At 71.6% G+C, this 57671-nt stretch carries 40 protein-coding genes and 1 pseudogene (1 of these 41 running past the window's edge); 23 read left to right on the forward strand and 18 right to left on the reverse strand.

The window, feature by feature from the left end; genetic code table 11:
• From D3A59_RS16905 to D3A59_RS16945, 8 genes and pseudogenes are all read left to right on the forward strand, one after another.
• Nucleotides 1–275, forward strand: a pseudogene (locus tag D3A59_RS16905) (right-handed parallel beta-helix repeat-containing protein); the annotation flags it as partial.
• Nucleotides 276–819: 544 nt separating this feature from the next.
• Entirely contained in the window at nucleotides 820–2694 is a 1875-nt protein-coding gene (locus D3A59_RS16915) for a right-handed parallel beta-helix repeat-containing protein (RefSeq protein ID WP_205665218.1), read from the forward strand.
• A 453-nt stretch (nucleotides 2695–3147) separates the two neighbouring features.
• Complete coding sequence (locus D3A59_RS16920; RefSeq protein ID WP_205665219.1) at nucleotides 3148–4887, forward strand: right-handed parallel beta-helix repeat-containing protein; 1740 nt, start codon at nucleotides 3148–3150, stop codon at nucleotides 4885–4887.
• Between the two features lie 117 nt (nucleotides 4888–5004).
• Nucleotides 5005–6786 carry a right-handed parallel beta-helix repeat-containing protein gene (locus D3A59_RS16925; RefSeq protein ID WP_119156374.1) on the forward strand — a complete coding sequence of 594 codons (1782 nt, stop codon included), beginning with the start codon at nucleotides 5005–5007 and terminating at the stop codon, nucleotides 6784–6786.
• 226 nt (nucleotides 6787–7012) lie between these two features.
• Nucleotides 7013–8794, forward strand: coding sequence for a glycoside hydrolase family 2 protein (locus tag D3A59_RS16930; protein ID WP_119156376.1), 1782 nt, complete (start codon nucleotides 7013–7015; stop codon nucleotides 8792–8794).
• A gap of 1 nt (nucleotide 8795) precedes the next feature.
• Nucleotides 8796–9881, forward strand: coding sequence for a galactose-1-phosphate uridylyltransferase (gene galT / locus D3A59_RS16935; RefSeq protein WP_119156378.1), 1086 nt, complete (start codon nucleotides 8796–8798; stop codon nucleotides 9879–9881).
• A gap of 4 nt (nucleotides 9882–9885) precedes the next feature.
• Nucleotides 9886–10968 carry a galactokinase gene (gene galK, locus D3A59_RS16940; RefSeq protein WP_119156380.1) on the forward strand — a complete coding sequence of 361 codons (1083 nt, stop codon included), beginning with the start codon at nucleotides 9886–9888 and terminating at the stop codon, nucleotides 10966–10968.
• Nucleotides 10965–12041: an aldose epimerase family protein gene (locus D3A59_RS16945; protein WP_119156381.1), complete on the forward strand. Its 1077-nt coding sequence runs from the start codon at nucleotides 10965–10967 to the stop codon at nucleotides 12039–12041. Before galK ends, D3A59_RS16945 begins: the two co-directional genes overlap by 4 nt.
• A 34-nt stretch (nucleotides 12042–12075) precedes the next feature.
• Here D3A59_RS16945 and D3A59_RS16950 read toward each other — a convergent pair whose 3' ends face one another.
• Nucleotides 12076–12711, reverse strand: coding sequence for a 3'-5' exonuclease (locus tag D3A59_RS16950; protein WP_119156383.1), 636 nt, complete (start codon nucleotides 12709–12711; stop codon nucleotides 12076–12078).
• A 137-nt stretch (nucleotides 12712–12848) separates the two neighbouring features.
• Between D3A59_RS16950 and D3A59_RS16955 the strand changes: the two genes are divergently transcribed.
• Complete coding sequence (locus D3A59_RS16955; RefSeq protein ID WP_119156385.1) at nucleotides 12849–15527, forward strand: bifunctional acetate--CoA ligase family protein/GNAT family N-acetyltransferase; 2679 nt, start codon at nucleotides 12849–12851, stop codon at nucleotides 15525–15527.
• Between the two features lie 47 nt (nucleotides 15528–15574).
• Here D3A59_RS16955 and D3A59_RS16960 read toward each other — a convergent pair whose 3' ends face one another.
• The gene (locus D3A59_RS16960; RefSeq protein WP_119156386.1) at nucleotides 15575–15940 is read right to left on the reverse strand and encodes a cupin domain-containing protein; all 366 of its coding nucleotides are present in this window, start codon (nucleotides 15938–15940) and stop codon (nucleotides 15575–15577) included.
• Between the two features lie 279 nt (nucleotides 15941–16219).
• Between D3A59_RS16960 and queE the strand changes: the two genes are divergently transcribed.
• Nucleotides 16220–16855, forward strand: coding sequence for a 7-carboxy-7-deazaguanine synthase (gene queE, locus D3A59_RS16965; RefSeq protein ID WP_119156388.1), 636 nt, complete (start codon nucleotides 16220–16222; stop codon nucleotides 16853–16855).
• A gap of 17 nt (nucleotides 16856–16872) precedes the next feature.
• On the forward strand, nucleotides 16873–17328 hold the full coding sequence (queD, locus tag D3A59_RS16970) for a 6-carboxytetrahydropterin synthase QueD (RefSeq protein WP_119156390.1): 456 nt from the start codon (nucleotides 16873–16875) through the stop codon (nucleotides 17326–17328).
• Nucleotides 17329–17344: 16 nt separating this feature from the next.
• Here the strand turns inward: queD and pbpC are convergent, their stop codons facing one another.
• The 3 genes from pbpC to D3A59_RS16985 all read right to left on the reverse strand — a co-directional run bounded on the left by pbpC (nucleotide 17345) and on the right by D3A59_RS16985 (nucleotide 27134).
• The gene (pbpC, locus tag D3A59_RS16975) at nucleotides 17345–19711 is read right to left on the reverse strand and encodes a penicillin-binding protein 1C (protein WP_240636096.1); all 2367 of its coding nucleotides are present in this window, start codon (nucleotides 19709–19711) and stop codon (nucleotides 17345–17347) included.
• Nucleotides 19708–25746 (reverse strand): alpha-2-macroglobulin, encoded by a 6039-nt coding sequence (locus tag D3A59_RS16980; RefSeq protein ID WP_119156392.1) that lies wholly within the window; start codon nucleotides 25744–25746, stop codon nucleotides 19708–19710. Before D3A59_RS16980 ends, pbpC begins: the two co-directional genes overlap by 4 nt.
• Nucleotides 25747–25865: 119 nt before the next feature.
• Nucleotides 25866–27134 (reverse strand): class I SAM-dependent methyltransferase, encoded by a 1269-nt coding sequence (locus D3A59_RS16985; RefSeq protein ID WP_119156393.1) that lies wholly within the window; start codon nucleotides 27132–27134, stop codon nucleotides 25866–25868.
• 273 nt (nucleotides 27135–27407) lie between these two features.
• Here D3A59_RS16985 and D3A59_RS16990 point away from each other — a divergent pair, with 273 nt between their 5' ends.
• Genes D3A59_RS16990 through D3A59_RS17000 form a run of 3 tightly spaced genes read left to right on the forward strand, consistent with a single transcriptional unit; the run spans nucleotide 27408 to nucleotide 32263 of the window.
• A complete protein-coding gene (locus D3A59_RS16990) occupies nucleotides 27408–29195 on the forward strand; it encodes an N-acetylglutaminylglutamine amidotransferase (protein ID WP_119156395.1) in 1788 nt (595 codons plus the stop codon).
• A gap of 40 nt (nucleotides 29196–29235) precedes the next feature.
• Nucleotides 29236–30993 carry an N-acetylglutaminylglutamine synthetase gene (ngg, locus tag D3A59_RS16995; RefSeq protein WP_119156396.1) on the forward strand — a complete coding sequence of 586 codons (1758 nt, stop codon included), beginning with the start codon at nucleotides 29236–29238 and terminating at the stop codon, nucleotides 30991–30993.
• Between the two features lie 7 nt (nucleotides 30994–31000).
• Complete coding sequence (locus D3A59_RS17000) at nucleotides 31001–32263, forward strand: osmoprotectant NAGGN system M42 family peptidase (RefSeq protein ID WP_119156398.1); 1263 nt, start codon at nucleotides 31001–31003, stop codon at nucleotides 32261–32263.
• Here D3A59_RS17000 and D3A59_RS17005 read toward each other — a convergent pair.
• From D3A59_RS17005 to D3A59_RS17015, 3 genes are all read right to left on the reverse strand, one after another.
• Nucleotides 32249–33460, reverse strand: a complete 1212-nt coding sequence (locus D3A59_RS17005) for an extracellular catalytic domain type 2 short-chain-length polyhydroxyalkanoate depolymerase (protein ID WP_119156400.1) — start codon at nucleotides 33458–33460, stop codon at nucleotides 32249–32251. The two genes, D3A59_RS17000 and D3A59_RS17005, sit on opposite strands and share 15 nt — an antisense overlap.
• 310 nt (nucleotides 33461–33770) lie before the next feature.
• Nucleotides 33771–34286, reverse strand: a complete 516-nt coding sequence (locus D3A59_RS17010; RefSeq protein WP_119156402.1) for a hypothetical protein — start codon at nucleotides 34284–34286, stop codon at nucleotides 33771–33773.
• Nucleotides 34287–34331: 45 nt separating this feature from the next.
• A complete protein-coding gene (locus tag D3A59_RS17015) occupies nucleotides 34332–34901 on the reverse strand; it encodes an alpha/beta hydrolase (RefSeq protein WP_240636097.1) in 570 nt (189 codons plus the stop codon).
• Between the two features lie 391 nt (nucleotides 34902–35292).
• On the opposite strand from D3A59_RS17015, the gene cspE reads away from it, so the two are divergent.
• The 3 genes from cspE (at nucleotide 35293) to D3A59_RS17030 (ending at nucleotide 36759) form a co-directional block, all read left to right on the forward strand.
• The gene (cspE, locus tag D3A59_RS17020) at nucleotides 35293–35502 is read left to right on the forward strand and encodes a transcription antiterminator/RNA stability regulator CspE (RefSeq protein ID WP_119156405.1); all 210 of its coding nucleotides are present in this window, start codon (nucleotides 35293–35295) and stop codon (nucleotides 35500–35502) included.
• 538 nt (nucleotides 35503–36040) lie between these two features.
• Entirely contained in the window at nucleotides 36041–36289 is a 249-nt protein-coding gene (locus D3A59_RS17025; protein ID WP_119156407.1) for a hypothetical protein, read from the forward strand.
• Between the two features lie 227 nt (nucleotides 36290–36516).
• Nucleotides 36517–36759, forward strand: a complete 243-nt coding sequence (locus D3A59_RS17030; protein ID WP_240636098.1) for a DUF1289 domain-containing protein — start codon at nucleotides 36517–36519, stop codon at nucleotides 36757–36759.
• A gap of 27 nt (nucleotides 36760–36786) precedes the next feature.
• Here D3A59_RS17030 and D3A59_RS17035 read toward each other — a convergent pair whose 3' ends face one another.
• The 4 genes from D3A59_RS17035 to D3A59_RS17050 form a co-directional block, all read right to left on the reverse strand.
• Nucleotides 36787–38148 (reverse strand): N,N-dimethylformamidase beta subunit family domain-containing protein, encoded by a 1362-nt coding sequence (locus tag D3A59_RS17035; protein WP_119156409.1) that lies wholly within the window; start codon nucleotides 38146–38148, stop codon nucleotides 36787–36789.
• Between the two features lie 28 nt (nucleotides 38149–38176).
• The gene (locus D3A59_RS17040; protein WP_119156411.1) at nucleotides 38177–39865 is read right to left on the reverse strand and encodes a carbamoyltransferase family protein; all 1689 of its coding nucleotides are present in this window, start codon (nucleotides 39863–39865) and stop codon (nucleotides 38177–38179) included.
• 180 nt (nucleotides 39866–40045) lie between these two features.
• On the reverse strand, nucleotides 40046–40477 hold the full coding sequence (locus D3A59_RS17045; RefSeq protein WP_119156413.1) for an organic hydroperoxide resistance protein: 432 nt from the start codon (nucleotides 40475–40477) through the stop codon (nucleotides 40046–40048).
• 54 nt (nucleotides 40478–40531) lie between these two features.
• A complete protein-coding gene (locus D3A59_RS17050) occupies nucleotides 40532–41014 on the reverse strand; it encodes a MarR family winged helix-turn-helix transcriptional regulator (protein WP_119156415.1) in 483 nt (160 codons plus the stop codon).
• A gap of 152 nt (nucleotides 41015–41166) precedes the next feature.
• Between D3A59_RS17050 and D3A59_RS17055 the strand changes: the two genes are divergently transcribed.
• A complete protein-coding gene (locus tag D3A59_RS17055) occupies nucleotides 41167–41940 on the forward strand; it encodes a potassium channel family protein (protein ID WP_119156417.1) in 774 nt (257 codons plus the stop codon).
• A gap of 109 nt (nucleotides 41941–42049) precedes the next feature.
• On the opposite strand, the gene D3A59_RS17060 is transcribed toward D3A59_RS17055, so the two are convergent.
• From D3A59_RS17060 to dnaA, 5 genes are all read right to left on the reverse strand, one after another.
• The gene (locus tag D3A59_RS17060; protein ID WP_119156419.1) at nucleotides 42050–45205 is read right to left on the reverse strand and encodes a DEAD/DEAH box helicase; all 3156 of its coding nucleotides are present in this window, start codon (nucleotides 45203–45205) and stop codon (nucleotides 42050–42052) included.
• 192 nt (nucleotides 45206–45397) lie between these two features.
• Complete coding sequence (locus D3A59_RS17065) at nucleotides 45398–46498, reverse strand: cyanophycinase (protein ID WP_157991568.1); 1101 nt, start codon at nucleotides 46496–46498, stop codon at nucleotides 45398–45400.
• 461 nt (nucleotides 46499–46959) lie between these two features.
• Complete coding sequence (gyrB, locus tag D3A59_RS17075) at nucleotides 46960–49494, reverse strand: DNA topoisomerase (ATP-hydrolyzing) subunit B (RefSeq protein ID WP_119156424.1); 2535 nt, start codon at nucleotides 49492–49494, stop codon at nucleotides 46960–46962.
• Nucleotides 49495–49596: 102 nt separating this feature from the next.
• Nucleotides 49597–50727 (reverse strand): DNA polymerase III subunit beta, encoded by a 1131-nt coding sequence (gene dnaN / locus D3A59_RS17080; protein ID WP_119156426.1) that lies wholly within the window; start codon nucleotides 50725–50727, stop codon nucleotides 49597–49599.
• 257 nt (nucleotides 50728–50984) lie between these two features.
• Nucleotides 50985–52394 carry a chromosomal replication initiator protein DnaA gene (gene dnaA, locus D3A59_RS17085; RefSeq protein WP_119156427.1) on the reverse strand — a complete coding sequence of 470 codons (1410 nt, stop codon included), beginning with the start codon at nucleotides 52392–52394 and terminating at the stop codon, nucleotides 50985–50987.
• A gap of 461 nt (nucleotides 52395–52855) precedes the next feature.
• Here dnaA and rpmH point away from each other — a divergent pair, with 461 nt between their 5' ends.
• The 5 genes from rpmH (at nucleotide 52856) to mnmE (ending at nucleotide 57112) form a co-directional block, all read left to right on the forward strand.
• Nucleotides 52856–52990 carry a 50S ribosomal protein L34 gene (gene rpmH / locus D3A59_RS17090; RefSeq protein ID WP_029463016.1) on the forward strand — a complete coding sequence of 45 codons (135 nt, stop codon included), beginning with the start codon at nucleotides 52856–52858 and terminating at the stop codon, nucleotides 52988–52990.
• Nucleotides 52991–53015: 25 nt separating this feature from the next.
• A complete protein-coding gene (locus D3A59_RS17095; RefSeq protein ID WP_157991569.1) occupies nucleotides 53016–53567 on the forward strand; it encodes a ribonuclease P protein component in 552 nt (183 codons plus the stop codon).
• A 50-nt stretch (nucleotides 53568–53617) separates the two neighbouring features.
• A complete protein-coding gene (yidD, locus tag D3A59_RS17100; protein ID WP_119156431.1) occupies nucleotides 53618–53941 on the forward strand; it encodes a membrane protein insertion efficiency factor YidD in 324 nt (107 codons plus the stop codon).
• On the forward strand, nucleotides 53938–55599 hold the full coding sequence (gene yidC, locus D3A59_RS17105; RefSeq protein WP_119156433.1) for a membrane protein insertase YidC: 1662 nt from the start codon (nucleotides 53938–53940) through the stop codon (nucleotides 55597–55599). The genes yidD and yidC overlap by 4 nt, the downstream gene beginning before the upstream one ends.
• Before the next feature lie 124 nt (nucleotides 55600–55723).
• Complete coding sequence (gene mnmE / locus D3A59_RS17110; protein ID WP_119156435.1) at nucleotides 55724–57112, forward strand: tRNA uridine-5-carboxymethylaminomethyl(34) synthesis GTPase MnmE; 1389 nt, start codon at nucleotides 55724–55726, stop codon at nucleotides 57110–57112.
• Nucleotides 57113–57157: 45 nt separating this feature from the next.
• Here the strand turns inward: mnmE and D3A59_RS17115 are convergent, their stop codons facing one another.
• On the reverse strand, nucleotides 57158–57671 hold the final stretch of the coding sequence (locus D3A59_RS17115; protein ID WP_119156436.1) for a DUF305 domain-containing protein. 686 nt of this gene lie beyond the right edge of the window; only the last 514 of its 1200 coding nucleotides appear in the window; its start codon lies off the right edge, out of view; the stop codon is at nucleotides 57158–57160.

Genomic DNA, 57671 nt, shown 5'->3' on the forward strand with positions numbered 1-57671 from the left:
GCGGCACCTCGTTCTCGAGCCTGTCCTCGATGCAGAGCACCACGACGGCGAAGAACTCGGTCTCGGCCGGCCTGAATGCCTTCGCGGCGGGCGTCGCCTACCCCTCGTCGCCGATGACGCAGTACGCCACGCAGGACCTGCGCCTGAAGCCGGGCTCGGCGCCCGAGAACAAGGCGGTGCGCATCCCCAACGTCAACGACGGCTACAGCGGCACTGCGCCGGACATCGGCGCCCACGAGGTCGGCGCGGCGCTGCCGGTCTACGGCCCGCGCTGAGCCCGCGCCCTGCCGCCGCGCCCGCGGCGGCTTCCCCGCGCCTTGCAGGCCGGACCCGGGCTCTCCGCCCGGGCCCGGTCCTTTTCTTCTCCGGCCCCCTTTCGGACGTGAATCATTTCACGGCCCTGCGAATATCGTGAATTAGTTCCACCGGTCCTATTTCACATATTGCCGCCACCCCCTCCAAAACTGGTCCGAATCCGGGCCGGGATTATTTCTCGCTTTGCAGACCGCATTCCCGTTGGTTGTAACCCGACGTGATTCCGCCTTATAGGGCGGCGCCCCGATTTCATTTCATCTGCTTACGGTCGGCCCCTTCCCCCCCACAGAATTCGCTCACTCGCCAACCGGCCTGCCAGTCAAGCCGGTTTGTTTTGCGGTCAGCGGGACGAAGAAGTACCCGGGGCCCATCAACCATTAAAAGTCGTTGGACCATCAGATGTCTTTCAAATTCAATTCGTCCCGTCGCCAGTCTGTTTCCTTCACCCTGACCGCCTGCGCCCTGGCTGCGGCGCTCGCCGGTTGCGGCGGCGGCCAGGATTCGATGGCCGGTAATCAGAATGCCACGCTGGCCCAGGCCGGCATTGAATCCGGCAACGAGAACCAGCAAACCGTCTCCTATTCCAGCGAGACGGCCGAATCGGGCAACGTGAATTACGACCCGGAGCTCGCCGGCCTGCAGCCCTCCGCCAACAGCGGCGTCGAGATCTCCGGCGATGCCGCCGTCGATCCGGCCGAACTCGCGGCCGAAGGCGGTGCCGAGCAGGCAGCGGGTGCCGAGCGCGAATCGATCAAGTCGGTGAGCACCGGCGCGAGCGCCACCACCCCGGGCAACGTGAGCGTGCCCTACCCGACGATCAACAACCTGAGCGTGCAGTGGGCGATCAGCGGCGACGCGAACCTCAACGGGGTCGTGAGCGTGCGCTACCGCCCGAGCGGCACCAGCACCTGGTACACCGGCATGGCGCTGCGCCGCGTCGCCGACGGCAGCAGCAACGACGGCAGCTTCTCGTGGACCAACCGCCACTCGGGCAGCATCATGGGCCTGAAGGCCAACACGTCCTACGACATCGAGCTGACGCTGAAGGACCCGGACGGCGGCAGCACCGTGCGCACCGTCACCGCCCGCACCCGCGCCGTGCCCGCGCCGATGGCCAACGCGCCGGTCAAGAACGTCACGCCGTCGAACTTCGCCAGCGTCGCCGCTGCCGCCCAGCCGGGTGACATCCTGCAGCTCGCCGCCGGTACCTACAGCGGCTTCAGCTTTGGCAAGAACGGCGTGGCCGGCAAGCCGATCGTGATCCGCTCCAGCGGCGGCGCGGTGATCAACGGCAACATCGACGTGACCGGCCGCGAGTACGTGCACCTGCACGGCCTGACGATCAACGGCCGCGTGCGCTTCAACAACTCGAAGCACCTGTCGATCACCCGCAACACCGTCAAGATCACCAGCGACATCGACGGCATCACCAGCCGCCTGCGCTCGGAAGGCGCCTACATCGCCGACAACATCGTCACCGGCCCGACGCCGTGGGCGACCGGCTCGCTGGGCGTATACGGCAACAACGGCGGCGAAGGCATCGTCGTCAACGGCCCCGGCCACGTGATCCAGAACAACCGCGTCAAGGGCTTCCGCGACAACATCTCGATGATGGAGGCCAGCGAGGCGGTGGACCAGTACAGCATCGACATCATCAACAACGACCTGGAGGTCGGTGCGGACGATGCGATCGAGGCGGACTACTGCTTCCACAACTGCCGCGTGATCGGCAACCGCATCCGCAACTCCTTCGACGGCATCTCGGCGCAGCCGACGCTGGGCGGGCCGGCCTACTTCATCCGCAACGTCATGTACAACGTCACGTACATGCCGTTCAAGCTGAACAACGGCAGCAACGGCAACGTGATCCTGCACAACACGGTGGTGAAGAACGGCGATGCGTTCGGCGTCTACTCGAGCGTGGCGATCAAGAACATCCTGATGCGCAACAACCTCTTCATCGGCGGCCCAAGCGCGGGCAGCTTCGGCGGCTACAGCACCGGCAGCGGTCGCGTGATGTCGATCCAGGCGCTCGAGTCCAAGAGCTTCAACATGAACCACGACGCGCTCGGCTCGACCAGCGGCAGCTTCAACGCGCGACTCGGCGGCAACTCGTTCTCCAGCCTGTCGTCGCTGCAGGGCGGCACCACGGCCAAGAACACGATCTCGATCGGCCTCAACGCCTTCGCCGCGAGCGTCGCCTACCCGTCGGCGCCGATGACCCAGTACGCGATGCCGGACCTGCGCCTGAAGGCGGGCGCGGCCGCCGAGAACAAGGCGATCCGCATCCCGAACGTCAACGACAGCTTCACGGGCACCGCGCCGGACATGGGCGCCTTCGAGGTCGGCGCCGCGATGCCGGTCTACGGTCCGCGCTAAGCCGCAACGCCGCCGCGCCCGCGGCGGCCCCTCTCCAAGCCGGAGCCCGCGCCCCCCGCGCGGCCTCCGGCTTTTCTGCATCTGGCGTGTGCCCCCGGTGCACCCTGGCCTCTTCAGAACCAGCAGTCATCACCCGGGAAGTGGTGATATCTCCTGCATATATGTAAGCGCGGGTCAGGCAGGCTGCGGGATTTCCCGGGAGGGGCCTTCATTTGCTTACCGCGTCCCCGACTCGCCCGAAAGAATGCGCCGCTCTGCGCCGGCCCCCTGCGGGGCCGTGCGCCGCCGTGCGAGCGCTGCGCGGCTTTCGACGACGAACAGGATCATTTGATGAGCTTTTCGAGGGGAAATCGCGCACCGTCGCGGCCGGCGGCCGCTTCGCTTCCGATCGCCGCGCTGGCGCTGTCGGGCCTTCTCGCGGCCTGCGGCGGCGGGGGGGATACAAACGCTGACATGGAGCAGCTTCATTCCGGGCCGCCTGCGAGCGGGGATGCGGGCGGCGAGGCCGCGTTCGACCCGGAGCTCGCCGGCCTCGCGCCGTCCGCCGAGCGCCCTGCCGCGCGCGAACGCGCGGCCGCTGCCGGCGGCGACGCGAGCCGGGCGGGCGAGGTGACGCTGCCGCACCCGACGCTCGAGCACCTGAGCATCGAATGGGCGGTGGCGGGCGATGCCGACCTCGACGGCGTCGTCGCGGTGCGCTTCCGCCCCGCCGGCAGCGGGAGCTGGCGGCAGGGCATGGCGCTGCGCCGCGTGCCGGCGGGCAGCAACGCCGGCTTCGCCTGGGAGGGGCGCCATTCCGGCAGCCTGTTCGGGCTGGAGCCCGGCACGCGCTACGAGATCGAGCTGACGCTGCACGACCCGGACGGCGGCTCCGCGGTGCGCACCGTCGAGGCCCGCACGCGCGCGCTGCCGGCGCCGATGCGCGGCGCGCCGGTGCGCACGGTCTCGCCGTCGAACCTCGCCGCGGCGCTCGCCGCCGCGCAGCCGGGCGATATCCTCGAGCTCGGCGCCGGCCGCTACCCGGGCTTCGTCATCGCGCGCAGCGGCAGCGCCGGCCGCCCGCTCGTGATCCGCTCGCGCGCCGGCGCAGTGATCGACGGCGACATCGAGATGCACGGCCGGGAGCACGTGCACCTGAGCGGGCTGACGGTGCACGGCCGCCTGCGCCTCAACGCCACGCGCCACGTCGCCGTCACGCACAACACCGTACACGCCCGCGAGGACGGCATCGTGCAGACGCTGCGCTCCGAGGACAGCTACATCGCCGACAACCTCGTGCTCGGCGGCACGCCCTGGGCCGAGTCCTCGTTCGGCGTCAACGGCGACAACGTCGGTCGCTACGGCATCCGCGTCACCGGCCCCGGCCACGTGATCCAGCGCAACCGCGTCAGCGGCTTCCGCGACGACATCGGCTTCATGAGCGGCAGCGAGGCCGTGGACCAGTTCAGCATCGACGTGCTGGACAACGACCTGCGCAACGCCGCCGACGACGCGGTGGAAGCCGACTACTGCCGGCACAACTGCCGCATCGTCGGCAACCGCGTCACCAACGCCTTCGCCGGCATGTCGGCCCAGCCGAGCCTGGGCGGCCCCACCTACTTCGTGCGCAACGCGATGTACAACATCGTCTACACGCCCTTCAAGCTGCACAACGGCAGCACCGGCGACGTGATCCTGCACAACACGGTGGTCAAGAGCGGCGACGCGCTCGGCATCTACTCCGGCACGCCGATCCGCCACGCGGTGTTCCGCAACAACCTCTTTATCGGCGGCCCCGGCGGGCGCCATGCCGGCTACCACAGCGGCCCGGGCGAGGTGCTGTCGATCAGCCGGCTCGAGCTCGACAGCGTGCGCATGGAGCACAACGCCTACGGCTCGGTCAGCGGCGAGTTCCGCGGCCAGATCGGCTGGGAGGCCTTCTCCAGCGTCGCGGCGCTGCACGACACGCTCAAGGACCGCAAGACCGTCAGGGTCGGGCTCGACGGCTTCGCCGCGCCGGTGGCCTACCCCGAGGACCCGGTGCGCGAGCACGCGCCGCCGGACCTGCGCCTCGCGCCGCGCTCGCCGGCGCGCGACGCCGCGGTGCGCATCCCCAACGTCAACGACGGCCACGAGGGCCGCGCGCCGGACATCGGCGCCTTCGAGGCCGGTGCGCCGCTGCCGGCCTGGGGGCCGCGCGGCCGGGGGCGCTGAAAGCGAGCGCCGCGCCCGCGTCCCGGGCTCGGGGGGAAAGCGTCCGCAGCGCGCCCGAAGCGGCGCCGCCCGCGCCTACCATGGACCGTCCCCGACTCCGCCTCGCCGCCGCCCGCCATGCCGCGTCACGCCCGCCCCGCCCCCGCGTCCCCTGCGGCCTCGCGCGCCGCCTTCTCGCCGCGCACGGCCGCGCGCCGCGCCGTGCCGCGGCTGCTCGCGGCGCTGCTCGCGCTCGGCGCGCTGCAGGCCGTGCCGGCCCACGAGAAGGAGGGACGCGGCCGGCGCGGCGCCGCGGCCGATGCGAGCGTGCCCGGCGAGCTCTCGCTGCCCCACCCGACGCTGCACCACCTCAGCGTGGTGTGGGCCGTGGACGGGGACGCCAACGGCGACGGCGTCGTCGGCGTGCGCTACCGCCCGCTCGGCAGCCGCGCCTGGCGCACCGGCATGGACCTGCTGCGCGTGCCCGAAGGGGGCCTGCCCGAGGCGGGCTTCCGCTGGAGCGCGCGCCACGCCGGCAGCATCCTCGACCTGCAGCCCGACACCGCCTACGAGGTCGAGCTCAGCCTGAAGGACCCGGACGGCGGCTCGACGGTGCGCACCGTCACCGCCCGCACCCGCGCGGTGCCCGCGCCGATGCCGGGCGCACCGGTGCGCCGGGTGGACCCCGAGGGCTTCGCGGCCGCGGCGGCGCGCGCGCGGCCCGGCGAGGTGCTGCAACTCGAGCCCGGCACCTATCCCGGCTTCGCGTTCCCGCGCGACGGCGCGCCGGGCCGCCCGATCGTGATCCGCGCCGACGGCCGCGTGCTGATCGACGGCGACATCGACCTGAGCGGGCGCCGCCACCTCATCGTGCAGGGGCTGAAGGTCGAGGGCTCGATCCGCTTCAACCGCTCGGCCGACATCGCGATCGTGCGCAACACCATCCGCACCAAGCGCGACGGCATCCACTCGCGGCTGCGCTCGGAGAACGCCTACATCGCCGACAATACCGTCATCGGCCCCACCGAGTGGGCCGAGTCCGCGCTCGGCGTCGACGGCAGGAACCGCGGCGAGGGCATCCAGCTCACCGGCCCCGGCCACGTCGTGATGCACAACCGCGTCAAGGGCTTCCGCGACGGCATCTCGCTGATGGAGGGCGGCGAGGCGGTGGACCAGTACAGCATCGACATCCTCAACAACGACGTGAGCGTCGGGGCCGACGACGGCATCGAGGCCGACTTCTGCTTCCACAACTGCCGCGTGATGAGGAACCGCATCGCCAACTCCTTCATCGGCATCTCCTCGCAGCCGAGCCTGGGCGGGCCGACCTACTTCGTGCGCAACGTCATGTACAACGTGCTGCTCACGCCCTTCAAGCTGCACAACGGCAGCGTCGGCAACGTGATCCTGCACAACACGGTGGTGAAGAACGGCGACGCCTTCGGCGTCTACAGCAGCGTGCCCTTCGGGCAGACGCTAATGCGCAACAACCTCTTCATCGGCGGCCCCGGCGCGGGCAGCTTCGGCGGCTACAGCACCGGCAGCGGCCGCGCCATCTCGATGCAGGCGCTCGACGCCAGGACCGTCAGCATGGACTACGACGCCTTCGGCTCGATCGGCGGCGAGTTCAGCGCGCGGCTCAACGGCACCTCCTTCTCCAGCCTCGACGCGCTGCGCAGCGGCACGACGCAGAAGCGCGCGATCCGCATCGGCCTCGACAGCTTCGCCGCCGAGGTGGCCTACCCGGCCGAGCCGATGACGGAGTACGCCGTCCCCGACCTGCGCCTCGGGCGCGGCTCGCCGGCGGTGGACAGCGCCGTGCCGATCGCCAACATCAACGACGACTTCTCCGGCAAGGCGCCGGACCGCGGCGCCTACGAACTCGGCGCGCCGCTGCCGGTCTACGGTCCGCGGCCCTGAACCGGCGCGGCCCCCGCCCCGGCGCCGCGCCCGCGCGGGCCTCCCATTTGCTTCCCTCCCCGGGACAACAGCCGCCGCACGCTCCCTCCCCTCTTCCGCCGTGACGCGGCGCCGGGGGCGACGGCATCCGGCCGGACCCGCAAGCCGGGGCGCGATCCCCGGGCGCCGGGGCCGCGGCCGGGCGCGACCGCCGGCGGGCGGCGGCGTGCCAACAAGGAGGATTGCCTTGGATTTCGCCTATCCCCGCCCGCAACTCGTGCGCCCGCACTGGGTCTCGCTCAACGGCCCGTGGAAGTTTTGCTACGACGACACGCAGTCTTACCGGCGCCCGTCCGACGTCGCCGACTGGCCGCGGCAGATCGTCGTTCCCTACCCGCCCGAGTCCGAGGCCAGCGGCATCGGCGACCGGGGCTTCCACAAGAACTGCTGGTACCAGCGCGAGTTCGACATCCAGCCCGAGGGCGGGCGCATCCTGCTGCGCTTCGGCGCAGTCGACTACCGCGCCCGCGTCTGGGTCAACGACAAGCTCGTCGCCACGCACGAGGGCGGCCACACGCCCTTCTTCGCCGACATCACCGACGCGCTCGACCCCTCGGGCCGCCAGGTCGTCACCGTCCACGCCGAGGACGACCCGCACGAGCTGACCAAGCCGCGCGGCAAGCAGGACTGGCAGCTCGAGCCGCACTCGCTGTGGTATCCGCGCACCACCGGCATCTGGCAGACGGTGTGGCTCGAGCGCGTCGCCTGCACCTACGTCGAGAAGATCCGCTGGACGCCGCACGTGCACGGCTTCGCGATCACCTTCGAGGCGCGCGTGGTGGGCGACCCGGCCGAGGACCTGTCGATCGAGGTCTCGCTGCGCCACGGCGACCGCCTGCTCGCGCGCGACACCTATGCTGTGATCGACGGCGAGGTGGACCGCTCGATCGCGCTGTCCGACCCCGGCATCGACGACTTCCGCAACGAGCTGCTGTGGAGCCCGGAGCGCCCGACGCTGCTCGACGCCGAGATCGTGCTGCGCTCGGGCGACAAGGTGCTCGACCGCTTCACGTCCTACACCGCGCTGCGCTCGGTCAGCATCCTGCGCGACCGCTTCATGCTCAACGGCCGCCCCTACGTGCTGCGCATGGTGCTCGACCAGGGCTACTGGCCCGACACGCTGCTGACCGCGCCGAACGACGAGGCGCTCAAGCGCGACGTCGAGCTCGCCAAGGCGATGGGCTTCAACGGCGTGCGCAAGCACCAGAAGGTCGAGGACCCGCGCTACCTGTACTGGGCCGACCGCCTGGGGCTGCTGGTGTGGGGCGAGATGCCCTCGGCCTACCGCTTCACGCGCTCGACGATCCGGCGCACGATCCGCGAGTGGACCGAGGTGCTCGAGCGCGACTACAGCCATCCCTGCGTGATCGTCTGGGTGCCGTTCAACGAGAGCTGGGGCGTGCCCGAGCTCACCTCGGTGCGCGAGCAGCGCCACGCGGTGGAGGCGCTCTACCACCTGACCAAGACGATCGACGCGACGCGCCCGGTGATCGGCAACGACGGCTGGGAGAGCAGCGCCACCGACATCATCGGCATCCACGACTACGACGCCAACGTCGAGCACCTGCGCCAGCGCTACGGCACCGAGGTGGCCCCGCAGCAGCTCTTCGACCGGCGCCGCCCGGGCGGGCGCGTGCTCACGCTGGACGGCTACCCGCACCGCGGCCAGCCGATCATGCTCACCGAGTTCGGCGGCATCGCCTACGTGAAGCTGCCGCCGCCGGGCGTCAAGCAGACCTGGGGCTACACGGTGGCCAGGAGCGACGAGGAGTTCTCCGCGCTGTTCCACCAGCTGCTCGAGACGGTGAACCACGTCGCGATGTTCAGCGGCTTCTGCTACACGCAGTTCGCCGACACCTTCCAGGAGGCCAACGGGCTGCTGTGCGCCGACCGCACGCCGAAGCTGCCGCTCGAGGACATCCGCCGCGCGACGACGATCTCGCGCACCTACATCCCCGGGGGCGTCTGAGATGCACAAGCTCCAGCTCACCAAGCCCGACGGGCGCCGCCTCACCCTCTACAGCCAGCGCCCGCTCGACGCCGGCCTCGTCGCGCCCAGCCCCTTCAGCGACCCGCTTTCCGGCAGCTCGCACCTGCGCTGGCACCCGCTGCGCGGCGAGTGGGTCGCCTACGCGGCGCACCGCCAGAACCGCACCTTCCTGCCGCCGCCCGAGTACAACCCGCTCGCGCCCACCACCGACCCGGCCAACCCGACCGAGGTGCCCGCGGGCGACTGGGACGTGGCGGTGTTCGACAACCGCTTCCCGACGCTGAGCCAGGCGGCGCAGGACGCGCCGCACCTGCTGGTGCCGACCGCGCCGGGGCGCGGGCACTGCGAGGTGGTGGTCTTCACGCAGGACCCGAAGTCCTCGCTCGCGGCGCTGCCGCTGTCGCACGTCGAGCTGCTGCTGCGCGTGTGGGGCGACCGCACCCGGGAGCTCGGCTCGATCGAGGGCATCGACTACGTGCTGCCCTTCGAGAACCGCGGCCAGGAGGTGGGCGTGACGCTGCACCACCCGCACGGCCAGATCTACGCCTACCCCGAGGTGCCGCCGGTGCCGGCGCGCATGCAGATGCAGGCCGAGGTGCATTACGAGGAGCATGGCTGCACGCCGCTCGAGACGATGATCAAGGGCGAGCTCGCGGAAGGCACGCGCATGCTCTACGAGGGCGAGCATGCGGTGGCGTTCGTGCCGGCCTGCGCGCGCTACCCCTACGAGGTCTGGGTGGCGCCGCGCACGGCGGTGCCGACCTTCTGCGAGCTCACGCCCGAGCTGCGCACCGACCTCGCGCGCGCGCTCAAGACCGTGCTGCTGAAGTACGAGGGCCTGTGGCAGCGCCCCTTCCCCTACCTGATGGCCTGGTACCAGGCGCCGACCGACGGGCAGGATCACCCCGAGAGCCACCTGCACGCCGAGTTCTACCCGCCCTACCGCACGCGCGAGCGGCTGAAGTACCTCGCCGGCACCGAGCTCGCCGCCGGCTGGTTCGCGATGGATGCGCTGCCCGAGGACAAGGCGGCCGAGCTGCAGCAGGTCCACGTGACGCTGGAGTGACGCGATGAAGAGCTTCGAAGACGTTTTCGGCCGCGCCCCGGACCTCACCGCCGAGGCGCCCGGCCGCGTGAACCTGCTCGGCGAGCACACCGACTACAACGACGGCTTCGTGCTGCCGACCGCGATCCCGCAGCGGACGCGCGTGAGCCTCGCGCGCAGCGCGCAGCCGCACAGCACCGTCTACGCGCAGGAGCTCGACGAGGTGTCGCGCTTCACGCTCGACGCGCCGCCGCCCGAGCAGTTCGCGCGCTACGTGTGGGGCTGCCTGAAAGTGCTGCAGGCGCGCGGCGTCGAGCCTCCGCCGCTCGAGCTGCACGTCGCCTCCGACGTGCCGATGGGCGTCGGGCTGTCGTCGAGCGCGTCGCTGGAGGTCGCGGTGCTGCGCGCGGTGCGCGCGCTGCTCGGCGCGGCGGTGGACGACGTGGAGATCGCGCAGCTCGCGCAGCGCGCCGAGATCGAGCACGCGGGCGTGCACTGCGGCATCATGGACCAGATGGCCTCGAGCCTCGCCGACACGAGCCGCGCGCTGTTCCTCGACACGCGCAGCCTCGAGCGCCGCCTCGTCGAGCTGCCCACCGGATGCGCGGTGCTGGTGCTCGACTCGGGCATCACGAGGTCGCTCGCCGGCAGCAAGTACAACGAGCGGCGCTCGGAGTGCGAGCAGGCCGCCCGCGCGCTCGGCGTCGCGTCGCTGCGCGACGTCGGCGACGCCGCCGCGGTCGAGGGCCTGCCCGAGCCGCTGCGCCGCCGCGCGCGCCATGTCGTCACCGAGAACGCGCGCGTGCTGCGCGCGATCGAGGGCGTGTCGGCCGAGGAGTTCGGGCGGCTGATGAACGACTCGCACGCCAGCCTGCGCGACGACTACGAGGTGTCGATCCCGCCGCTCGACGAGCTGGTGCGGCTGCTGCAGCAGCAGCCGGGCGTGCACGGCGCGCGGCTGACCGGCGCGGGCTTCGGCGGCGCTTGCGTCGCGTTGTGCGACGCGGCCCGCATCGACACGGTCGCGCCCCCGGTGCTCGAGGCCTACGCGCGCGCCGGCCAGCGCGGGCGCGTGCTGGTGGGCGGCGTAGGAGGCGGGCAGCGATGAGCGCGACGACGATCACCGCCCTCCCCTTCGGCTGTGCCGGCGACGGCCATCCGGTCCAGCTCTACACCCTCGACGACGGCGCCGGGCTGCGCGCGCAGGTGAGCGACTACGGCGCCACCGTCGTGTCGCTGCATGCGCCGGACCGGGAGGGCCGCGCCGGCGAGGTCTTGCTCGGCTTCGACGCGCTCGACGGCTACCTGGCGCCGGAGCAGCCCTACCTCGGCGCCGTGATCGGCCGCTACGCCAACCGCATCGCCGCGGGCCGCTTCACGCTCGAGGGCCGGCTGCACCAGCTCGCGCGCAACCACCACGGCCAGCACCTGCACGGCGGGCTGCGCGGTTTCGACAAGGTGGTGTGGGAGTCGGCGGTGCGCCAGGGCGCGGCGGGGCCGGAGCTGGTGCTGAGCCTCGCGAGCCCCGACGGCGACGAGGGCTACCCGGGCCGGCTCGAGGTGGAGGTCGTCTACGCGCTCGCGCACGGCCGCGAGCTGCGGCTCGACTACCGCGCGCGCTGCGACGCGCCGACGGTGCTGAACCTCACCAACCACATGTACTTCAACCTCGCCGGCACCGGCAGCGTGCTCGACCACGAGCTGCAGATCCACGCCCAGCACTTCACGCCGGTGGACGCCGCGCTGATCCCGACCGGCGAGCTGCGCAGCGTGGACTGCACGCCGATGGACTTCCGCCAGCCGCAGCGCATCGGCGCGCGGCTGCAGCCGCCCGACGAGCAGCTGCGCCATGCCGGCGGCTACGACCACAACTGGGTGCTCGACGGCGCCGCCGGCACGCTGCGCAGCGTCGCGCACCTGCGCGATCCGGCCAGCGGCCGCACGATGGAGGTGCTGACGACGCAGCCCGGCATGCAGTTCTACAGCGGCAACTTCCTCGACGGCACGCTGCCCGGGCGCGACGGGGTGCGCTACGAGCGCCATGCCGGCCTGTGCCTGGAGACACAGCACTTCCCCGACAGCCCGAACCAGCCGCAGTTCCCGTCGACGCGGCTCGACCCCGGCGACGAGTACCGGCACACCACGGTCTACCGCTTCGGCAGCGACGCGGGCGGCGGCTGAGCGGCCCGCAGACAGGGGCGGAGCCGGGGCGGGGTCAGGCGGCGCGCAGCCGGTACGCCGCGACGCAGCGCTCGAGCGCGTCTCGGTGGGCGCGCTGCAGCTGCATCAGCAGCGCGTGGCTGACGGCGTCCTCGCGCAGCTGGCCCGTGAAGCGTTCCCTCACGTCGCGCTGCATGCGCAGCAGCAGCTGAGCGGTGGTCTCGGCGTCGGCCAGCGCCCGGTGCGCGCGCCCGGCGTCGGGCAGCGCGTGCACTCGCGCGAGCGTGCCGAGCTTGTGGTCGGGCGCCTGCGGGTAGAGCCGGCGCGCCAGCAGCAGCGTGCAGGCGAAGTCGTGCGCCGGGTCCGGCTCGCAGCCGGCACGCGCGAGCTCGGCGCGCCAGAAGCCGCGGTCGAAGGCCGCGTTGTGCGCCACCAGCGGGCAGCCGCGCGTGAAGCGGGCCACCTCGCGCATCACCGCCTCGGCCGGCGGCGCGCCCTCGAGCATGCGGTTGCTGATGCCGGTGAGCTGCTCGATGAAGCGCGGGATCCGCACCCCGCTGTGCATCAGGCTCTGGAAGCGGTCGACGATGCGGCCGTCCCGCACCAGCACGGCGGCGATCTCGGTGGCGCGCGCGCCCTGCGCCGGCGTCATGCCGGTGGTCTCGAAGTCGATGACGGCGATGGTTTCCATGGCGCGGATTCTCTCTCCGGCCCGCCGTCCGCCCGCGGCGGCAGCGCATCGCGGCCGCGAAAAACTTTGCGTGCCGCGCAGGACGCCGCCGTGGCGGCTGACCTATGCTTGCCGCATCCCCCAAACGAGTGTTTCCCGTGGACCGGCATTTCCTCACCCCCCTGTTCTCCCCCCAGTCGATCGTCGTCTTCGCCGGGCCGAGCGGCGCCGCGGAGTCGCTGCCCGAGCCGACCCGGCTGCTGCTGCAGGAGCTGCAGGACCACGGCTTCGCCGGCCAGCTGAACTTTCTCGACATCGAGATGACCGGCACGCTCGCCGAGCTCGCGCACTCGCGCGCCGACCTCGCGATCATCGCGCTGCCGCCGGGCCAGATCGCCGCGGCGCTGGAGATCGCCGGGCGCATCCGCTGCCGCGCGGCGCTGGTGCTGTCCACCGGCGTGCCGGGCAACGACTGCGCCGAGCTGCTGGCGATCGCGCGCCGCTACGGCGTGCACCTGCTCGGCCCCAACAGCCTCGGCTTCCAGCGCCCACACCTGAAGCTCAACGCGAGCGTCGCCGGGCCGCTGGCGGCGCCCGGGCCGCTCGCGCTGGTGTCGCAGTCCGGCGCGCTCACCGCGTCCATCCTCGACTGGGCCGCGCGCAACGGCGTGGGCTTCTCGACCGTCGTCTCGCTCGGCTTCAACTCGGCGGTCGACCTGCCGCAGGTGCTCGACTTCCTCGCCAACGACCAGGGCACGCAGAGCATCCTCGTCTACATGGAGGGCATCCACCACGCGCGGCGCTTCATGAGCGCGCTGCGCGCCGCGGCCTACACCAAGCCGGTGGTGGTGATGAAGGGCGGCAGGAAGCCCGCGGGCTCCAAGGCGGCGCTGACGCACTCGGCGGCGATCGTCGGCTCCGACGAGGTCTTCGAGGCCGCCTTCCGCCGCGCCGGCGCGGTGCGCGTGCACTCCTTCTCGCAGCTGTTCTCGGCCGCCAAGTGCCTCACCTCGCGCTACCGCCCGGTGGGCAAGCGCCTGGCGCTGATCACCAACGGGGGCGGCCCCGGCGTGCTCGCGGCCGACTGGGCCAACGACCTGGGGCTGGAGGTGGCGCGCCTGTCCGACGCGGGACGCGCGGCGCTCGCGCCGCGGCTGCCGGCGCACGCGACGCTCGACGCGGTGATCGACATGGGCGAGGAGGCCGGCGCCGAGCACTACAGCGCGGCGCTGCTGGCCTGCGCGCAGGAGTCCCAGGTCGACGGCATGCTCGTGATCTACTCGCCCAAGCGCGGCAGCCAGCCCGAGGCGGTGGCCGGCGCGGTCGGCGAGGCCTCGCAGCGCGCCGGCAAGCTGGTGCTGACCTGCTGGATGGGCGACCGCAGCATGGGTGTCGCGCGCGAGACGCTCAACAAGGCGACGATCCCGAGCTTCCGCACGCCCGAGGCCGCGGTGGACGCCTTCAACAACATCGCCAGCTTCTACCAGAACCAGCAGCTGCTGCAGCAGACGCCGACGCCGCTGACCGAGATGAACCGGCCCGACACCGAGGGCGCGCGGCTGCTGATCGAGGGCGTGCTGACCGAGCGGCGCAAGGTGCTCACCGAGATGGAGTCCAAGGCGCTGCTCGCCGCCTTCCACATCCCGGTGACGCGCACCATGCTCGCGCGCAGCGCCAGCGAGGCGATGCTGATCGCGAGCCAGCTCGGCTATCCCGTCGCGCTCAAGATCGACTCGCCCGACATCAGCCACAAGTCCGACGTGCACGGCGTGGTGCTGAACCTCGTGAGCGCGACGCAGGTGCGCGACGCCTTCAACGACATGCGCGCCTCGGTGGCGCGCGCGATGCCGAGCGCGCGCATCAACGGCGTGACGATCCAGCCGATGTCGGGCAAGCGCCACGGCCGCGAGGTCTATGTCGGCCTCACCACCGACGACCCCTTCGGGCCGGTCATCACCTTCGGCGCCGGCGGCACGATGATCGAGCTGATCAACGACCGCGCGATGGAGCTGCCGCCGCTGAACCAGTTCCTCGCGCGGCGGCTGATCGAGCGCGCGCGCGTGGCCGAGTCGCTCGGCGAGTGGCGCGGGCTGCCCGAGGTGAACTGGGAGGCGCTCGAGCAGGTGCTGCTGCGCGTGTCGGAGATGGTGTGCGAGCTGCCGCACCTGCGGGAGATGGACCTCAACCCGATCATCGTCGACGAGCACGGCGCGGTGGCGGTGGACGCGCGCATCGTCGTCGACCACGCGCCGCCGTCGGCGCGCGACTACAACCACCTCGCGATCCTGCCCTACCCGACCAGCTACGAGCGCGAGTGGCCGATGCGCGGCGGCGACCTCTACACGATCCGCCCGATCCGCCCCGACGACGCCGACATGCTGCAGGCCTTCGTGCGCAGCATGTCGCAGGAGAGCCGCTACTTCCGCTTCGCCAGCGCGATGCAGGAGCTGCCGGCGCGCACGCTCGCGCGCTTCACGCTGATCGACTACGACCGCGAGATGGCGCTCGTCGCGGTGCACCGCGAGCGCCGCGCCGGCGCCGACGGCCAGATGGTCGGGCGCGAGCGCATCATCGGCGTGTCGCGCTACGTCACCAACCCCGACCAGACCACCTGCGAGTTCTCGCTCGCGGTCTCCGACGAGTTCAAGGGCCAGGGGCTCGGCTCGCGGCTGATGCTGTCGATCATGGAGTTCGCGCGCAGCAAGGGGCTGGTCGACATCGAGGGCCTGGTGCTCGCCAACAACGACAACATGCTGCGGCTGATGCGCAGCCTGGGCTTCTCGGTGCGCAGCTTCCCCGAGGACCCGGACTTCAAGCTGGTGGTCAAGGCGCTGTAGGCCGCGCGCGACCGGCCCGCCGCGTCCCCCTGCCCCGCGGGCGCGGCTCAGCCCTTGAGGGTGGACGAGCCGCTGCCGGGCAGCCCCGGCGGCGTCTGCACCGTCATCAGCAGCGACGCGTCCTCGAGCGCGCGCACCGCATGGATGTCCTGCGCCGGCAGCAGCACCAGCTCGCCCGCCGCCAGCTCCTGCTCGCCGGCTTCGGCCTTCACGCGCACGCGGCCCTCGATGCACAGCAGCGTCACCTCGCCGTAGACGCTGTGCGGCGGGAAGTCCTGCCCGGCGGGCAGCACGACGCGGATCAGCTCGAGCGCGTGTGTCTTGATCAGCGCATGCGAGCGGCTCTGCGCCAGCCGCTCGCCGAGCGGCCGCAGGTCGATCACTTCGCCCGGGCGGGCGTGGGGAATGGCCATGCCGTGTTCTCCTTCTCGATGCGACCCTGCCTGCAAACGGCACGCCCGCGCGGCGCGCCTCCCGCACGTCCCGGAGGGCCATCGGGGCGGGCGATAAAATCCCGGTTTTCCTGCGGCGCGCGCGCCCGGCCCCGCCTGCCGGTGCGCGGCACGGCGGCCGGGTTCCCATCCTGCCCCGGTGCGCGGTGCGCCGCAGCCCCCGATCCATCCCCCCGACCCCTTGCCGGCGTCGCGCTGCCGCCCGCACCGCGCCTTCCCGCGGCTTTCGAGATCCCGTCTATGACCTACAGCGTCAAGGAAATCTTCTACACCCTGCAGGGCGAGGGCACGCACGCGGGCCGCCCGGCGGTGTTCTGCCGCTTCGCCGGCTGCAACCTGTGGAGCGGCCGCGAGGAGGACCGCGCGAAGGCGGTCTGCCAGTTCTGCGACACCGACTTCGTCGGCACCGACGGCACGGGCGGCGGCAAGTTCGAGTCGGCCGAGGCGCTCGCCGACGCGGTCGAGCGCCAGTGGGCGCCGCAGGGCCGCGCGCGCCGCTTCGTCGTGCTCACCGGCGGCGAGCCGCTGCTGCAGGTCGACGCGGCGCTGACCGGCGCGCTGCACGCGCGCGGCTTCGAGATCGCGGTGGAGACCAACGGCACCGTCGCGCGCCCGCCCGGCATCGACTGGCTGTGCGTGAGCCCCAAGGCCGACAGCCCGCTGCTGCTGACCTCGGGCGACGAGTTGAAGCTCGTCTACCCGCAGCCGCTGGCGCCGCCCGAGCGCTTCGCGCGGCTGGACTTCGCCCACTTCCTGCTGCAGCCGAAGGACGACCTGCGCCAGGCCGAGAACACCGAGCGCGCCATCGAGTACTGCATGGCGCATCCGCAATGGAAACTGTCCGTGCAGACCCACAAGGTGCTGCGCATCCGCTGAAAGACCGCCCCTTCGCCATGCTGACGATCACCAAGCGCCTCGAGTTCGACTCCGGCCACCGCATCCCCGACCACAAGAGCCAGTGCCGCAACCTGCACGGCCACCGCTACGTGCTCGAGATCACGCTGCAGGGCGAGCCGGTGAACCGCCCCGGCGAGAGCGACCACGGCATGCTGATGGACTTCAGCGACGTCAAGCGCCTCGCCAAGGAGCACCTCGTCGACCCGTGGGACCACGCCTTCCTCGTCTACGAGGGCGACCTGGCGGTGCGCGAGCTGCTGGACAAGCTGCCCGGCCACAAGACGGTGGTGCTGCCGCGCATCCCGACCGCCGAGAACCTCGCCGCGATCGCCTTCGAGACGCTGCGACCGCTCTACGTCGAGCGCTTCGGCAACCACCTGAGGCTGCAGCGCGTGCGCCTCTACGAGACGCCGACCTGCTGGGCGGACTTCGAGGCGGACGCGGCCGCCTGAGGCCCGTCGCCCTTCCTCACTCGGCCGCCTCGACCACCAGCGCGCGCGCATCGGCGCGGCCCTGCTCGTCGACGACGCGCAGCAGGTAGCGGCCGGGCTGCGGCGGCGTCCAGCTCACCGCCTCCCCCGGCGCGGCGCGCGCGACGAGCGCATCGTCGGCGAACCAGTAGAGCCGGCGCACGCCGGCCGGCGCCTCGGCGCGCAGCGTCAGCACGAGCGGGCGGCCCGCGCGCATCAGGTGGCTCACGCCGCGCAGCGGCGAGGCGATCGCCGGCCCGCCGGCCTCGGCCGCCGCGGCCGCCTCGCCGCCGCAGGCGCCGGCATCCCACTGCCGCCGTGGCAGGCCGGACTGGCGGAACAGCCGCTGCATGTCGCTGCCCCACTGCTCGATCACGATGCGCCGCGCGTGCGGCTCGCGCTCCGGGTGCGCCCCGCACAGCGGCGCGCCGGTGCGCGCGTCGATCCACACCGCGCGGTGCAGCGCGCTCTGCCCGATCGGCGACCTGCCGGCGATGAACCAGGTGCGCGTGCGCACCGGGCACAGCGCGTCGGGCAGCGCGCCGGTGGCGGCGCAGACCTCGACCTGGCGCAGGTTCGGGCTGATCGTCGTCGCCATCTCGCCCGGGTCCAGCCCCTCGGCGCGCAGCGCGTCGACGATGCGCAGGAACAGCGGCGCCGCGGCCTGGATGCCGACGAAGGCCGGGTTGCCCGCACCGTCGAACTCGCCGATCCACACCACCAGCACGTGGCGGCCGAACACGCCGGCGGTCCAGGCGTCGCGGAAGCCCCAGGAGGTGCCGGTCTTCCACGCGATGGCCGGCGCCGCCGGCGCGCCGGTGTCCGGCCGCGGCGTGTGGCGCAGCATGTCGAGCGTGACGAAGGCGGCCTCGGGGCTGAGCAGGCGTTGGCGGGCGGCGCGCTCGTTCTCGCGCGCCTGCGCGCGGGTGTAGGCGAGCGGCCGCAGCTCGCCCTCGTTGGGCAGCAGTGCGTAGAGGCGCGCGAGCTCCTCCATCGTCAGCTCGCCGCCGCCGAGCACGAGCGCGAGGCCGTAGTGCGACTCGGGCTGCAGGCGGCTGACGTGGTTGAGCTGCAGGAAGCCGTGGAGGTTGGGTTTCGCCAGCTTCGCGGCCACCGCGATCGCCGGCACGTTGCGGCTGCGGATCAGCGCGTCCTGCGCCGCGAGCGGCCCGGCGAACTGGCCGTCGAAGTTCTCCGGCGTGAAGGGGCCGAAGGAGGTCGGGGCGTCCTTGAGCACCGTCTTCGGGTGCAGCAGGCCCTGGTCGAGCGCGAGCGCGTAGATGAAGGGCTTGAGCGTCGAGCCCGGCGAGCGCTTGGCGAGCGTGCCGTTGACCTGGCCCTCGATCGCGGCGTCGCGCCAGTCGGCCGAGCCGACCACCGCACGCACCTCCATGCGCGCCGCGTCCACCAGCAGCGCGCTGGCGTTGCGGATGCCGAGGCCGGCGTGCACCTTCACGTGGTTCGCGATCACGCGCTCGAGCGTGCGCTGCATGCGCACGTCGAGCGTGGCATGGATCTCGCGCTCGCCCGGGGCCGCCTCGCGCAGCAGCATGTCGGTGAGGTGCGGTGCGACGAAGGGCAGGCTCGCGCGCCCCTGTGCCGGCAGCGGCAGCAGCGCCTCGGGCGCGTGCTCGCGGGCCTGGTCCGGGTGCGCGGCCTGCCACAGCGCCCACAGCCGCTCGCGCGCGGCCTGCAGCTCGGCGTTGCGGCCGCGGCCGGCGATGCGCTTGACCGGGTTCTGCGGGATCACCGCAAGCGTGAGCGCCTCCGGGAGCGCGAGCCGCGCGGCGGGCTTGCGGAAGTGGATCAGGCTCGCCGCGCCGACGCCCTCGATGTTGCCGCCGTAGGGGGCGCTGTTGAGGTAGGCCTCCAGGATCTCGCGCTTGCCGTGGCGCGCCTCCAGCCACAACGCCGCGGCGATCTGCGCGAGCTTGCCCGGCACGCGGCGCGTGTCGAGCCGGTAGAGCCGGCGCGCGAGCTGCATCGTGATCGTCGAGCCGCCGATGCGGCGCCCGCCGCGCGCGCTGTGCCACGCCGCGCGCACCAGCGCGGCCGGGTCGACCCCGGGGTGCAGGTGAAAGCGCCGGTCCTCGTAGAGCAGCACGCTGTCGGCCAGCAGCGGCGAGATTTGCGCGAGCGGCGTCCACAGCCGGTACTGCCCATCGGGCGCGAGCGTCAGCCGCAGCAGCGTGCCGTCGCGCGCGAACACCGCGGTCGAGGCGCCCAGCCGCGCGGCCAGCGGCTCGTGCGGCGCGAGCCGCAGCCCGGCGAGCACCAGCGCGAGCCCCAGCGCGAGGCCGGCGGCGCGCCCCGCCGCCGGGCGCAGCCGCCGGGGTGCCGCGGCGCCGAAGCGAAGCGCCCTCACTTCTCCAGAGGGGTGACCGTGAAGCGCCCCCCCGCCGAGCGCGCGAAGACGCGGCGCTCGTACATCGCCTCGCCGTAGGCGGCCGGGTGCGTGAACTCGCCGACGTTGGTGGCGCGCACCTTGTAGCTGATCTCCCGCATCTGGCGGTCCACGCGGCCGAAGAACAGCACCCGGTCCTCGCGCACGTCGGCGTACTCGGCCTCCCAGGTGCCGGCGCCGCCGAGCCGCCGGCGCCACCGCGGCGCCTCGCCGGCCTCGCCGCCGTCGAGCGGCTGCAGCACCGGCTCCAGGCCGCCGGGCAGCACGTCGACGATCGCGACCTGCTCGATGCCGGCGCGCTCCACGCTGCGCACCCGCACGCGCATCGTGAGCTCCTCGCCGAGGCGGGCCTGCGTGACCGGCCGGCCCTGCGCGTCGAGCACCTCGTGCGCAATCTCCAGTCCCTGGGCCAGCGCCGCATCGGGCACGCCGCGCTCGTAGCCGGACTCGGCCCAGGCATAGAACAGCGGCAGCCCCGCCCCGCCCGACAGCCGCAGCGCGGTGCTGCCCGCCGGTACGGCGGTGCGCGCCATCGGCTTGATCTCGCCGAGCGGCAGCGCCTGCGAGCGGCCCTGCGCGCCGAGCGCGAGCACCTGCACCGCGCCGCGCGCGGCCTGCGCCGCCGCCTGAGAGTAGGCGTCGACCGCGAGGATGGTGCTGGCCGAGGACACGCTGCTGTACCAGCCGTCGCGGATCATGCCGGCCAGGCGCTCCCAGGTCTGCGGCGGCAGGCCGGACAGCAGCTCGGGGAAGTGGCGCGCGGCGAGGAACACCAGCATCGCGTCGTGCACCAGCGGGTCGTGGTAGGGGCCCCAGATCTCGCGTCGCCCGCCCTTCCTCATGCGCTCCTGCAACTCGGCCCACACCGGCCCCATCAGCTCCGCGGCCACGCCGTCCTGCCTGAGCAGCCGGTAGCTCGCGGCCAGGTAGGCTGCGCCGAGGTCGGTGGCGAGCGCGCGCCCGGCGCCGACGCGGCCGCGCAGCTGCGCCAGCGCCGCCGGCACCTGCACCCCCTGGCGCGTGAGCACGTAGGCCGCCTGCGCGCGGCTGCGCCAGTCGTGCGCCTGGCCGTGGTCGGCGTCGAGCCCGCCCTGCAGGTAGGTGTTGGCGCGGGCGAGCAGGTCCTGCGGCACCGGCAGGCCGCGCTCGCGCGCCTCCACCACCCACTGCATCGCGTAGACGGTGGGGAAGTAGTCCGCACCGCCGCCCGGCCACGGCGCGATGCCGCCGTCGGCCTGCTGGCGCGCGCGCAGCTGCGTCAGGTAGCGCTCCCAGGTCCGGCGCGGGTCGGGCACCTTCTCGCCCGTCGCGGTGGCGCCGCGCGCGATCTCGCGCGCCAGCTCGGGGCGGTTGGACAGCACCACCGAGGGCGCGGTCTGGCTCGTGATCTGCTCGGTGCAGCCGTAGGGATAGGCCACGAGGTACTGCATCAGCGCCGAGGCGAAGGACCAGGGCGTGGCCGAGACCGCGAACTCGCTGCGGCTGAACTGCGGGTAGACGTCGGCCGCGGCCTTGAGCTCGCCGCCGCCGACCATCACGCCGCTCTGCACGCGCGTGACGTAGGCCGAGGCCGGCCGCACGCTGACGTCGGTCGACAGCCGCGCGCTGCTTGCGCCGCGCTGCGCGACGAGGATCACGCTGGCCGAGCCGAGCTGCGCCGGGGCCTGTCCGGGCGCGTCGGCGCGGGCGCGGATGCGGAACTTGGTCTTGCCCTCGCCGTGCTCGCTGATCTTCAGCACCTGCCTCGGCTCGCCCACCACCTCGAGTCCGCCGGTGACCGACAGCGCGAGCTGGATCGGCGCGTCCCGGCCCGAGCCGGCGATGTTGTTGGCCACGCCCACGCCCACCTCCACCGTGTCGCCGGGGCTGATCGCCAGCGGCACGTTGGGCAGCAGCACCAGCTCGCCGCGCACCGTGCTGCGCGTGGCCGCCGCCGCCGCCCCCTCGTCGTTGACCGCCACGGCCAGCACGCGCAGCTCGCCGTTGAAGCTCTCGGGCACCGTGTAGCTGAACTCGCGGCTGCCGCTGACGTCGACGAAGCCCGACCAGAAGGCCACCGGCTTGTCGCGCTTGCGCTTGAAGGGGTTGAGGTGCTTGCCGAGCGCCCCTTCGGCGTCGCCGCCAGGGGCCGCGGACTGCATCAGCTTGCGGAACTCCGGCAGGATCAGGTCCAGCGTCTGCATCGTGCCGACCTCCAGCGCGCGCTTCTGGAAGAAGTGCCTGAGCGGGTCGGGGTTCTGGTAGCGCGCGACCTGCAGGATGCCCTCGTCCACCGCGAACACGACGGCGCGCACCGGCCTGTCGGCGCGCAGCGTCATCTTCACCGCCTGGCCCGGCTTCACGAGCGGCGTGCTCTCCAGCGCGATGTTCGCGGTGCGCCGCGCCAGGCTGATCGCGAAGGGCGCCACGCCGTGGCTGAGCGGGCTCGTGTAGATCTCGTCGGAGGCCGGGTCGCGCACGAACTGCACGCTGACGTAGCCGTTGCCCTCGAAGTCCTTCGGCAGCGTGATGCGCTGCACCGACGCGGTCTGCTCGGCCTTGAACCAGGCGTGCGCGTAGACCTTGTCGCGCTCGATCGTGATCAGGCCGGCGCCGCTGTAGGGCGCCTGGATGCTGAGCTGGATCTCGTCGCCGGGCAGGTAGTCGCGCTTGTCGAGCTTGACCTGCAGCTCGGCATTGCGGTCGAGCGAGCGGCCGAGGTTGGCCGCGCCCGCCACGCTGTACTCGATGCGGTTGAGCGCGAGGCCCCTGGCGTCGCGCACCACGTAGGCGAAGTGCCCGGGCGTGCCGGTCTCCAGCGCGAGCGCGGTGCCCGCGGCGGCGATCGAGAAGGGCTGCTCCCGCAGCAGCACCTCCTTCGGGCGCGACTCGTAACGGTAGAGCCCGTTGGGCTGCTTGACCAGCACCGAGAGCATGCGACGCTCGACGCGCTCGAGCTTGAGCTTGCCGGCGGAGATGCGCTGCGCGCGCGCATCGATCGCGATCAGGTGCACCTGCCGCGCCGCGCCGCGGGCGACGTAGTCGAGCGGGCCGCCGGCCTTGGCGCCGACGAGGAAGGGCAGGTCGCTCACCAGCGTCCGCGCCTCGGCCGCCACGCTGCGCCCGCCCTCGGGCTCGAAGGCCTTCACGACCAGGTGCAGCTGGTAGGTGGCGGCCTGGAAGCGGCCGAGCTGCAGGTCGAGCTCGGCGCGGCCCTGCGCGTCGGTCTCCACCGCGCCGAGCTCGTCCTCCTGCGGCTGGCGCACGGCCTGCGGGTCGTAGAAGGCGTAGTCCGGATGGCTGCGGAAGGCCGGGTAGGCGGGGCGCAGCGTCAGCCGGGACTCGACGCGCCGCCCCTGCGCCGGCGTGCCGAACAGGTTCTGCACGTCCACGCTCGCCTTCAGATCCTTCGGGCTCACCCAGCCCTCGGCCACCTCGGCAGAGAGGCGCGCCGCCACGCGCGTGCGGTCGGGCAGGAACTCCTGCATCTTCACCGAGAGGGTGCCGAGCTGCAGCCGGGGCAGCTCGGGCGCGCCCGGCGCGCCCTGGCGCGGCAGGCTCAGCGTGACGGTGTAGTTGCCGGTGGGCGACTCCTCCTGCGTGGTGTGCTCGAACTCGAGCGCGCCGCCGGGCCCCAGGCGCAGGATCTCGCGCCGCACCGACAGCCCGCGCGCGTCGCTCACCTCGGCCTCCACCGGCATGTCGGCCAGCGTCGTCGCCCAGTTGCCGGCCTTCACGATCGCGCCGATGCGCATCGTGTCGCCCGGGCGGTAGATGCCGCGGTCGCTGAACAGGTAGGCGCTCATCTGGTTGGGCACGCCCGCGCTGCGCAGGCCGCCGACGTCGAAGCGCGAGAGGTCGAGCTGCCGGTCGTGGCGCTCCAGCGGCAGGAAGCTCAGGTCGCCGTCCTTGCGCGCCACCAGCAGCACCGGCTGCCGCTCGCGCCGCATGCCCTCGAGGCTGGGCAGCCGCGCGCGCCCGCCCGCGTCGGTGGCGACGCTGGCGAGCACCAGGCCGTTGCGGCCCCAGACCTCGACCACCGCCGCGCCCACCGGCGCGCCGCTGGCCACGGACTGCACGAACACGTCGCGCGTGCCGTCGGCCGCGCGCTTGGCGATGAGGCCGAGGTCGGTGACGAGCACCAGGCGCCGGTCGCTGAAGCGCGCGGGATCGACCGTGGCCTCGGCTTCGCCCTCCCCTTCGCCTTCGTGAGCCTCGTGATGATCCTCCTCGCCGTGGTAGCCGCGGTGGGCGTCGCCCGCGTACGGGTCCGCGCCCTCGCCGCCGCGCTTGGGGTCGTCGCCCGTCACGCTGAGCAGGAACACGCCGCGGCGCTCGCCCGCCTCGCTCTTCAGGTAGGCGCCGAAGTCCACCGTCTCGTAGTGCGTGCGCCCGGGGGGCAGCTTCAGCGCGATGCGCCGTTCGAAGCGCTCGCTCAGGGCGTCGGCCGTCAGGCTGCCGTGGAAGCGCGGCCGGGAGAAGTCGCCCCCGGTCTGGCTCGCCAGCAGGTGCAGCTGCTGCGGCAGCAGCCGCGCGATCTCCACCCGCACGCCGGGCAGGTCGCGCACCAGCAGCGGCAGCTTCCTCTCGCCCGACAGCGCCAGCAGCGAGCCGCGGCTCATGATCGCGAGCTCCGGCGCCGAGGTCTTCAGTTGCAGCACCTGCACGTGCGGCGCGCCGAGCTGGTAGCCGCCGGGCGTCTTCAGGCCCCGGGCCACGCGGACGTAGACGAAGCGCCCGCCCTCGGCCTGGGGCATGCGGAAGGCGCCGCGCTCGCCGACCTCGCGCTCGCCGGGCAGCGGCTCGAGCTTCAGCGCGGTGGCGCGCTCGAGCACCGCCTCGTCCACCTCCTGCGGATCGCTCCAGACGTGGGCGGCGCCCTCCTTGCCCTCGGGCCCGGCCACCGGCAGCATCCAGGCCGACACCGCGCGCGCCATCTCGCGCTCGTGCACCGGCATGCTGGCCGCGACCTGCAGCACCTGCTCGGGCTCGCCCTTGTCGTTGCTCACCATCGCGCTCCCGACCTCGGCGATCGCGAGGCTGTAGAGGCCCGGCACGTCGACCAGTCGCACCTGCTCGTCCTTCGACGGCTCGCCGCCGCGCGCGGCGGAAACGCCCGCGGCGAGCGTCAGCCGCATCGGCCGCGTCAGGTCCGGGATCGGCAGCGGCTCGGACATCACGCTGGCCTGCAGCTTCAGCTTGTCGTAGCTGATGCTGAACTTCTGTGCGCCGGCGCTGCCCAGCCCGAACAGCCCGAGGCCACCGCTGCCGTCCTCGAGCCGCAGACGCGACTCCAGCGAGGATGGGCTGACCGGGTGGCTGAAGCGCAGCTGGAACACCACGCGGCGCACGTCGGGCTGCACAGGGTCCTGGTAGAACTCGCCGCCGTCGATGGCGGCGGTGAAGGGCGGCGCGCTGAAACGGAAGGAGTCTTCCTTGAGCCGCACCTGCGGCGCGAGGCTGCCGCGCCCGAGCTCGACGGTGTAGGCCTGACCGACCGGCCAGTCCTGGGCGGGCCGGAACACCAGCTGCTGCGGCGAGGCCCAGCTCCAGCGCCCGGCCACCTCGGGCGTGATGCGCATGTCGCCCGGGTCCTTGCCGACGCGCTCGAGCCGCGCGGCCGGCGCCGGGAAGTCGATCACCAGCGGGTTCGGCCCGGCCTCGTCCTCGATGCGCGTGCGCGGCGGCGGCGTGACCCGGAAGGACAGCTCGACGAGCTGCGGCGCGTCCGGCCTCAGCCCGTGCCACCAGCGGTCGACCCGCGGCCATGCGGCAGTGAGCGCGCCTGCAGCGAGCAGCACGAGCACGAGGCGAGCGGCAAACGGGCGCAGCCCCCCTCCCGCGTGGCGCAGGCCGCGCCCGAGCCAGCGCAGCCAGCCCGGCGGCTGCCACACGCCGAACAGCGCGCGCAGCAGCGCGAGCAGCCCTGCACCCAGCCTGGCCGCGCCGGCCCGCAGCCGTGCGCCGCGCGTCGCGTCTCGGGTCTCGTCCGCAAGCTCCGGTGCGTCCTCGGCCATGGTCCCCTCCCCCGGGGAAATTTCTTGTTACAGGGGAGTCTAGGGGCTGCGGCCTGCCTCGCGAGGCCGGAATCGGCGCGTTGTTGCCGCGCGTCCACAGCGCGCGGGCTCCAGGGGTTTCAGGCGGGCTGCGCCGCCTCGCGCACGGCGTCCGCGGCCAGCAGCGCCTCCAGGCAGTGCTCGCGGATGCCGTAGAACCTCTTCACCTCGGCGATCTGCGCCTCGATGTCCGCGCGCCGCGACGGCGCGCCGGGGCGGCGCTTCACCGCGAGGATCATCTTGTTCTTGCTGGTGTGCTCCAGCGCGATGAACTCGAACACCTGCGTGTCGTAGCCGTGGGCCTCCAGCAGCAGTGCGCGCAGGCTGTCGGTGACCATCTCGGCCTCCTGGCCAAGGTGGATGCCGTGCTGCAGGATCGGCCGCATCGGGTGCGGGCTGAGCAGCTGCGGGCGGATCTGCTTGTGGCAGCAGGGCGAGCACAGGATGATCGACGCGCCCGCGCGGATGCCCATGTGGATCGCGTGATCGGTCGCGGTGTCGCAGGCATGCAGCGCGATCATGACGTCCATCGCGCCGGCCTGGTAGTGGCGCACGTCGCCCTGCTCGAAGGCCAGGCCCTGCAGTCCCAGGCGCGCCACCGCGTCCGAGCACAGCCGCACCAGATCCTCGCGCAGCTCGACGCCGGTGACGCGCGCGCCCTCGCCCACCGCGCGGCGCAGGTAGTCGTGCACCGCGAAGGTCAGGTAGCCCTTGCCGCAGCCGAAGTCCGCGACATGCACCTGCCCGGCCTGCTTCAGCGGCGAGGCCTCGAAGGCGTGGTGCAGCACCTCGACGAACTTGTTGATCTGCTTCCACTTGCGCGACATCGCCGGGATCAGCTGGTGCTCGGGCGTGGTCACGCCGAGCTCGACCAGGAAGGGCTCGTCGAGCTCGACCCAGCGCCGCTTCTCGCGGTCGTGCGCCTTCGCCGCCGGCACCTCCGCCGGCGTGCCGGCCTTGCCCACGCGCAGGCTCGGCTTGCCCTTGCGGCTCACCGCGAACTGGATCTCCTGCGTGTCGGTGTGCAGGTGCGCGTTGCCGAACTCGCTGCCGAGCAGCGCGCGCACGCGCGCGAGCCCCTCCTCGATCGGGAAGTTCTTCGTGACGTCGCGCGTCTTGTGCCGGTAAACGAAGGACAGCCGGTCCTCGCCGCGCACCGCCACCGCGCGCACCTGGATGCGCTGCAGGTCCGGCTCCGCGCCGCAGTAGCTGCTGAACACCAGCTTCGCGAAGCGCCCCGCGGCGAGGCTGTCGGCCAGCAGCGCCATGAAGCGCTCGGCCGGCGCCGCGTCGCCCGGCGCGCGGGCGGCCGGGGTGTCGTGATGGGAGGGGGAAGCGGTGCCTGACATGGGGAAGCGAGCCTCGGGAATGCGGGACGGCGGCCCCGCGCCGCCGCGAGGCCGAAGGGGCGGATTTTCGGACACCTTGGCGCGGCATCCCGCCGCGTAGGGCCAAAGGCACCTTCCTGCCACGGCTGCCGCGCAAAGCCCGCCCGGCACGACGGGAACGTCCCTTGCCGGTCCTGGGCCCCGGGGCCTGTCGCCCCGGTCCGGCGACGCTGGGGGAGTCGGCGCGATCCCCCCTCGCCGGCTCACCGATTTCAGGAATAGGACAGAAATCCCATGTGCGGCATTGCAGGAGAACTCCGATTCGACGACGAGATCGCCGACATCCGGACCGTCGTCGAGATGACCGAGGCGCAGTCGCGCCGTGGTCCCAACGGCGAGGGCCTGTTCAGCCTCGGCTCGCGCTGCTTCGGACACCGCCGGCTCAGCATCATGGACCTGAGCCAGCGCGCCCACCAGCCCTTCGTGGACAACCTGCTGGGCATGGGCATCGTGTTCAACGGCGCGATCTACAACCACCACGAATTGCGGCAGGAACTGACCGCGCGCGGCTACCAGTTCAGCTCCACCGGCGACACCGAGGTCATCATCAAGGCCTGGCATGCCTGGGGCCCGAAGGCGCTCGAGCGCTTCCACGGCATGTTCGCCTTCGCGCTGTGGGAGCGCGACAGCGGCATCACCTACCTCGTGCGCGACCGCCTCGGCATCAAGCCGCTGTACTACACCGCCAACACCAAGCGGCTGCGCTTCGCGTCGGCGCTGCCGGCACTGCTGACCGGCGACGGCATCGACACCTGGCTCGACCCGCAGGCGCTGCACCACTACCTGAGCTTCCACGCGGTGGTGCCGGCGCCGCTGACGATCCTGCGCGGCGTCAGGAAACTCGCGCCGGGCAGCATGATGACGGTGCACCCGGACGGCCGCCTCGAGCATGCGCGCTGGTGGACGCTCGACTTCACGCGCAGCGAGGAGGACGAGCGCTGCGGCTTCGAGGACTGGAGGCAGCGCGTGCTCGACGCGCTGCGCGTGTCGGTCAAGCGCCGGCTCGTCGCCGACGTGCCGGTGGGCGTGCTGCTGTCGGGCGGTCTCGACTCGAGCCTGATCACCGGGCTGCTGGCCGAGGCCGGCACGCCGGACCTTCGCACCTACTCGATCGGCTTCGAGGCGGTCGACGAGGAGGCGGGCGACGAGTTCCACTACTCCGACCTCGTCGCGCGCCACTACGGCACCGTGCACCAGAAGCTGCAGATCCCCGGCGACCTGCTGCTCGAGACGCTGCCCGAGGCGATCCATGCGATGGCCGAGCCGATGGTCAGCCACGACGCGGTCGCCTTCTACCTGCTGTCGCAGGCGGTGTCGCGGCATAGCCGCGTGGTGCAGAGCGGCCAGGGCGCCGACGAGGTGTTCGGCGGCTACCACTGGTACCCGCCGATGGCCGAGGTCTCCGACGCCTCGCCCGCCGCCGCGCTCGACGCCTACCGGCGCGTGTTCTTCGACCGCAGCCACCAGGAGATGGCCTCGCTGCTGCAGCCCAACTGGGTCAGCGAGGACTGGAGCAGCCAGTTCGTCGAGGCGCACTTCGACCAGCCCGGCGCCACGAGCGCGATCGACCGCGCACTGCGCCTGGACACCACCGTGATGCTGGTGGACGACCCGGTCAAGCGGGTGGACAACATGACGATGGCCTTCGGGCTCGAGGCGCGCGTGCCCTTCCTCGACCACGAGCTCGTCGAGCTCGCCGCGCGCATCCCGGCGCGCCACAAGATCGCGCAGGGCGGCAAGCACGTGCTCAAGGAGGCCGCGCGCCAGGTGATCCCGGCCGAGGTGATCGACCGGCCCAAGGGCTACTTCCCGGTGCCGGCGCTGAAGTACCTGCGCGGCGACTTCCTCGACTACGTGCGCGACACGCTCGACTCGCAGGTCGCGCGCAACCGCGGCGTGTTCCGCCGCGACGCGATCGACCGCATGTTCCAGTCGCCCGACGCGCACATCACGCCGCTGCGCGGCTCCAAGCTCTGGCAGGCCGCTCTGCTCGAGGCCTGGCTGCAGGCGCACCACATCTGAGCCACCCGACCGACCGATTCCTACAGGAGACACCCATCCCATGAACGTCGTCCGACTCGACCCCTCCACGCACGGCATCGGTCCGGTGGACTCCGGTGCTCTCGCCAACGCACCGCAGGACAAGGCAGCGGCCTTCCGTCCCGCCGCGCAGGCCGGCGGCCGCAACATCGTGCTCGACTGCGGCTGGGGCCGGCTGCTGTACGGACCGTCCTTCGAATCGCCGGCCGCGCTCGCGCAGGCGCTGCTGCAGGAGCTGCCGGAGCGGCGCGACATCGCGCTCTACGTGGACGCGCCGCAGCTCGTGCTGGCCGAGGCGCCGAGCGAGCTGTTCCTCGACCCCTCGCTGGTGTTCCGCCGCGAGCTCGACCCGGAGGCCGACCTCGGCATCGACCTGCCGGCGCCCGGCATCGTCATCCGCCCGCTCGCCACGCGCGCCGACATCGCCGCGATCAACCGGCTCTACGCGACGCGCCGCATGGTGCCGCTCGACCCGGGCGTGGTCTGGGAGCAGCGCCACTCCGAGTCGATGCTCTACCTGCTCGCCGAGGACGAGCGCACCGGCGACGTGATCGGCTCGGTGCTCGGCATCGACCACGTGAGCGCCTTCGGCGACCCGCACGGCGGCAGCAGCCTGTGGTGCCTCGCGGTCGATCCGCAGACGCGCGTGTCCGGCGCCGGGCAGTCGCTGACGAGGCACCTGATCGCGCACTTCGCGCGGCGCGGCCGCAAGTTCCTCGACCTGTCGGTGCTGCACGACAACGAGCACGCGATCGGCCTGTACGAGAAGCTCGGCTTCCGGCAGGTGCCGGGCTTCGTCGTGAAGCACAAGAACTCGATCAACCAGCGGCTCTTCGTCGACAACGTCGACCTCTCGGGCCTGAACCCCTACGCGCGGCTGATCGTCGACGAGGCGCGCCGCCGCGGCATCAGCGTCGAGGTGATCGACGCGGCTGCCGGCATCTTCAAGCTGCGCCACTTCGGCCACGAGATGCTGTGCCGCGAGTCGCTGACCGAGCTGACCGGCGGCGTGGCGATGACCTGGTGCCAGGACAAGGTGCTGACGCTGCGGCGCCTGGCCTCGATCGGGCTGCGCGTGCCGCGCCAGCGCACCGCAGGCGACTTCGCGGCCGACCTCGCCTTCATGCGCGAGTGCGGCTCGGTGGTGGTCAAGCCCGCGCTAGGCGAGCAGGGCCGCGGCATCAGCGTCGACGTGCGCGAGGAGGCGCACCTCGCGCAGGCGATCGAGCGCGCCGCCAAGGAGGGCGGCCATGTCGTGGTCGAGGAGTTCTGCGCGGGGCAGGACCTGCGCATCGTCGTGATCGGCTACAAGGTGGTGGCCGCCGCGATCCGCCGCCCGGCCGAGGTCGTCGGCGACGGCAGCTCGACCATCGCGCAGCTGATCGAGCACCAGAGCGCACGGCGCGCCGCCGCCACTGGCGGCGAGAGCCGCATCCCGGTCGATGCCGAGACCGAACGCTGCCTGGCCGGCCAGGGCCTGGCGCTCGACACGGTGCTCGAGGAGGGCCGCGCGGTGAAGGTGCGCAAGACCGCCAACCTGCACACCGGCGGCACGATCCACGACGTGACGGAGCAGCTGCATCCGGCGCTGCGCGAGGCCGCCGAGACCGCCGCGCGCGCGCTGCGCATCCCGGTGGTGGGGCTGGACTTCCTGGTGCCCTCGCCGGACCAGCCGGAGCACGTGATCATCGAGGCCAACGAGCGCCCGGGCCTCGCCAACCACGAGCCGCAGCCCACCGCGCAGCGCTTCATCGACCTGCTCTTCCCCTTCACCGCCTGAGGTGCCCGTGCGCAAGCTCGAGATCGATGTCGACTACCTGAAGACCACGCTGCTGGAGCTGCTCGCGATCCCGAGCCCGGCGGGACTGACCGACGAGATCGTGCACTACACCGGCGGGCGGCTCGACGCGCTCGGCATCCCCTACGAGCTCACGCGCCGCGGCACGATCCGCGGCGTCCTCAAGCGCACGCTGCCCGAGCGGCGCCGCCAGAGCCCGGCCTGCGCGATCGTCGCGCACCTCGACACGCTCGGCGCGATGGTGCGCGAGATCAAGCCGACCGGGCGGCTGGCGCTGATGCCGATCGGCACCTGGTCGGCGCGCTGGGCCGAGGGCGGTCGCGTGACGGTCTTCACCGACACCGGGCGCTTCCGCGGCACGGTGCTGCCGCCGATGGCCTCGGGCCACGTCTACAACGACGCGATCGACACGCAGCCGGTGGACTGGGGGCACCTCGAGCTGCGCGTCGACGAGCAGATCGAGTCGGCCGCCGACGCGGGCGCGCTCGGCATCCAGGTCGGCGACTTCGTCGCCTTCGACGCCTGCCCCGAGGTGCTCGACAACGGCTACATCGTCTCGCGCTACCTCGACAACAAGGCCGGCGTCGCGTCGGTGCTCGCGGCGCTCAAGGCCATCGTCGACAGCGGCGTGGACGTGCCGATGGAGTGCCATCCCGTCTTCACGCTCACCGAGGAGGTGGGCTCGGGCGCGCGCGCGGTGATCGAGGAGGACGTCAGCGAGGTGATCGGCGTCGACATCGGCCCGGTCGCCGCCGGCCAGGGCGCGCGCGAGTACGGCGTGACGATCCCGCTGATGGACTCGGCCGGGCCGCACGACTACCACCTGACGCGGCGGCTGCTGCGGCTGTGCACCGAGCACGCGATCCCGAGCCATCGCGACGTGTTCCGCTTCTACCACTCGGACGCGGGCGCGGCGGTGAGCGCCGGCGCCGACGTGCGCACCGCGCTGCTGTGCTTCGGCACCGACGCGACGCACGGCTACGAGCGCACGCACATCGCGGCGCTGACGCACCTCGCGGAGCTGCTGGCGATCTACATCCAGAGCGGCCCGACGCTGTCCGAGGATCGCGACCGCCGCCGCGACTCGGTCGAGAACTTCTCGCACCAGCTCGACGCCGAGCAGCTCGCGCCGCTCGGCACCCCGGCGATGCCCGAGGTCGGCGAGCTGATCGACCTGCCCGAGGGGCGCAGCGGCGACGAGGAGCCGCCCGCGGACAGCGGCTCGACGGAAGCGGGCTCAATGCGCGGCTGAGGGGCCGGCCACGAGCGCGTCGATCATGCGCTTGACCGCCTTCACCTGCGGCGCGTCCTTCTTCGCGAAGGACGGCTGCAGCGGGTACAGCGCCGCGCCCCTCGGGTCGGTGTAACCCCAGAAGTCCCAGCAGCCCTTCGGGTTGTAGCGATAGGGGCCCGGCACGCCGCCGCGGCTGCTCGGCATCACCTGCGGGTAGAGCACGACGATGCGGTTGGCCTCGGCCCAGTCGTTGTAGCCCGCGCCCTCGACGAAGGTCCTGCCGTAGCTCCCGCGGCCCTCGACCACGACGTTCTGGCCCTGGCTGCAGCCGTGGAAGGCCACGTGCAGCCGGCAGCCCGAGCCGGCCTGCTCGCAGGCTGCCGGGATGTAGACCCAGCCGGTCTCGTCGAGCCCGTCGAAGCGGCTGCCGCCGTCGCGGTAGGGGCGCTGGCTGAAGGGCCGCAGCGATTGCGGGCGGGCGGTGCCGGGCTGCATCTGCGGCGCGTCGTAGAGCCACTTCAGCAGCTCGCCCGCGCCGTCGAAGCCGCAGCCGTTGAGGTAGGGCGTGCGGCTCGCCGCGCAGTCGCCGCGGGCCTTGGTGGGCAGGCCGTGGCCCGACTCCGGCAGGTGCACGCGCCTGAGCTGCGCGGGCGGCACGCCGTAGGCCGCGTAGTAGCCCTCGAGCGCGTCCATCATCGGCAGCGGCACGGTGCGGTCCTTGCCGCCCGAGAACAGCCAGACGCGGTGGCGCTTCAGGTTCGAGACGTCGTCGATCTCGCGCCGCATGCCCTCGGTGACGCCGCGGCTGAGCTCGAGCGCGGCGCCGGCGGCCAGCGGCGTGCAGGCGGCGCGCTCGAGGCTGCCGAGCCAGCCGCCGGACTCCGAGGGGCAGGAGCAGGTCTGCGCCGCGGTCCGCACCGAGCCGCGCGAGCAGCCGTAGGGGCCGCCCTCGATCACCGCGGCGCCGGCGAGCGACGCGGAGTGCGTGACCTGGAACTGCGCCGCCATGTAGCCGCCGGAGGACAGGCCCGAGACCGTGACGGCGCGCGCGTCGGCGCCGAGCGCGGGCAGCGCCGCCAGCGGCGGCGGGGCCGGCTCGCTGTTGCGCGCGGCAGCGGGGGTGGCGGCGGCGAGGAGGCCGAGCAGCGCGGCGGCGAGGCGCAGGGCGGCGCGCGGGAAGGGCCGGCGCGAGGAGGCGGTCGAAGCAAGGGACATGGTGTCGTTCTCTCCCGGGGAAGGATGGGGCGGCGCCTGCCGCCGTCCTCCCCTGGAAAAACGCCACCAGCCGGGGTCGCGCCGCAGGCGGCAGGGACGATAGAGGCGGGGCGCTGCCTCGTCCAGCGCCGAGGGGCGATGTCCTCCCAGCAGGCTCGGTCACGCTTGCGGTCGCGCGTTTTCCGGGGGGCGGTCGATGGGAGAAGACGGGCGCCGGGAGCGCGCCCGGGCTCCGCGAGCTGCGAACCCTTCGGGCCTCGGGCACCCGGGGTGCGGGCAAGCGCCGAAGGCCTCCCCCGCTGCAGCGGCTTCAGTCCTGCGGGCCGACCTGCTCCCAGGCGGCCCGGGTCGCCTCCCGCGCCTGCTCCCAGTTCAGCCGCGAGGTGCCGCGGCGGCGCTCGTACTCCTCGGCGAGCACCGGCTCGATCTCCTCGTAGCGGCCGGGATAGCGCCGCCGCGCCTCGGCGCCGAGGCGGTAGGCGGGCGCATAGTCCTCGTAGTCCAGCCCGCCGCGGTGGTAGGGCTCGCTGGCATAGCGCTCGCGCCAGAGCCGGTCGACCTCCTCGGGGTCCATGTGCCCGGCGATCGCCTTGCCGCCGAGGCCGCCCACCACCGCGCCGACCGCCACGCCGACCACGGTGCCCACCGGCCCCCCGACCGCCGTGCCGGCGACGGCCGAGGCGGCGGCGAGGCCCCCGGCCGCCGCGCCGAGGCCGGTGCCGACCGGGTGGAAGTCCGGCGCGCCAGTGAGCGGGTCGCGCTTGCCCGCCTCCTCGTCCTTGTCGGTGGGCTGTTGCGCTTGCTGTTGCTGCTGCTGCGTGTCCATCGCTTCGCCTCGCGGATGTGAATGGATAGGTGCCGGGACCGCGCCCTACCGCAGCAACCAGGCCACGGCGTCGCGCGCGATCTGCGGCGGCACGACATGGCCGCCGTCGAACTCGACGTAGTCCACCGAGTGGCCGCCCTGGCGCAGCGCCTTCGCGATGCGCCGGCTGCACGGCTCGATCGGCAGCACGCGGTCGTCGGTGCCGTGGGACATGAACACCTCGGCCTGCCCCCGGGTGGGCGCGCCGGCGATGAAGCCGGGCGAGAGCGCGATCGCGCGGGGGAAGAGCCCGCCGTTGGCCAGCGCGAGCGACAGCGCGTAGGACGCGCCGTCGGAGAAGCCGCCGATGGCCAGGCGCGCCGCATCGATCCGGTAGCGGGCGAAGACCCAGTCCAGCACCGCGTCGATCGCCGCGACGTCGGCGCCCCAGTCCTCGAGCAGGACATCCCAGGTCGGCCCGCGCGACGAAGGCGCCAGCACCATCACGCCCTGCTGCGCCGCAAAGGGGTCGAGCAGCGCGAGGCCGTGCCCGGCCTTGCCGCCGGCGCCGTGCAGCATCACCGCCAGCGGCGCAGGGCGCTCGGGCGTCCAACCGGGCGGGACGTGCAGGACCACGAGGCGCCCGTCGCCAACGTCGATGACCCGCGGCCCCGCGGCGCCTTCGGAAATCCGCTCCGGGGCTTCGCGGGGGCGGGCAGCGAGAAATGCCGGTGAATGCATGAAGGCTGCCGGGCAATCGGTGCGCCCGTCTCTACGCGCTGCCGCGAAATCGGCGCCGATGCTGCTTTGGCAGCAGGGTCAATATCGGCGCGCCGATGACGCGGGCCGTATTGCCGTACATTTCACCCCAGCGATACACAGGACCGTGGTTCTTCGAGGTCTTTCTTCCAACCGCCTTCCCACCGGAGGCGGCGCCGTTTGATCCCCCTGATAGACGTTTCTTGCGTGTTTCTGCATGCGCGGAATCGCCTCGCCTGCTTCATTCATTTTTTTTAGGAACGTCTCCATGTCTACCCAAACCGGCTCCGTCAAGTGGTTCAACGAAAGCAAGGGCTTCGGCTTCATCGCTCCGGATGCGGGCGGTGCGGATCTCTTCGCACACTTCCGCGACATCCAGGGCAGCGGCTTCAAGACCCTCGAGGAAAACCAGCGCGTCGAATTCGAGGTCAAGCAGGGCCAAAAGGGCCTGCAAGCGGCCAACATCCGCCCGCTGTAATAGCAAGGCCTGCCGTCCGCAGCGCCTCGAATGGCGCTGCGACTGCACCCGGACCGCAGCTTCGCTGCGGTTTTTTTATTGCGGGCGCCCTGCCCGCGATTTTCCCTGCTGGCACGGCAAGCGAAATGCGGCACCGCCTGAATCACGTATTCAGCTGATTGCGGCAGGCGGCTGAAACCCGCGAATCCAGTCCTCCAGCCGGGCCACCTGCTTCAAGGCGGCCCACCCCCTTTGCCCCCGGCCTTCCTGCCACGCGCTCCTCACGAGCGCCGGCGCCGCCGTCGCGGGTGCCGAACCCATCCCTGCCGCGGATTCCCCGTGCAGGCGCCTTCGTCCCCAGGAAGCGCGATGCCCCCGTTCTGTCGGGAACATCGATTGCTCCAGGGAAGCCGGCGCCCGGAGTCTTCCCCGGCTTGCGGCGAACACGCTTGCGAGCGAGAGCCCGGACCGAGTCCCTCCGCCGCCAGCGCGCTTCTTGCGCACCGTTTTACCGAATCCGATCCGCCTTCGAGGCGGCTTGAACCATAAGAAATACACCATGAATACCTCCATCCAGATCGGCAAGTACCTCGTTTCCCCCCTGACCCGCCTCGCCGGCTCGGGCCGCTACGCCGCATCCGTTTCCATCCGCTCGGGACGCGGCAGCGGCACGCACGATCGCGTGCTGCGCCTCGTGCCGGAGTTCGACTCCCCCGACGAAGCGCTGCGCTACGCCACCGCGCAGGGGCTCGACTGGCTCGGGATCTCCGAGCCGGCCCGCCCTTCTCCCGCCCGCATCCCGGCCTGAGCGCTGTTCCGGGGGGCAGCGGCATCTGCTTCCCGCCGGCGCGGGAGGCACCGGCAGGGCGGCGCCTTCCTGCCATGGGCCGCAGCGGCGCATGAGCTGAACACACGGCCCGGAGCCTCGGGCACCGGGAATAGCGCCTCGCAATCGAGGCCATGCAGTCAAATGATTTTCCTATCGACTGCACATCGCCGATAGTTCTCTTATCGCCACCCCCCGCCCTTGCCGCCGTGTCTTCGAAACCCCCGATCCTGCTCACCAAGAACCCCTGCATCGGCGTGTGCAAGGACGACAAGCGCGAGATCTGCAAGGGCTGCGGACGCACCCGCGACGAGATCGGGCGCTGGAAGTCGCTGTCGCCCGAGGCGCGGCACGACATCAACCTGCGCGTGCTCGCGACGCAGGGCAAGGAGGTGCGCAAGCGGCTGCTGCGCGAGATCGCCGAGCAGGCGGAGAAGGACGGCCTCGCCTGAGGCGCCCGTCACCCCGCCCGCCGCGGCTCAGCGCAGCCCGCCGAGCGTCTCGATCACGTTGCGCGTGATCACCGGCACCGCCGCGTCGCTGCCGTTGTCGAGCACCTGCGCCCAGTCGGTGGTGCCGGCGGTGAAGACCGTGCCGCCGCGCCGGTACAGCCCCAGCGTCGCCGTGTGCAGCCCCTGCCAGGGGCCGTGGTGCTCGCGGTGCGGCAGCTCCTGCCAGCCGGGCTCGAGCGGCCCGGCCGCCAGCGGCACGAAGCCTTCCGGCGTGCCGCACTCGGCCGCGTAGGGCGCGAGCCGCACCAGGCCCTGCTGCGCGTCCGCCCACTCCAGCGGCGCGCCGTCGCACTCGTAGCCGACCAGCGGCGGCGTCGAGGCCGCGCCGAAGCGCTCCCCGGTGGCCAGCCCCGTGCCCTCGAACACCCAGTGCCCGCCCTGCTGCACGACGTAGCCCTGCGTCTGGCGCGGCCCGTCCCACCAGCCGCCGCCGTGGCGGTAGCTGACGCCGCTCATGCGGTCCTCGGGGCGGTGCACGCCGCTCCCGGGCCACCAGTGGTCGAGCGCGCCCTGTGGCCCGCCCTGGTGGCAGACCATCGCGCCGTCGCCGTCGACCAGGTGGATGCGCCACCAGCAGACGTTGGCGCCGAAGAAGCAGACGTTGCCGCCGCGCTCGATGAACTGTTCCACGTGGTCGCGCATCGGCCCGGTCCAGTACTCGTCATGGCCGACGCTGACGAGCAGGCGGTGCCGCGCGAGCAGTTCCGGCTCGTGGTGCAGGTCGAGGTCGGCGCAGAACTCCACGTCGTAGCCTCGCCGCGCGAGCCAGTGGATGAAGCGCGCGTCCCAGTGCGCGAAGGTCTGCCGCGGCGAGCCCGCGTCGTAGTGGTCGGGCGCGCCGAAGGTCTCACCGCCGATGCCGCCGCCCGGGCGCCGCCACGTCAGCCGTGCACCGGGCGGCTCGGCGCAGCGCGGCGGGCGGTCGTAGAAGCAGCCGCCGCCGGTCCAGTTGTAGGCCTGGTAGGTCGCGAAGGGCAGCCGGTAGAGCAGCGGGCTGCGCCCCGCGCCGCGCACGACGAACAGCACCGCGGCGCGGTCCATCCAGACGCCGAGCGGCACCGGCTCGCGCTCCTCCTGCAGGTGCGCGACGTAGACGCCCGAGGGCCAGTGGCGCGGGATGTCGAAGACGTAGGGCGGCCACTGCCAGTCGGTGCAGGCGCTGCCCTCGGGCGCGGCCTCGCCGGGCAGCCAGTCGCTCGCGTCCATCGCGACGAAGCCGTCTCCCCAGCGGTGGAAGGCGACGCGAAAGCGCGGCGCGTCGGTCGCGACGTGCAGCGTCAGCGGCCGGCCCGGCGCGATGCTGGGCCGCTCGGGATAGCCGCGGATCACGCCCGGCTCCCGGGGCGTGCGGAAGCACTCATGCGACCGCGTCCGGCTCGTCGCGCTTGCGCACGAGGTAGGGCGGCATCGCCAGCGCGTGCATCGGCGTGCGGCGGAAGGTCTCGAGCGCCTGCGCCGGCGTCTCGACGATCGGCTCCTCGCGTCGGTTGAAGGAGGTGTTGAGCAGCACCGGCACGCCGGTGCGCGCGTCGAAGGCCTCCAGCAGGCTGCGCAGGAAGGGGTCGTCGTCGGGGCCCACCGTCTGCAGCCGCGCGGTGCAGTCCACGTGCGTGACGGCGGGGATGATCCTCGCCGCCTCGGGATGCACGGGCGCGGCGAACTGCATGAAGGGCGAGGGCCGGCGGATGTCGAAGAAGCGGTCGGCGTGCTCGAGCAGCACGATCGGCGCGAGCGGGCGGAACAGCTCGCGGTCCTTCACGCGCGCGTTGATCCAGTCGCGCACCCGGTCGTGGCGCGGGTCGGCGAGGATGCTGCGGTGGCCGAGCGCGCGCGGGCCGAACTCGCTGCCGCCCTGGTAGAGCGCCACCACCTTCGTCTGCGCGAGCAGGTCCACCATGCGCCCGAGCAGGTCCTCGGGCTTCTCGACGATCAGGTCGTCGGCGGCCTCGAGCGCGGCCTCGATGTCGGCGAGCAAGGGCTCGGGCCCGAGGTAGTCGCGCGTCCAGCGCCAGTCGCAGGGCTGCTTCAGCAGCTCGGTCAGGCCGTAGACCGCGCAGCCGAGCGAGGTGCCCGCGTCGCTCGGCGCCGGCGGGATGAAGACGCGCTCGAAGGGCGTCTCGCGCAGCAGCCGGTCGTTGGCCGAGCAGTTCAGGCCGGTGCCGCCGGCGAAGCACAGGTTCTTCAGCCCGGTCTGCGCGTGCAGCCAGTGCGCGAGCTTCAGAAGCGCCTCCTCGAAGGCGCGCTGGCCCGCCGCGGCGAGGTTGGCGATGTCCTGGAAGCGCTCGGGATGCGCCGGGTCGAAGCGAAAGCGCGGCCGCACCGCGATGATCTCGCTCCACTCGCGCGGGATCGTCACCCGGCAGCCGTCCACGTCGAGCGGCGGCAGCCCGAAGGCCTCGGGGTCGCCGTGCGGCGCCAGGCCCATCACCTTGCCCTCGTTGCCCTCGCCGGGGAACATCGCCTGAGTCAGCAGGAAATAGAACATGCCCAGGCCCACCGCCGGGCCCGCGTCGCCCTCGTAGAGCTGCTTGTCGAGGCACTCGATGCGGCCGCTGCGGTCGGCGCGGTAGAACGAGGACACCTCGCGCCAGTGCCCCGGCACGCCGGCAGCGCCGTCCCAGGCCTCGGTGAAGTCCGACACCGCGCTGCCCTGGCCGTCGACGATCATCACCGCCGCCTCCTCGAAGGGCGAGGGGTGGAACACGCTGTAGAGGTGCGACAGGTGGTGCGAGATGCGCGCGCGCCTGCAGTCGGGAGACAGGGTCAGCACCTGAGCCAGCTCCTGCTCGTAGTCGGCGAGGTTGCGGATCTCGGTGTCCGACGAGTAGCACTCGACCAGCGCGTCGACCGGGCGGTCGAGCCCCGGCACCACGCCGCGGTAGACCTCGCGCAGGTCGCCGAGCTTGCCCCAGTGGTGCTTTTTACGCGTCAACCGTTCCTTCTGGATGCAGCACAGGAGCTGCGAGCCCTGCATCACGCAGATGCTGCCGTCCTGCGTGCGGTTGATGCCCACCACCAGCGGGCCGCCCTGATTGCCTGTCACCATCGAACACCCCTTCGCGTTGTCCCAGCCGCTCGGTGCACGCGGGGCGGGGAGGAGGTCCGGCCGGGCGTGCGCGAAGTGCCGGCGGCAAGCCGCATGCCCCGGGGACGGGGGATGCCCCCCCGGAACGGGCGCCCGGGCGGGGGGCGGCCGCCGTGTCGGGGCAGGGTGGCGGTCCGGTCCTCAGGCGAGCTTCAGGTCCACCTCGATGTTGCCGCGGGTCGCGTTCGAGTAGGGGCAGACGACGTGCGCCGCCTGCACCAGCTCCTCGGCCTGCGCGCGGTCCATGCCGGGGATGCTGACGGTCATCGCCACCCGGATGCCGAAGCCGTTCGGGATCGGGCCGATGCCTACCGCCGAGTCGATCTTCACGTCCGCCGGCAGCGCGATCTGCTTCTGGCCGGCGACGAACTTCATCGCGCCGATGAAGCAGGCGGCGTAGCCGGCCGCGAACATCTGCTCGGGGTTCACGCCGAAGGCGCCGTTGCCGCCCAGCTCCTTCGGGGTGGTGAGCTTGACGTCGAGCGCGCCGTCGGACGAGCGGGCGGTGCCCTCGCGGCCGCCGGTGGCGGTGGCGTGGCCGGTGTAGAGGACGTTCTCGAGCTTCTGCGTCATGGTGGCTTTCCTTGGGGTCAGGGGTGGAGGGAAGGTGAAGGAGGGAAAAGGGGCCTAGCCGCCGCCGGCGCCGGCGAGCCGCTCGCGCAGCGCGGCGAGGCGCTGGGTGAGCTCGGCGATCTCCGCCAGGTCGCAGGCGCTGGCGCAGACGACCTGCTCGGGGACCTTCTCGGCCTCGGCCCGCAGCGCGCGGCCCGCGTCCGAGAGCCGCACCCGCACGCGGCGCTCGTCGGCGCTGTCGCGCTCGCGCCGCACCAGGCCCGCGGCCTCCAGGCGCTTGAGCAGCGGCGTGAGCGTGCCGGAGTCGAGCCGCAGCCGCTCGCCGAGCGCCGACACCGCGAGCCCGTCGCCCTCCCACAGCACCAGCATCACGAGGTACTGCGGGTAGGTCAGGCCCAGCGGCTCCAGCAGCGGCTTGTAGAGCTTGGTCATCGCCAGCGACGACGAGTACAGCGCGAAGCACAGCTGCCGGTCCAGCGCGAGCCGGTCGGCGGCAGCGTCGCTGCAGCGCGTCGAGGGGGAGGCGGGCGAAGTCATGGCAAGGAATCTAAACGCCAAATGGATTGCGGACAATTGAATCGCGTAATCCATTTCCTCGCAGGGGCGATGCCCTCGGCGCGGGGACGCTGGTGCCGGCCCTATGATGGACCTCCCCCTTCCCGCCACCGCACAGCACAGGATCCGGACCCTTGGGTCGCCGACTTGCCGATGCCCGCGCCCGGCTGTACCGCCAGCTCGAGCCCTCCGCCCGCGCGGAACCGGGCCTCTCGGCGCTCAACCGGCTGATCGTCTCGGTCATCCTGATCTCCGTCGCGGTCGCCGTGCTCGAGACCGAGCCGCTCGTCGCCCGCGGCCGCGAGGCGCTGTTCTGGTGGATCGAGCTCGCGATCGGGCTGTTCTTCGGGATCGAGTACCTGCTGCGGGTCTGGGTCAGCGCGGAGGACCCGGACCAGGGCGGCGGCCTGCGGGGCCGCCTGCGCTACATGGCGTCCCCCGCGGCGCTGCTCGACCTGCTGGCCATCGCGCCCCTGCTGTTCCTGGCGATCGGCCCGCAGGCCTACATGCTGAGGCTGGCGCGGCTGGGCCGCTTCTCCGGCGCGATCGACGCCGTCAGCGAGGCCCTGCACTCGCGCCGCTTCGAGCTGCTGGCCAGCATCGGCTTCGCGCTCGGGCTGCTGCTGCTCACCTCCACGCTGATGTACATCCTCGAGGCCGAGGCGCAACCCGAGGTGTTCGGCAGCATCCCGCGGGCGATGTGGTGGTCGGTGGTCACGCTCACCACCGTGGGCTACGGCGACAGCTACCCGGTGACCGCGGCCGGCCGCATCCTGGCGGGGCTGACCGCGGTGACGGGCATCGGCCTGATCGCGATGCCCACCGGCATCCTGGCTGCGGCCTTCAGCGATGCGCTGCAGGCGCGGCGGGAGAGGGAGCGGCGGCAGGACGGGGGAGAGCAGCGGTAGGCCGGGCCGAGGGGCTTCCCGCCGCGGGGCCGGGCCACGTGTGGGGGCGCACAGGCAGGGCCGCCGCCCAGGCTCGCTCGGCGAGCGAGCCAGCGCGAGAGGCCCGCCCTCACGCTGCCCGCAGCACGCTGTATTCGCTGAACAGTCGCGCCGGCAGCGGCGCGGCCAGCCGCCACACGATGCTCATCGGCCGGTCGCCCTCGATCGTCTCGGGGTAGACCTCGCCGCAGGCGCGGTAGGGCTCGTCCCTGCGGGGACGCACGAAGAGCTGGAAGCGCCAGCCGTTGCCCGGGGCATCGAGATAACGGCGCCCCGCCTTCGTGTCGGGGCCGGCGCTGTTCTGCGTCTGCCAGTGGAAGCGCCCGGTGCTGATCGCGTAGTCGTGGTAGGCGATGCGGTCGTGGTAGCCCTCGCTCTTGTCGAGCGTGACGAAGAGCAGCTCGGTCCTGCGCTCGTGCAGCGCCAGCACGCCGGCTTGGAAGGGCGCGCGCCGCGTCGCGCGGAGCCAGCCGACGGCGGTCAGGATCTCGCGGATGCCGTATGCGGCGTGAAGGCACAGCGGCAGGTCCTCCAGGCCGGGCACCGGGGTGGCGGCGAGCGTGCTGCGCGCCTGCAGCAGCTCGGCCAGCTCGGCGAGTTCTTCACAAACCGGCGGGTGCGCCGCCAGCCGGGCGAGGAACTCGGCGTGGCCCGCCGCCTCGCGCCGGCCGCCGTCGATCTGGTAGGCCAGCATCTGCACCCGCAGCGCGTCTTCCGCCGTCAGTTCGGCGCCGTGCCCTGCACCGTCGCGGCCGAGCCGCGCCCAGAAGTCGAGCCGGCGCCCGTCGTCACCATGCAGCAGGCCGGCGAGGCGCCGGCTGAAATAGTCCTCCTCGGGGCCGGGCTCGGCGGCGACCAGCAGCCCGGCGTCGCGCTTCAGGCTGGTCCAGCCGCTGCGCCCCTTGTCGCGGTACACGTCCTCCAGATCCAGCGCCTGCTGGTGCAGGAAGTCCGCCAGCCGCAGATTCGCGCGGCCGTGCAGCGCGACGTGGCTGCGCAGCTCTGCGGTGAGACGGCGCCAGTTCTGCTGCGTGAGCTCGCGCAGCGAGCGCAGCACCTGCTCGCGCGTCTGCTTCTGCAGGTGCAGATGGCAGCCGGGCGGCAGGCTGCCGAAGCCGTGCTCCACCGCTTCCTGCAGCGCGCGGCGCGGCAGCCCGGTGAGGCCGGAGAGCAGGCGGTCGAAGCGGAACTCGGTGCGGTGCTGCCCGACGAAGTCGAGCACCAGGCAGCTCTCCTTGCCGGGCGACAGGCGCAGGCCGCGGCCGATCTGCTGCTGGAACAGCACCGGGCTCTGCGTCGGGCGCAGCAGCAGCAGCGTGTCCACCATCGGCAGATCCACGCCCTCGTTGTAGAGGTCCACCGTGACGAGCGCGCAGAGCTCCCCGCTCATCAGCCGCTGCGGCGCGCGGCGGCGTTCCTCGTCGGGGGTGCCGCCTACGACGCAGGCGGCCGGCAGGCCCGCGCGGTTGAGCTGCGCGGTCATGAACTCGGCATGCGCCACCGAGACGCAGAACACCAGCGCCTTGGAGCGGCGCGGGTCGCCCGCCAGCCGCTGCCACTCCCGGATCGCGAGGCGGGCGCGGACGTCGTTGCCGGTGACGAGCTTGTCGATCGCCTCGCGCTCGCCGGCACGCTCCCAGGGCACGGCCGAGAAATCGGTGTCGTCGTCGCAGCCGTAGTACTCGAAGGGCGCGAGCAGTTGCAGGTCGAGCGCATGCCACAGCCGCATCTCGACCGCCGGGCTGCCGTCGGGCCGCGCATCGAAGTAGCCGGCGATCGGCTGGCCGTCGCTGCGCTCGGGCGTGGCGGTGAGGCCGAGCAGCACGCGCGGCCGCACCGCGGTGACAAAGGCATGAAAACGCTCGCCCGCGAGGCGGTGGCATTCGTCGATCACGACGGTGTGCCAGTGATCGGCGCCGCAGCGGTGCAGCAGCTCGCGGCTGTGCAGGCTGTCGATGGTGGCGAAGAGGTGCTGGTGCTGCTCGGGGTGGTGGGCGCCGGTGAGGAGGTCTCCGAACTCGGGGTCGCGCAGCACCTCGCGATAGGTGCGCAACGCCTGGCGCAGGATCTCCTCGCGGTGCGCAACGAAGAGCAGGCGCGGCCGGCCGCCCTCGCGCCGGCAGGTGTCGCGGTAGTCGAAGGCGGCCACCATCGTCTTGCCGGTGCCGGTCGCCGCGACGAGGAGGTTGCGCCAGCGGCCGTGCGCGCGCTCGGCGGCGAGCTGTTCCAGCATGTCCTGCTGGTAGGTCTTGGGTTGCAGGTCGAAGAAGCCCGGCGTCACGGCGGGCGCCTCGCCCGCCTCGCGGCGCAGGGCGAGCCGCAGCGCCTGCCGGTGCTCCTCGCGCTCCGGGTCGTAGGGCTGGAATTCGCTGTCCTGCCACAGCGTCTCGAAATGCGCGGCGGCGCGGGCGAAGAGCGGGCCCTGGCTGCGCTCGGCGAGTTTCACGGTCCACTCCAGCCCGCCGGTGAGCGCCGCGCCCGAGAGGTTGGCGCTGCCGACATAAGCCGAGCCGAAGCCCGTGCGGCGGTGGAACAGCCAGGCCTTGGCGTGCAGCCGCGTGCGGCGCCCGTCGAGCGAGACGCGCACCTCGCAGCCGGGCAGGCGCGCGAGCGTGTCGAGCGCGCGGATCTCGGTCGCGCCGGTGTAGGTGGTGGTCAGCACGCGGATGCGCGTGGCGGTCTGCCCGTCGGCCGCAAGCGCGGTGATCTGCCGCAGCACGTCCTCCAGCTTGCGCACGCCGGAGACGGTGATGAAGCTCACGAGGATGTCTACCCGGTCGGTGGAGGCGAGTTCGCGGCGGATCTCCTGCAGCAGCGAGGGCGAGCCCTTGCCGACGGTGAAGAGCCAGGGCAGGGCGAGACCGGTTTCGGGCGGCTCGGGCCGCGGGCTGCGACCGATGGCGGCAAGACGGCGCGGCGGCGCCGCGATCAGGTCGATGAGCTCGGCTGCAGGGTGAGGCGAGGACGATGCGCCCTCCTGGGGGGTCAGGCGCTGGCGCAGCGAGACCAGCAGCGAGTTGACGAGCTCGAGCTGGCGTTGCGCCCGGTCGGCGCCGTCACCGCCCAGGTCCTCCAGGATCGCGCCGAGCTGGCGCGCGAGGGCGTCCACGAGCAGGGCCGAGGCTTCGTGCGGGGTCGCCGGGTGAAGCTCGGCCTGCGCCGGATCGATGCGCGTGGCGAGGCCTTCGGTGAGCAGGAGGTCGTAGAGGCCGGAGGGGAGGGGCATGGGCGGGGCTCAGGAGTGAGACCGCGACATGCTACGGCGCTGCCTTTGCAGGAAACCGACACTTCAGGTTTGTCACTGATCGTGGCGGCAGAGGATCGGCCTCCATGAGCAAAGGCCGCGCGGTTCGCTTTCTCCAAAGGCAAGTCGGGCGCTACCGGTCGTCCCGGTGCACCCAGCAGCACAATTCCGGTGTCAGTAGGGGCTGCCTGTCGGCAAGAGCACGCCAGCTTCAGCGGAAACGTCGTATCGCACAACGGAGCTGTCAAAACTTGCCCAGTCTTTCAAGCTGTAGGTGCCGGCTCCCGAGAGCCGGTCGACTGCGACGTTGCGGAAAGTCAAGGGCTTGCCCGCCTCGCAAGTCACTAGAGCCCCCGTGTTGGGCTGCATGAAGTAGGCAGATCCTTTGCCGACACGCTTGGCGATGCCATCTTCCACCAGCAACGCGGTTTCGCTGTCCACACCGACTGCGCGTACCGCCGCCTGGGACACCCACTTGTCCTTGATGAGCCGTGCGGTGAAGGTGAGCATGCGCCCCATGCGGTCCCGCGTGACGAAGTGACTGTCCGTGATGACACCGCCGAGGCCGGGGACCGTGAGGAAACCCATGTCGAGCGTCATGCGCTTGTCGTAGGGATTGGCCAGTGCCTCGGCAGAGGTGATCGAGCCGTTCGCGCCGGTGTAGTCGAACTGGCCGAGCACCGCCAGCCCTGCACTGGTGCCGCCGATCGGCACCTTCTTTTCCATCAGCGTCTTGAGCGTGGTGTCGAGCGCAGTTCCCTTCCAGAGGCGGATGTAGTCGTTCTGGTCGCCTCCGGCGATGAAGACCACTTCCGCCTTCTGCACACGCTCGTTCACATAGGTGCTGTTCGCCGCCTCGCGCGTCTTGATGACAAGCGTCTCGACCGAGTCCACCCCCTTCATGTTGTAGATGTAGGAGTTGTAGGCGTCGGTGCCGGCAGCGCGAATGACCACGAAGTCACCACCTCCGGACTTCTGGATCATCCAGGCGAAGGCCTCGTCGACATCAATGCCTCCGCCCATCATCACGATGGCTTGCGTGGCCGGGGACGCGCTGCGGGTGAAGTCGGCAGCGTTGCCGACGATGTAGTGTTCGTAGCCCTTGCCCGTAGTGCTGGTGCTGGTGCTGGTGCTGGTGCTGGTGCTGGTATCTCCGCCGGACCCCGTCTTCGGTGCCGCAACCGCGCCCGCGCTCAACGCAAGCACAAGAGCCAAAACACCCATCTTGCCCCAAGCCCCGAGGCCTTCAGTCCCCTCGGCATTTTTCTGATTCATTTGCCCCACTCCTTCAACTACTAATAGCACATGGAGCCCTCCACTCCCAGCCGAAAAGGGCCTGGAGGTTGACGGCCCCTAGGTTGTTCTCAATGCGTCAGAACTATATAGAGATGTAGATGCATGGCAACTTTTGTTACAGACGACGTAAGGGACGGCTGTATTCCTCTCGTGCCGTAGACGCCCATGCATCACCTCAGAGGGAGAGGTCGTATGCATGCCGAAGCTTGCAGGCGCTGCCTTGGGGAGCAGCAAAGAAGTAATGGCCCTGGCAGCAGGTATCGTTGCCCCAGCAAACTTGTGTTTCGGGCTCCCATGTGGACGAAGCACGTAAAGAAAAGGGGCAGGGTGATTCCACCCTGCCCCTTCGGCTCAGCCCTTGTTCGGATTACCTGGGCAAGTCCCGCCGACCGGCAGATCTTTGATGCAAGATCGGCCAATCTTTGGCGTTGCAAAGCCGATCACACGTCGATATTCGCCGCCCTCAGCGCATTGCTCTCGATGAAGTCCCTGCGCGGCTCGACCTCGTCGCCCATCAGCATCGTGAACACGCGATCTGCCTCGATCGCGTCCTCGATCTGCACGCGCAGCAGACGCCGCACGCTCGGGTCCATCGTGGTCTCCCACAGCTGCTCGGGGTTCATCTCGCCCAGGCCCTTGTAGCGCTGGCGGCCCACCGAGCCCTCGGCCTGCTGCATCAGCCAAGCCATCGCGGCGCGGAAGTCGCCGACCTTCGATTCCTTGGCCTTCTCGCCCTCGCCCTTGCGCACTACCGCCTCGGCGCCCAGCAGCCCCTTGAAGGTCTTGCCCGCGGTAGACAGCACCTCGTAGTCGGCGCCGTGCACGAAGTCGGCGTTGATGACGCTGCTCTTGACGTTGCCGTGGTGGCGGCGGCTGATGCGCAGGTACTGCTTGTCCAGGCGCGGGTCGGTCTCGGCCGTCACCTCGGCGTCGTGCAGCGCGGCCTTCAGCGCCGCGGCGCTCGCCTGCGCGGCCTCGGGGCTGTCGAGGTCGAGCTCCAGGCCGCTGGCGAGCACGCGCAGCGCCTCGCCGTCGGTCCACTTGTCGAGCCGGTCGATCACCTGGCTGGCCAGCACGTACTGGCGCGCCAGCGCCTCCAGCACCTCGCCCTTGAGCACGGTGCCTGCCGCGTCGCCGGTGTGCAGCTCGGCGTCCTTGAGCGCCACCTTCAGCAGGTAGGCGTCGAGGTCGTGCGCGTCCTTCAGGTACTGCTCGTCCTTGCCGTGCTTGACCTTGTAGAGCGGCGGCTGCGCGATGTAGATGTGGCCGCGCTCGACCAGCTCCGGCATCTGGCGGTAGAAGAAGGTCAGCAGCAGGGTGCGGATGTGGGCGCCGTCCACGTCCGCGTCGGTCATGATGATGATGCGGTGGTAGCGCAGCTTGTCGGGGTTGAAGTCGTCGCTGCCGTTGCCCGCGCCGGTCTTGCCGATGCCGGTGCCCAAAGCGGTGATGAGCGTCAGGATCTCGTTGCTCGCCAGCAGCTTCTCGTAGCGCGCCTTCTCGACGTTCAGGATCTTGCCGCGCAGCGGCAGGATCGCCTGGAACTTGCGGTCGCGGCCCTGCTTGGCCGAGCCGCCTGCGGAGTCGCCCTCGACGATGTAGATCTCGCACAGCGCCGGGTCCTTCTCCTGGCAGTCGGCGAGCTTCCCCGGCAGGCCCAGGCCGTCGAGCACGCCCTTGCGGCGCGTCATCTCGCGCGCCTTGCGCGCGGCCTCGCGGGCGCGCGCGGCCTCGACGATCTTGCCGCAGATGATCTTGGCGTCGCCGGGGTTCTCGAGCAGGTAGTCGGTCAGCAGCCGCCCGACGATGTCCTCGACGGGGCCGCGCACCTCGCTCGAGACGAGCTTGTCCTTGGTCTGGCTGCTGAACTTGGGCTCGGGCACCTTGACGCTGACCACGCAGGCCAGGCCCTCGCGCATGTCGTCGCCGCTGACCTCGACCTTGGCCTTCTTGGCGAGCTCGTTGTCCTCGATGTACTTGTTGATGACGCGCGTCATCGCGGCGCGCAGGCCGGTGAGGTGGGTGCCGCCGTCGCGCTGCGGGATGTTGTTCGTGAAGCAGAGCACCGACTCGTTGTAGCCGCTGTTCCACTGCATCGCCACTTCCACCGCGATGTTGGTGTTCTGGTCGCTGAGCTTCTCGCCGGTGGCGTGGAAGATGTTGGGGTGCAGCGTCGTCTTGCCCTTGTTGATGAACTCGACGAAGCCCTTGACGCCGCCGGCGTAGGCGAAGTTGTCCTCCTTCGCGTTGCGCTCGTCGACGAGGCGGATGCTCACGCCGTTGTTCAGGAAGGACAGCTCGCGCAGGCGCTTGGCCAGCACCTCGTAGTGGAAGTCGATGTTGGAGAAGATCTCCTCGTCGGGCAGGAAGTGCACCTCGGTGCCGCGCTTGTCGGTCTCGCCGATGATCTTCATCGGGCTGACCTCGAAGCCGCCGCGCTGCTCGAGCACGCGGTCCTGCGGCACGCCCTTGCGGAACTCGAGGAAGTGCACCTTGCCCTCGCGGCGCACGGTCAGGCGCAGCCACTTCGAGAGCGCGTTGACGCAGGACACGCCCACGCCGTGCAGGCCGCCCGAGACCTTGTAGCTGTTCTGGTTGAACTTGCCGCCCGCGTGCAGCTCGGTCAGCGCGATCTCGGCCGCGCTGCGCTTGGGCTCGTGCTTGTCGTCCATCTTCACGCCGGTGGGGATGCCGCGGCCGTTGTCGGTGACGGAGATGGAGTTGTCGGTGTGGATCGTGACGACGATGTCGTCGCAGTGGCCCGCGAGTGCTTCGTCGATCGAGTTGTCGACCACCTCGAACACGAGGTGGTGCAGGCCGGTGCCGTCGGACGTGTCGCCGATGTACATGCCCGGGCGCTTGCGCACTGCCTCCAGGCCTTCCAGGATCTGGATGCTGGATTCGCCGTAGCCGGCGTCGGCGGCTGCGACAGCGGCTTGCGGCTCGGGGGCGTTGCTCAGGTTCTGCTCAGACATGGGGTGCCTCTTTCAAACGGTGATGCCCGCTGGTGGCGGGCATCCGGAAGGTGACAGCGAGCTTCCGGGACTCGCTCGCGCTGCGTCCGGTCGGGACGCGGCTCAGATTCGCATCGGCATCACGACGTACTTGAAGCCGCTCTGCTCGGGGATGGTGATCAGCGCCGAGCTGTTGCTGTCCTGCAGCGCGATCGTGATCATGTCGACGCTCATGTTGGCGAGCGCGTCGACGAGGTAGGTGACGTTGAAGCCGATCTCGATCGAGTCGCCGCCGTAGTCGATCTCGATCTCCTCCTTGGCCTCCTCCTGCTCGGCGTTGCTCGACGCGATGCGCAGCAGGCCCGGCTCGAAGTTCAGGCGCACGCCCTTGAACTTCTCGCTGGTCAGGATCGCGGCGCGCTGCAGGCTCGCCAGCAGCGGCGCGCGGCCGAGCGTGACGCTGTTGCGGTGGGCCTTGGGGATGACGCGGTTGTAGTCGGGGAACTTGCCCTCGACGAGCTTGGTGACGAACTCCATGCCGCTGAAGACGAACTTGGCCTGGTTGCCGGCGAAGCGCATCTCGATCAGGCCGCCGCCCTCCTCGGCCTCGTCCTTCTTCTCGTCCTTCAGCAGGCGCTGGAGTTCCAGCACCGTCTTGCGCGGCAGGATCACTTCCTGGCGCGGGCACTCGACGTCGAGCGTGGCCTGCGCGAGCGCGAGGCGGTGGCCGTCGGTGGCGACGAGCGTGAGCGTCTTGCCCTCGGCGACGAAGAGGATGCCGTTGAGGTAGTAGCGGATGTCGTGCACCGCCATCGCGAAGTGCACCTGCGAGATCAGGCTCTTGAGCGTCTGCTGCGGCACCGAGAAGCTCGGGCCGAAGTCGTGCGCTTCCTGCACCAGCGGGAAGTCCTCGGCGGGCAGGGTCTGCAGCGTGAAGCGGCTCTTGCCGCCGGTGAGCGTGAGCTTGTTCTGCGCGGCCGAGAGCGTGACGTTCTGGTCCGAGGGCATCGAGCGCAGGATGTCGATCATCTTGCGCGCGCCCACCGAGGTGGCGAAGTCGTCGGCGTCGCCGTCGAACTGCGCGGTGGTGCGCACCTGGATCTCGAGGTCGCTGGTGACGAACTCGACCTGGTTGCCGGACTTGAGGATCAGCACGTTGGCCAGGATGGGCAGCGTGTGCCGGCGCTCGACGATGCCGGAGACCGCCTGCAGGGTGCCGAGCACTTTTTCTTGCGCTGCTTTCAAGACAATCATGTCAACCTCTTGGATTGGTAGCCGTAGTAGAGGGGCTGGTTCTTTGTGGACAAGTCTATTTTCTCTTTTTCCCTCAAGGACTTGGCTCGGGGAAAAGCATGGGGCGCCGGTGTCCGGGATCCGCACCCCGGATGCGAACAACTTCCGCGGACGGCCGGGGGCTGTGGACAAGGGGGGAGTTGTTCGGGAACTGTCCCCAGCCTTGTCCCTTGACGGCGTTTTCCACAGGGGGTGTGGATTCCGGCCTCACCGCGCCGTCAGCCCTTGAGCGTCTGTTCCAGCACGTGCAGCTGCTGGTTCAGCTCGGTGTCCTTGGTGCGCTCGCCACCGATCTTGCGCACCGCGTGCAGCACGGTGGTGTGGTCGCGGCCGCCGAAGAGCTCGCCGATCTCGGGCAGGCTCTTCTGCGTGAGCTCCTTGGCCAGGTACATCGCGATCTGGCGCGGCTTGGCGATCGAGGCCGGGCGCTTCTTGCTGTACATGTCGGCGACCTTGATCTTGTAGAAGTCGGCCACCGTCTTCTGGATGTTCTCGACCGAGATCTGCCGGTTTTGGATCGACAGCAGGTCCTTGAGCGCGTCGCGCGCCAGCTGGATGTTGATTTCCTTGTGGCTGAAGCGCGAGTAGGCGAGGATCTTGCGCAGCGCCCCTTCGAGCTCCCGCACGTTGGCGCGCACGTTCTTCGCGACGAAGAAGGCCACGTCCTCGGGCATCTCGGTGCCCTCGGCGTCGGACTTCTTCATCAGGATCGCGACGCGCATCTCGAGCTCGGGCGGCTCGATCGCGACCGTCAGGCCCGAGTCGAAGCGCGAGGTCAGGCGCTCGTCGATGTCCGCGAGACCCTTGGGATAGGTGTCGCTGGTCATGATGATGTGCGCGCGCTTGGCCAGCAGCGCCTCGAAGGCGTTGAAGAACTCCTCCTGCGTGCGCTCCTTGCCGGCGAAGAACTGCACGTCGTCGATCAGCAGCAGGTCGAGCGAGTGGTATTTCGCTTTCAGCTCGTCGAAGGTCTTGCGCTGGTAGTTCTTCACCACGTCCGAGATGAACTGCTCGGCGTGCAGGTAGAGCACGCGCGCGTTCGGGTTGTCGGCGAGCAGCGCGTTGCCGACGGAGTGGATCAGGTGGGTCTTGCCGAGGCCCACGCCGCCGTAGATGAACAGCGGGTTGTACATCTGGCCCGGGGCGCCTGCCACGTGCAGCGCCGCGGTGCGCGCCATCTGGTTGGCGCGGCCGGGCACGAGGTTGTCGAAGGTCAGCGCCGGGTTCAGCCGCGTGCGCGCAGGCGACGCGGTCTCGGGCAGCGGCGGCGGGCCGGGCTGCAGCAGGCCCTGCAGCGGCAGCTGCACGATGCCGTTGGCGCCCGTCGTGGCGCCGGCGGTGGCGGTGGCCTGCGCCCGCGGCGCGGGTTCGCGGGGCGCGAGCGAGAGCTCCAGGCGCACCGGCTCGCCCGCGAGCTCGGTCAGCAGCGCCTCGATGCGGCTGCCGTACTGGTTGCGGATCCAGTCGAGCTTGAAGCGGTTGGGCACGCGCACCGACACCACCGGGTTGCCCTCGGGGGTGGCGGAGACCACGCCCGGCGGGAGCGGGCGGATCCAGGTCGTGAATTGCTGTTCAGGCAGCTCCGCCGCGAGACGTTCGCAGCACTGCTGCCACAGGGTGGAGCTCATCGATTGTGGAAAACCTCTTCTGGAGCGCCCGGATTCTACCGCCCAAAGCGCCTTTGTCCGCAAGTTATCCACAACTTTGCCCGCCGGCGTGACACATGTCCTTCCTGGGGGCTCTCGGGCTAACTCATTGACCGGCAAGGAGGTTTTTGCTGTAATCGCGGGTTTCCCGAATCCGCCTGCGGAGGATCGCGCCCGAGGCTGCCAGCGAAAGCGGCAGGCCGGGGGCGGCAGTCCGCAGCCAGCAGAGTCGCACCGGACGCATCCCGCGCTTCGTGCTCCAAGGCTCCCCGCGACGCGGCCTCGAGAAAGCCAGGAAGCCCGCCACAGCGCCTGTGGCGCCACACGCCCCCCGCAGAGAAGCTCGCCTTTTCGGCGAAGGGCCGTGGCCGCAGGAGAGGCGGGCTTCGCTTTGAACGCGAAGCACTGTCCCCGTTTGCCGGGGCCGACAAGAGGACATCATCATGAAACGCACCTATCAACCTTCCAAGGTCCGCCGCGCCCGCACCCACGGTTTCCTGGTCCGCATGAAGACCCGCGGTGGCCGCGCCGTCATCAACGCGCGCCGCGCCAAGGGCCGCAAGCGCCTGGGCCTGTAAGCCCGACGGCCGCCAGCCGGCCTCCGTGCTGAATCGCGCCTTGCCGCCCCTCGGGCGGCTGAAGGACAAGGCCGACTTCGAGTCCGCGCTGGACCGCGGGCAGGGGCGTGTGCTGGCGAAAAGCCCTCACTTCGTGGTGCACTACTCACCGGTTCTTGCACCGCCGAGAGGCAAGTTGTCAACAGGCGAAGTCCCTCTGGAACAACAGCCTGTGGATGACTTGCAGCCCGGCCCCGCCTCGCCCCCCTCTGCGGTGGTGAGGGTGGGGGCCGTGCTGCCCAAGCGCCTGGCACGCCGCGCGGTCACGCGCAACCTGCTCAAGCGCCAGATCCATGCCGCCGCCGCCCGCGCGCTGCCGCAATTGCGTGGCGGCGCGTGGGTGCTGCGCCTGCGCAGCCCGATCGACAAGGCCGAGTTCCCGAGCGCCGCTTCGGACGCGCTGCGCCACGCGGTGCGCGAGGAGCTCGATGCGCTGCTGGCACAGGCCGCGAAGCGGCTGAGCGCCCGCGGCGCGCCGCCGCCTGCGCACGCGCGCCCGAGCGCGGCCCCCGGTCCCGCGGCAGCCGCCGCGGACTGAAGGCCGTGAGCGTCCACTCGCCCGCCGCCCGGGCCGCCGATCCCCTCCCGATGCGCGCCTTGCTGATCCTGCTCGTCAAGGGCTACCGGCTGCTGCTCAGCCCCTGGCTGGGCTCGGTCTGCCGCTTCGAGCCGACCTGCTCGGCCTATGCGCTCGGCGCACTGGAGCGGCACGGCGCGTGGGCGGGCACTTACCTCACGCTGCGCCGCCTCGCGCGCTGCCATCCCTGGTGCGCCGGGGGCTGCGACCCGGTTCCCGCGCAGCCGCCCCGCCTCTTCACCCGCCTGCCCGGCCTCGCGCGCGAGCGCGCCGCCGCAGGCGAGGAAGCTTCCTCCACTTCCACCCAAGCCCCCACCAAAGAGCCGCCTCCATGACCGATATGCGCCGCACCATCCTGTGGCTGGTGTTCACGATGTCACTCGTCCTGCTGTGGGACGCGTGGAACAAGCACACCGGCCGGCCCACGATGTTCTCGCCCGCGCCGGCGGTCTCGGGTGCGCAGGCGCCCGGCGCCGCGCCGCAGGCGCAGCTGCCGGCACCCGCCACGACGGGCGGCGCGGCCGTGCCGACCCCGCCGCCGGCCACCGTCGCGGCCGAGAAGGTCGCCATCACCACCGACGTGGTGCAGGCGACGATCGACGCGAAGGGCGCGGACCTGATCCGGCTCGAGCTGCTCAAGCACGCCGACGAGCACGATCCCAAGCGCCCCGTGGTGCTGATGCAGCGCGATGGCCAGCGCTTCTACGTCGCGCAGTCCGGCCTGATCAACCGCGTGGACGCCGGCCCCGCGTTCCCGAACCACACCACGCTGATGACGCCGATGCCGGGTCCGCGCACGCTCGAGCCCGGCCAGGACTCGCTGCAGGTGCGCTTCGAGTCGCCGGAGATCGGCGGCCTGAAGTATGCGAAGACTTACGTCTTCAAGCGCGGCAGCTATGCGGTCGAGGTGAAGCACGAGGTGACGAACACCGGCGAGCAGCCGGCGACGCCGCAGCTCTACCTGCAGATCGAGCGCGACGGTTATGCCGAGAGCGGCAACTACATGATGGGCACCTCGACCTTCACCGGGCCCGCCATCTACAGCGAGACGTCGAAGTTCCAGAAGATCGACTTCGGCGACCTGGACAAGGGCGGCGTCGCGGTGCCGCCGGCCGGCACCCAAGGCTGGGTCGCGATGGTGCAGCACTACTTCGTGTCGGCCTGGCTGAAGACGGATTCGGCGCAGCGCGAGTTCCGCGTCACGAAGAACCCGCAGACCGGCCGCTACACGGTGGCGATGGTGCTGCCGATGGAGCAGCTCGCTCCCGGCCAGACCCGCGCCGTCGACACCACGCTCTACTCGGGCCCGCAGGAGGAGAAGCGCCTGGAGGCCCTGGCGCCGGGGCTGGAGCTGGTGAAGGACTACGGGATGTTCACCATCATCTCCAAGCCGCTGTTCTGGCTGCTCGACAAGCTGCACGGTTTCATCGGCAACTGGGGCTGGGCGATCGTCGCGCTGGTGGTGCTGCTGAAGGCGGCCTTCTACGGGCTCAACGCGAGCGCCTACCGCTCCATGGCCAAGATGAAGGCCGTGGGCCCGAAGCTGCAGGAGCTGCGCGAGCGCCACAAGGACAACCCGCAGCAGATGCAGCAGGAGATGATGCGCATCTACCGCGAGGAGAAGGTCAACCCGCTCGGCGGCTGCCTGCCGATCCTGATCCAGATGCCGGTGTTCATCGCCCTGTACTGGGTGCTGCTGTCCTCGGTCGAGATGCGCAACGCGCCCTGGGTGGGCTGGATCACCGACCTGTCGGCCAAGGACCCGTACTTCATCCTGCCGGTCGTGATGACGCTCACCACGCTGTTCCAGACCTGGCTGAACCCGACCCCGCCGGACCCGATGCAGGCCCGCATGATGTGGATCATGCCGCTGGTGTTCTCGGTGATGTTCTTCTTCTTCCCGGCCGGCCTGGTGCTGTACTGGATCACGAACAACATCCTGTCGATCGCGCAGCAGTGGTACATCAACCGCAAGCTGGGCCTGAACAAGTAAGCCGGCCCCCGCGCCGTACCCGACGCCCCGCGGCCCCGCGCCCCGGGGCGTTTTTCATGGGGCGCGGCGCGCCGCGTGCCGCTGCCCGACAATCCCGCTGCCCTTTCCCGGAGTGATCCCCGCCATGCTGCCCCGCCATCACGACCCCATCGTCGCCATCGCCACCGCGCCGGGCCGCGGCGCGGTCGGCATCGTGCGCGCCTCGGGCCGCAAGCTCGAGCCGCTGATCGAGGCGGTGTGCGGCCAGAAGCTGAAGGCGCGCCACGCGACGCTGATCCCTTTCCGCGAGGCCGACGGCTCGACGATCGACCAGGGCCTCGCGATCCACTTCCCCGCGCCGCACTCCTACACGGGCGAGGACGTGCTCGAGCTGCAGGCGCACGGCGGCCCGGTGGTGCTGCAGCTGCTGCTGGCGCGCTGCCTCGCCGCCGGGCGCGAGATCGGCTTGCGGCTGGCCGAGCCGGGCGAGTTCACCGAGCGCGCCTTCCTCAACGACAAGCTCGACCTCGCGCAGGCCGAGGCGGTGAGCGACCTGATCGACGCCAGCACCGAGGCCGCCGCGCGCTCGGCCAGCCGCTCGCTCAGCGGCGCCTTTTCAAAAGAGATCGAGACGCTGCGCGAAGGGATGGTGCGGCTGCGCATGCTGGTCGAGGCGACGCTCGACTTCCCGGAGGAGGAGATCGATTTCCTCGAGAAGGCCGACGCCTGGGGCCAGCTCGGCGCCCTGCAGCGCGCGGTGGACACGGTGCTCGAACGCGCGCGCCAGGGGGCGCTGCTGCGCGAGGGCATCACGGTGGTGCTGGCGGGCCAGCCCAACGTGGGCAAGAGCAGCCTGCTCAACGCGCTGGCCGGCGCCGAGCTCGCGATCGTCACCGCGATCGCCGGCACCACGCGCGACCGCGTCAGCGAGACGATCCAGATCGAGGGCGTGCCGCTGCATGTGATCGACACCGCGGGGCTGCGCGAGCAGGCGACGGACGAGGTCGAGCGCATCGGCATCGCGCGCAGCTGGGAGTCCATCCGCGCGGCCGATGCGGTGCTGTTCCTGCACGACCTCACGCGGCTGGGCCAGCCGGACTACGACGCGGGCGAAGCCGAGATCGCGCGGCGGCTGCCGGCCAACGTGCGCCGCATGCATGTCTTCAACAAGCTCGACGCGGGCGCGGCGCCGCCGGCCTCGGGATGGGCGGGCGAGGGCGAGGCGGTGGTGGCGCTGTCGGCGCGCACCGGCGAGGGGCTGGACCTGCTGCGGCGCACGCTGCTGGAGATCGCCGGCTGGCATGCGCAGCCCGAGGGGCTGTTCATCGCGCGCGAGCGCCATGTGCAGGCGCTGCGCCGCACGCGCGAGCACCTGGAGCTGGCGGCGCTGCACGCCAGGAGCGCCGACCAGGCGCTCGACCTGCTGGCCGAGGAGCTGCGCCTCGCGCACGACGCGCTCGGCGAGGTGACGGGCGCGTTCAGCTCGGACGACCTGCTGGGGGAGATCTTCAGCCGGTTCTGCATTGGCAAGTGAGCCCGGCTCCGGCGCCTTGCTGAACAAGCCCCTGCGCGCCCGCTGCTAGCGGGTGCCGGCGCTGCCGCGCTCGCCGTCGCGGCGCTGCTGCGGCAGCCCCTGCGGCCGGTCGGCCGGGTGCTCGCCGGCCCTCGCCCACATCGCGCGCGTCGCCATCGTCACGGCCGGGACGCCCTCGACGCCGTGCATCAGCGCGATCTCGCCGCGCTGCTCGTGGACGATCGCGTGCGACATCAGCCGCAGGCGCGGGTCGCCGGCGCGGTGCAGCGCCGCGTCGGCCATCGCGATGGCGCCGCGGTGGTGGAAGCTCATCGCGTCGACGAAGGCGGCGTCGAACTCGCCGCCGCGCAGGCGCCGCAGCGCCGCGAGCCGGGCGGGGTCGAGCAGGCCGGGCATCGCCGCGCGCTCCTGCTCGGAGCAGACGAAGGCGGGCGGCGCGTCGAACCAGCTGCGCCACCACTGCGCGAGGATCGCCACCTCGCCCTTCTGTGTCGCGATCATCAGCCGCGCCAGCGCGCGCAGCTGCGGGTCGGCGGCCTGCTTCGCCGCGAGCGACGCG

This window comes from Caldimonas tepidiphila (assembly GCF_003569765.1).
GTDB classification, from domain to species: domain Bacteria; phylum Pseudomonadota; class Gammaproteobacteria; order Burkholderiales; family Burkholderiaceae_C; genus Caldimonas; species Caldimonas tepidiphila.

Coding starts and splice junctions, on each gene's coding strand:
- D3A59_RS17005 (WP_119156400.1), bottom strand. CDS start 33,460: ATGTCCCTTGCTTCGACCGCCTCCTCGCGCCGGCCCTTCCCGCGCGCC.
- ngg (WP_119156396.1), top strand. CDS start 29,236: ATGAACGTCGTCCGACTCGACCCCTCCACGCACGGCATCGGTCCGGTG.
- D3A59_RS16925 (WP_119156374.1), top strand. CDS start 5,005: ATGCCGCGTCACGCCCGCCCCGCCCCCGCGTCCCCTGCGGCCTCGCGC.
- queD (WP_119156390.1), top strand. CDS start 16,873: ATGCTGACGATCACCAAGCGCCTCGAGTTCGACTCCGGCCACCGCATC.
- D3A59_RS16985 (WP_119156393.1), bottom strand. CDS start 27,134: ATGTCAGGCACCGCTTCCCCCTCCCATCACGACACCCCGGCCGCCCGC.
- mnmE (WP_119156435.1), top strand. CDS start 55,724: ATGCTGCCCCGCCATCACGACCCCATCGTCGCCATCGCCACCGCGCCG.
- D3A59_RS17025 (WP_119156407.1), top strand. CDS start 36,041: ATGAATACCTCCATCCAGATCGGCAAGTACCTCGTTTCCCCCCTGACC.
- gyrB (WP_119156424.1), bottom strand. CDS start 49,494: ATGTCTGAGCAGAACCTGAGCAACGCCCCCGAGCCGCAAGCCGCTGTC.
- rpmH (WP_029463016.1), top strand. CDS start 52,856: ATGAAACGCACCTATCAACCTTCCAAGGTCCGCCGCGCCCGCACCCAC.
- D3A59_RS17050 (WP_119156415.1), bottom strand. CDS start 41,014: ATGACTTCGCCCGCCTCCCCCTCGACGCGCTGCAGCGACGCTGCCGCC.
- D3A59_RS16980 (WP_119156392.1), bottom strand. CDS start 25,746: ATGGCCGAGGACGCACCGGAGCTTGCGGACGAGACCCGAGACGCGACG.
- dnaA (WP_119156427.1), bottom strand. CDS start 52,394: ATGAGCTCCACCCTGTGGCAGCAGTGCTGCGAACGTCTCGCGGCGGAG.
- galK (WP_119156380.1), top strand. CDS start 9,886: ATGAAGAGCTTCGAAGACGTTTTCGGCCGCGCCCCGGACCTCACCGCC.
- D3A59_RS17010 (WP_119156402.1), bottom strand. CDS start 34,286: ATGGACACGCAGCAGCAGCAACAGCAAGCGCAACAGCCCACCGACAAG.
- D3A59_RS16920 (WP_205665219.1), top strand. CDS start 3,148: ATGGAGCAGCTTCATTCCGGGCCGCCTGCGAGCGGGGATGCGGGCGGC.
- dnaN (WP_119156426.1), bottom strand. CDS start 50,727: ATGATTGTCTTGAAAGCAGCGCAAGAAAAAGTGCTCGGCACCCTGCAG.
- D3A59_RS17060 (WP_119156419.1), bottom strand. CDS start 45,205: ATGCCCCTCCCCTCCGGCCTCTACGACCTCCTGCTCACCGAAGGCCTC.
- cspE (WP_119156405.1), top strand. CDS start 35,293: ATGTCTACCCAAACCGGCTCCGTCAAGTGGTTCAACGAAAGCAAGGGC.
- yidC (WP_119156433.1), top strand. CDS start 53,938: ATGACCGATATGCGCCGCACCATCCTGTGGCTGGTGTTCACGATGTCA.
- D3A59_RS17040 (WP_119156411.1), bottom strand. CDS start 39,865: ATGGTGACAGGCAATCAGGGCGGCCCGCTGGTGGTGGGCATCAACCGC.
- D3A59_RS16945 (WP_119156381.1), top strand. CDS start 10,965: ATGAGCGCGACGACGATCACCGCCCTCCCCTTCGGCTGTGCCGGCGAC.
- D3A59_RS16950 (WP_119156383.1), bottom strand. CDS start 12,711: ATGGAAACCATCGCCGTCATCGACTTCGAGACCACCGGCATGACGCCG.
- D3A59_RS16990 (WP_119156395.1), top strand. CDS start 27,408: ATGTGCGGCATTGCAGGAGAACTCCGATTCGACGACGAGATCGCCGAC.
- galT (WP_119156378.1), top strand. CDS start 8,796: ATGCACAAGCTCCAGCTCACCAAGCCCGACGGGCGCCGCCTCACCCTC.
- queE (WP_119156388.1), top strand. CDS start 16,220: ATGACCTACAGCGTCAAGGAAATCTTCTACACCCTGCAGGGCGAGGGC.
- D3A59_RS16915 (WP_205665218.1), top strand. CDS start 820: ATGGCCGGTAATCAGAATGCCACGCTGGCCCAGGCCGGCATTGAATCC.
- D3A59_RS16960 (WP_119156386.1), bottom strand. CDS start 15,940: ATGGCCATTCCCCACGCCCGCCCGGGCGAAGTGATCGACCTGCGGCCG.
- D3A59_RS17045 (WP_119156413.1), bottom strand. CDS start 40,477: ATGACGCAGAAGCTCGAGAACGTCCTCTACACCGGCCACGCCACCGCC.
- D3A59_RS17065 (WP_157991568.1), bottom strand. CDS start 46,498: ATGAATCAGAAAAATGCCGAGGGGACTGAAGGCCTCGGGGCTTGGGGC.
- yidD (WP_119156431.1), top strand. CDS start 53,618: ATGCGCGCCTTGCTGATCCTGCTCGTCAAGGGCTACCGGCTGCTGCTC.